Source organism: Bacteriovorax sp. Seq25_V (assembly GCF_000447795.1).
In the GTDB taxonomy this organism is placed as follows: domain Bacteria; phylum Bdellovibrionota; class Bacteriovoracia; order Bacteriovoracales; family Bacteriovoracaceae; genus Halobacteriovorax_A.
Genome location: NZ_AUNI01000017.1, coordinates 57672 through 115342, shown reverse-complemented (window position 1 = coordinate 115342; position 57671 = coordinate 57672). Strand labels below are relative to the sequence as shown.

The 57671-nt window shown below is 36.3% G+C and carries 58 protein-coding genes, 1 tRNA gene and 2 pseudogenes (1 of these 61 only partly in view); 27 read left to right on the top strand and 34 right to left on the bottom strand.

Going from position 1 to position 57671, the window contains the following annotated elements; all coding sequences use genetic code 11:
- Positions 1-345 precede the first annotated feature (345 nt).
- A complete protein-coding gene (locus tag M900_RS11050) occupies positions 346-1113 on the bottom strand; it encodes an endonuclease/exonuclease/phosphatase family protein (protein ID WP_021274976.1) in 768 nt (255 codons plus the stop codon).
- Positions 1114-1246: 133 nt separating this feature from the next.
- Between M900_RS11050 and M900_RS11045 the strand changes: the two genes are divergently transcribed.
- Both M900_RS11045 and M900_RS11040 read left to right on the top strand, forming a co-directional pair.
- A complete protein-coding gene (locus M900_RS11045) occupies positions 1247-1576 on the top strand; it encodes a hypothetical protein (protein ID WP_021274905.1) in 330 nt (109 codons plus the stop codon).
- An 8-nt stretch (positions 1577-1584) separates the two neighbouring features.
- A complete protein-coding gene (locus tag M900_RS11040) occupies positions 1585-2085 on the top strand; it encodes a hypothetical protein (RefSeq protein WP_021274956.1) in 501 nt (166 codons plus the stop codon).
- A gap of 6 nt (positions 2086-2091) precedes the next feature.
- Here the strand turns inward: M900_RS11040 and M900_RS11035 are convergent, their stop codons facing one another.
- From M900_RS11035 to M900_RS11015, 5 genes are all read right to left on the bottom strand, one after another.
- Positions 2092-2757, bottom strand: a complete 666-nt coding sequence (locus tag M900_RS11035; RefSeq protein WP_034732451.1) for a hypothetical protein — start codon at positions 2755-2757, stop codon at positions 2092-2094.
- Entirely contained in the window at positions 2747-3169 is a 423-nt protein-coding gene (locus M900_RS11030) for a hypothetical protein (RefSeq protein ID WP_034732449.1), read from the bottom strand. Before M900_RS11030 ends, M900_RS11035 begins: the two co-directional genes overlap by 11 nt.
- Positions 3139-6807, bottom strand: coding sequence for a methionine synthase (metH, locus tag M900_RS11025; protein WP_021274911.1), 3669 nt, complete (start codon positions 6805-6807; stop codon positions 3139-3141). Before metH ends, M900_RS11030 begins: the two co-directional genes overlap by 31 nt.
- Positions 6808-7752 carry a methylenetetrahydrofolate reductase gene (locus M900_RS11020; RefSeq protein WP_021275006.1) on the bottom strand — a complete coding sequence of 315 codons (945 nt, stop codon included), beginning with the start codon at positions 7750-7752 and terminating at the stop codon, positions 6808-6810.
- Between the two features lie 116 nt (positions 7753-7868).
- Positions 7869-8528 (bottom strand): HAMP domain-containing sensor histidine kinase, encoded by a 660-nt coding sequence (locus tag M900_RS11015; RefSeq protein WP_021274917.1) that lies wholly within the window; start codon positions 8526-8528, stop codon positions 7869-7871.
- A 219-nt stretch (positions 8529-8747) separates the two neighbouring features.
- Between M900_RS11015 and M900_RS11010 the strand changes: the two genes are divergently transcribed.
- The gene (locus tag M900_RS11010) at positions 8748-9632 is read left to right on the top strand and encodes a hypothetical protein (RefSeq protein WP_198296004.1); all 885 of its coding nucleotides are present in this window, start codon (positions 8748-8750) and stop codon (positions 9630-9632) included.
- Here M900_RS11010 and M900_RS11005 read toward each other — a convergent pair.
- Together M900_RS11005 and M900_RS11000 are read right to left on the bottom strand one after the other, a co-directional pair.
- Positions 9629-10612: a glycosyltransferase gene (locus M900_RS11005; RefSeq protein ID WP_021275018.1), complete on the bottom strand. Its 984-nt coding sequence runs from the start codon at positions 10610-10612 to the stop codon at positions 9629-9631. The genes M900_RS11010 and M900_RS11005 overlap by 4 nt on opposite strands.
- The gene (locus M900_RS11000; RefSeq protein ID WP_034732447.1) at positions 10609-11373 is read right to left on the bottom strand and encodes a glycosyltransferase family 2 protein; all 765 of its coding nucleotides are present in this window, start codon (positions 11371-11373) and stop codon (positions 10609-10611) included. Before M900_RS11000 ends, M900_RS11005 begins: the two co-directional genes overlap by 4 nt.
- A 12-nt stretch (positions 11374-11385) precedes the next feature.
- Here M900_RS11000 and M900_RS10995 point away from each other — a divergent pair, with 12 nt between their 5' ends.
- From M900_RS10995 to M900_RS10985, 3 genes are read left to right on the top strand one after another with little or no spacing between them, the layout of a single operon-like run.
- Positions 11386-12387, top strand: a complete 1002-nt coding sequence (locus tag M900_RS10995; protein ID WP_034732445.1) for a glycosyltransferase family 9 protein — start codon at positions 11386-11388, stop codon at positions 12385-12387.
- Entirely contained in the window at positions 12388-13269 is an 882-nt protein-coding gene (locus M900_RS10990; protein ID WP_021274991.1) for a hypothetical protein, read from the top strand.
- On the top strand, positions 13270-14007 hold the full coding sequence (locus M900_RS10985; protein WP_021274927.1) for an inositol monophosphatase family protein: 738 nt from the start codon (positions 13270-13272) through the stop codon (positions 14005-14007).
- On the opposite strand, the gene M900_RS10980 is transcribed toward M900_RS10985, so the two are convergent.
- From M900_RS10980 to trmB, 8 genes and pseudogenes are all read right to left on the bottom strand, one after another.
- Positions 14004-14354 carry a hypothetical protein gene (locus M900_RS10980; protein ID WP_021274969.1) on the bottom strand — a complete coding sequence of 117 codons (351 nt, stop codon included), beginning with the start codon at positions 14352-14354 and terminating at the stop codon, positions 14004-14006. The genes M900_RS10985 and M900_RS10980 overlap by 4 nt on opposite strands.
- Before the next feature lie 2 nt (positions 14355-14356).
- Entirely contained in the window at positions 14357-15235 is an 879-nt protein-coding gene (locus M900_RS10975; RefSeq protein ID WP_021274945.1) for a hypothetical protein, read from the bottom strand.
- Positions 15236-15271: 36 nt separating this feature from the next.
- Entirely contained in the window at positions 15272-18280 is a 3009-nt protein-coding gene (locus M900_RS10970) for a DEAD/DEAH box helicase (RefSeq protein WP_021274869.1), read from the bottom strand.
- 250 nt (positions 18281-18530) lie between these two features.
- Positions 18531-19826 carry an RNA polymerase sigma factor RpoD gene (rpoD, locus tag M900_RS10965; protein WP_255344723.1) on the bottom strand — a complete coding sequence of 432 codons (1296 nt, stop codon included), beginning with the start codon at positions 19824-19826 and terminating at the stop codon, positions 18531-18533.
- A 62-nt stretch (positions 19827-19888) separates the two neighbouring features.
- Positions 19889-19997, bottom strand: a pseudogene (locus M900_RS18060) (sigma-70 factor domain-containing protein); the annotation flags it as partial.
- Positions 19998-20069: 72 nt separating this feature from the next.
- A pseudogene (locus M900_RS18055) lies at positions 20070-20267 on the bottom strand (RNA polymerase sigma factor region1.1 domain-containing protein); the annotation flags it as partial.
- A gap of 42 nt (positions 20268-20309) precedes the next feature.
- Positions 20310-22187, bottom strand: a complete 1878-nt coding sequence (gene dnaG / locus M900_RS10960) for a DNA primase (RefSeq protein ID WP_021274997.1) — start codon at positions 22185-22187, stop codon at positions 20310-20312.
- A 20-nt stretch (positions 22188-22207) separates the two neighbouring features.
- Positions 22208-22900, bottom strand: a complete 693-nt coding sequence (gene trmB, locus M900_RS10955) for a tRNA (guanosine(46)-N7)-methyltransferase TrmB (protein ID WP_021274857.1) — start codon at positions 22898-22900, stop codon at positions 22208-22210.
- 197 nt (positions 22901-23097) lie between these two features.
- Between trmB and M900_RS10950 the strand changes: the two genes are divergently transcribed.
- Positions 23098-23883, top strand: coding sequence for a BPSS1780 family membrane protein (locus M900_RS10950; protein WP_021275014.1), 786 nt, complete (start codon positions 23098-23100; stop codon positions 23881-23883).
- On the opposite strand, the gene M900_RS17735 is transcribed toward M900_RS10950, so the two are convergent.
- The 6 genes from M900_RS17735 to M900_RS10925 all read right to left on the bottom strand — a co-directional run bounded on the left by M900_RS17735 (position 23873) and on the right by M900_RS10925 (position 26958).
- Positions 23873-24013, bottom strand: coding sequence for a hypothetical protein (locus M900_RS17735; protein WP_021274988.1), 141 nt, complete (start codon positions 24011-24013; stop codon positions 23873-23875). The two genes, M900_RS10950 and M900_RS17735, sit on opposite strands and share 11 nt — an antisense overlap.
- A gap of 47 nt (positions 24014-24060) precedes the next feature.
- Positions 24061-24312, bottom strand: a complete 252-nt coding sequence (locus M900_RS10945) for a hypothetical protein (RefSeq protein WP_021274959.1) — start codon at positions 24310-24312, stop codon at positions 24061-24063.
- A gap of 9 nt (positions 24313-24321) precedes the next feature.
- Positions 24322-24546, bottom strand: a complete 225-nt coding sequence (locus M900_RS10940; RefSeq protein ID WP_021275034.1) for a hypothetical protein — start codon at positions 24544-24546, stop codon at positions 24322-24324.
- 125 nt (positions 24547-24671) lie between these two features.
- Positions 24672-25640: a hypothetical protein gene (locus M900_RS10935; RefSeq protein WP_021274872.1), complete on the bottom strand. Its 969-nt coding sequence runs from the start codon at positions 25638-25640 to the stop codon at positions 24672-24674.
- Complete coding sequence (locus M900_RS10930) at positions 25637-26557, bottom strand: hypothetical protein (protein WP_021274924.1); 921 nt, start codon at positions 26555-26557, stop codon at positions 25637-25639. The genes M900_RS10935 and M900_RS10930 overlap by 4 nt, the downstream gene beginning before the upstream one ends.
- Positions 26545-26958, bottom strand: coding sequence for an NUDIX pyrophosphatase (locus tag M900_RS10925; RefSeq protein WP_021275017.1), 414 nt, complete (start codon positions 26956-26958; stop codon positions 26545-26547). The genes M900_RS10930 and M900_RS10925 overlap by 13 nt, the downstream gene beginning before the upstream one ends.
- 128 nt (positions 26959-27086) lie before the next feature.
- Here M900_RS10925 and M900_RS10920 point away from each other — a divergent pair, with 128 nt between their 5' ends.
- From M900_RS10920 to M900_RS10900, 5 genes are all read left to right on the top strand, one after another.
- On the top strand, positions 27087-27746 hold the full coding sequence (locus M900_RS10920) for a site-2 protease family protein (protein WP_021274908.1): 660 nt from the start codon (positions 27087-27089) through the stop codon (positions 27744-27746).
- 6 nt (positions 27747-27752) lie between these two features.
- A complete protein-coding gene (locus M900_RS10915) occupies positions 27753-28667 on the top strand; it encodes a ScpA family protein (RefSeq protein WP_021275001.1) in 915 nt (304 codons plus the stop codon).
- A gap of 11 nt (positions 28668-28678) precedes the next feature.
- Complete coding sequence (scpB, locus tag M900_RS17230) at positions 28679-30211, top strand: SMC-Scp complex subunit ScpB (RefSeq protein WP_021274920.1); 1533 nt, start codon at positions 28679-28681, stop codon at positions 30209-30211.
- Between the two features lie 108 nt (positions 30212-30319).
- A complete protein-coding gene (locus M900_RS10905; protein WP_021275031.1) occupies positions 30320-31348 on the top strand; it encodes a pseudouridine synthase in 1029 nt (342 codons plus the stop codon).
- Between the two features lie 181 nt (positions 31349-31529).
- Positions 31530-32633 carry a hypothetical protein gene (locus tag M900_RS10900; RefSeq protein WP_034732441.1) on the top strand — a complete coding sequence of 368 codons (1104 nt, stop codon included), beginning with the start codon at positions 31530-31532 and terminating at the stop codon, positions 32631-32633.
- A gap of 57 nt (positions 32634-32690) precedes the next feature.
- Here M900_RS10900 and M900_RS10895 read toward each other — a convergent pair.
- Positions 32691-32766 (bottom strand) — tRNA-Met (locus M900_RS10895).
- A gap of 182 nt (positions 32767-32948) precedes the next feature.
- On the opposite strand from M900_RS10895, the gene M900_RS10890 reads away from it, so the two are divergent.
- The 4 genes from M900_RS10890 to M900_RS10875 all read left to right on the top strand — a co-directional run bounded on the left by M900_RS10890 (position 32949) and on the right by M900_RS10875 (position 35999).
- Positions 32949-33257, top strand: a complete 309-nt coding sequence (locus M900_RS10890) for a hypothetical protein (protein ID WP_021274944.1) — start codon at positions 32949-32951, stop codon at positions 33255-33257.
- A 114-nt stretch (positions 33258-33371) separates the two neighbouring features.
- A complete protein-coding gene (locus tag M900_RS10885; RefSeq protein ID WP_021275011.1) occupies positions 33372-34376 on the top strand; it encodes a tryptophan--tRNA ligase in 1005 nt (334 codons plus the stop codon).
- 43 nt (positions 34377-34419) lie between these two features.
- Positions 34420-35229 carry an FHA domain-containing protein gene (locus M900_RS17225; protein ID WP_084703575.1) on the top strand — a complete coding sequence of 270 codons (810 nt, stop codon included), beginning with the start codon at positions 34420-34422 and terminating at the stop codon, positions 35227-35229.
- A gap of 98 nt (positions 35230-35327) precedes the next feature.
- Positions 35328-35999, top strand: coding sequence for a hypothetical protein (locus M900_RS10875; RefSeq protein WP_021274993.1), 672 nt, complete (start codon positions 35328-35330; stop codon positions 35997-35999).
- Here M900_RS10875 and M900_RS10870 read toward each other — a convergent pair.
- The 5 genes from M900_RS10870 to rplU all read right to left on the bottom strand — a co-directional run bounded on the left by M900_RS10870 (position 35996) and on the right by rplU (position 38678).
- Positions 35996-36463, bottom strand: a complete 468-nt coding sequence (locus M900_RS10870; RefSeq protein ID WP_021275029.1) for a 23S rRNA (pseudouridine(1915)-N(3))-methyltransferase RlmH — start codon at positions 36461-36463, stop codon at positions 35996-35998. The two genes, M900_RS10875 and M900_RS10870, sit on opposite strands and share 4 nt — an antisense overlap.
- 3 nt (positions 36464-36466) lie before the next feature.
- Entirely contained in the window at positions 36467-36934 is a 468-nt protein-coding gene (gene rsfS, locus M900_RS10865; RefSeq protein ID WP_021274892.1) for a ribosome silencing factor, read from the bottom strand.
- Positions 36934-37959, bottom strand: a complete 1026-nt coding sequence (gene obgE, locus M900_RS10860; protein ID WP_021274867.1) for a GTPase ObgE — start codon at positions 37957-37959, stop codon at positions 36934-36936. The genes rsfS and obgE overlap by 1 nt, the downstream gene beginning before the upstream one ends.
- A gap of 97 nt (positions 37960-38056) precedes the next feature.
- Entirely contained in the window at positions 38057-38311 is a 255-nt protein-coding gene (rpmA, locus tag M900_RS10855) for a 50S ribosomal protein L27 (protein WP_021274931.1), read from the bottom strand.
- Positions 38312-38372: 61 nt separating this feature from the next.
- Positions 38373-38678, bottom strand: coding sequence for a 50S ribosomal protein L21 (gene rplU / locus M900_RS10850; RefSeq protein WP_021274883.1), 306 nt, complete (start codon positions 38676-38678; stop codon positions 38373-38375).
- 253 nt (positions 38679-38931) lie between these two features.
- On the opposite strand from rplU, the gene M900_RS10845 reads away from it, so the two are divergent.
- Both M900_RS10845 and lgt read left to right on the top strand, forming a co-directional pair.
- Positions 38932-39753: a hypothetical protein gene (locus M900_RS10845; RefSeq protein ID WP_034732438.1), complete on the top strand. Its 822-nt coding sequence runs from the start codon at positions 38932-38934 to the stop codon at positions 39751-39753.
- A 54-nt stretch (positions 39754-39807) separates the two neighbouring features.
- Positions 39808-40596, top strand: coding sequence for a prolipoprotein diacylglyceryl transferase (lgt, locus tag M900_RS10840; protein ID WP_021274994.1), 789 nt, complete (start codon positions 39808-39810; stop codon positions 40594-40596).
- Here the strand turns inward: lgt and M900_RS10835 are convergent.
- Positions 40587-41120: a hypothetical protein gene (locus M900_RS10835; RefSeq protein WP_021274904.1), complete on the bottom strand. Its 534-nt coding sequence runs from the start codon at positions 41118-41120 to the stop codon at positions 40587-40589. The genes lgt and M900_RS10835 overlap by 10 nt on opposite strands.
- Before the next feature lie 46 nt (positions 41121-41166).
- On the opposite strand from M900_RS10835, the gene M900_RS10830 reads away from it, so the two are divergent.
- The 5 genes from M900_RS10830 (at position 41167) to M900_RS10810 (ending at position 47810) form a co-directional block, all read left to right on the top strand.
- Positions 41167-42456 (top strand): dicarboxylate/amino acid:cation symporter, encoded by a 1290-nt coding sequence (locus M900_RS10830; protein ID WP_021274943.1) that lies wholly within the window; start codon positions 41167-41169, stop codon positions 42454-42456.
- 142 nt (positions 42457-42598) lie between these two features.
- Entirely contained in the window at positions 42599-44074 is a 1476-nt protein-coding gene (locus M900_RS10825) for a lytic transglycosylase domain-containing protein (RefSeq protein WP_021274894.1), read from the top strand.
- A 98-nt stretch (positions 44075-44172) separates the two neighbouring features.
- Positions 44173-45291, top strand: a complete 1119-nt coding sequence (locus M900_RS10820) for a hypothetical protein (RefSeq protein WP_021274965.1) — start codon at positions 44173-44175, stop codon at positions 45289-45291.
- Between the two features lie 144 nt (positions 45292-45435).
- Entirely contained in the window at positions 45436-46566 is a 1131-nt protein-coding gene (locus M900_RS10815; RefSeq protein WP_021274954.1) for a hypothetical protein, read from the top strand.
- A gap of 29 nt (positions 46567-46595) precedes the next feature.
- Complete coding sequence (locus M900_RS10810) at positions 46596-47810, top strand: hypothetical protein (protein ID WP_021274953.1); 1215 nt, start codon at positions 46596-46598, stop codon at positions 47808-47810.
- A 131-nt stretch (positions 47811-47941) separates the two neighbouring features.
- On the opposite strand, the gene M900_RS10805 is transcribed toward M900_RS10810, so the two are convergent.
- The gene (locus tag M900_RS10805) at positions 47942-48418 is read right to left on the bottom strand and encodes a tRNA (cytidine(34)-2'-O)-methyltransferase (RefSeq protein ID WP_021275026.1); all 477 of its coding nucleotides are present in this window, start codon (positions 48416-48418) and stop codon (positions 47942-47944) included.
- Positions 48411-49964, bottom strand: a complete 1554-nt coding sequence (locus M900_RS10800) for a M17 family metallopeptidase (RefSeq protein ID WP_021274922.1) — start codon at positions 49962-49964, stop codon at positions 48411-48413. Before M900_RS10800 ends, M900_RS10805 begins: the two co-directional genes overlap by 8 nt.
- Before the next feature lie 132 nt (positions 49965-50096).
- Between M900_RS10800 and M900_RS10795 the strand changes: the two genes are divergently transcribed.
- A complete protein-coding gene (locus M900_RS10795; protein WP_084703573.1) occupies positions 50097-51245 on the top strand; it encodes an LptF/LptG family permease in 1149 nt (382 codons plus the stop codon).
- On the opposite strand, the gene M900_RS10790 is transcribed toward M900_RS10795, so the two are convergent.
- The 3 genes from M900_RS10790 to M900_RS10780 form a co-directional block, all read right to left on the bottom strand.
- The gene (locus M900_RS10790; RefSeq protein WP_198296002.1) at positions 51242-52477 is read right to left on the bottom strand and encodes a RodZ family helix-turn-helix domain-containing protein; all 1236 of its coding nucleotides are present in this window, start codon (positions 52475-52477) and stop codon (positions 51242-51244) included. The two genes, M900_RS10795 and M900_RS10790, sit on opposite strands and share 4 nt — an antisense overlap.
- Entirely contained in the window at positions 52440-53246 is an 807-nt protein-coding gene (locus M900_RS10785) for a lipopolysaccharide assembly protein LapB (RefSeq protein ID WP_021274859.1), read from the bottom strand. Before M900_RS10785 ends, M900_RS10790 begins: the two co-directional genes overlap by 38 nt.
- A gap of 78 nt (positions 53247-53324) precedes the next feature.
- A complete protein-coding gene (locus M900_RS10780; RefSeq protein WP_021274952.1) occupies positions 53325-54449 on the bottom strand; it encodes a class I SAM-dependent RNA methyltransferase in 1125 nt (374 codons plus the stop codon).
- Between the two features lie 52 nt (positions 54450-54501).
- Here M900_RS10780 and M900_RS10775 point away from each other — a divergent pair, with 52 nt between their 5' ends.
- The 3 genes in view from M900_RS10775 to M900_RS10765 are tightly spaced (at most 16 nt apart) and all read left to right on the top strand, a layout consistent with a single transcriptional unit that may run on beyond the window.
- Positions 54502-56232, top strand: coding sequence for a TrkH family potassium uptake protein (locus tag M900_RS10775; protein ID WP_021274868.1), 1731 nt, complete (start codon positions 54502-54504; stop codon positions 56230-56232).
- Positions 56233-56248: 16 nt separating this feature from the next.
- Entirely contained in the window at positions 56249-56944 is a 696-nt protein-coding gene (locus M900_RS10770; RefSeq protein WP_021274919.1) for a TrkA family potassium uptake protein, read from the top strand.
- 3 nt (positions 56945-56947) lie between these two features.
- Positions 56948-57671: the 5' portion of a HAMP domain-containing protein gene (locus M900_RS10765; protein WP_021274886.1), read on the top strand. 491 nt of this gene lie beyond the right edge of the window; the window shows 724 of its 1215 coding nt (coding positions 1-724); it begins with the start codon at positions 56948-56950; its stop codon lies off the right edge, out of view.

Here is a 57671-nt window from a genome sequence, read left to right as displayed (position 1 = left end):
AACACTTAAAAGGTGTCCAGGAACCTTTTCAAAATTAATTGCATCCAATTTTCAAAACTGATAAAGTTACATAAGGAAGAGGTGATGCGGTTACATCACCTCTATTACCCTAAAACTTTCTACGCTCTAATATCAACAGCAAAAGCTGAAGAATTAGAACTAGAAATTTTAAGAACCTCATGAATTCGTCCATGATTTCTCCTTTGATAAGGTCCCCTTCATTGGGGGCAAAGAAGAATGGCGAATTTCATGAGGTTTCTATGCAAGAACGCGCAATTACTCAGGCTTCTAATTATCAGAAATTATTGATCCATTTTAATTGTGAGATCAGAAATTGAACTCGAACTATTTAAGTTCTATTGTTGCAAATACAGGAAAGTGGTCCGAAGGAAAAATTCCACGGTGACTATCACGGTGAAGATCAATTGCATCACAACTGATATTCTTTGAAAGCATAATCCAGTCGATTCTCGCACCATCACATCTTTCACCTGTAAAATTATGATGACTAGTCTCTTCCGGCTTTTCATGAGCAGTCCATGGATCATAGAGACCAAGCTTCTCAACGATGAGCTTTCTCACATCTTCTCTAGGAGATTCATTAAAATCACCACAAAGTATCATATGAGTACAATCATTTATTTTAGAAATCTCATTAATAAGAACACCTATTTGTGCCTCTCGCGTTTCACTATGAATATGGTCAAGATGAACATCTACAAAGAGCAGTGTTCTTTTTTGAGAACATTTAAACTTCGACCACGTACATAGTCTTGGAAATGCACTATTAAATGACTTCGATGCTACAACATCAGGAGTTTCCGATAGCCAGATGTCCCCTGAATCAAGAACGTGAAGATCTTCTCTACGATAAAAGATTGAAGGGTACATTCTTTCATCAATCCACGAGCGATGGGAGTCCGAGATATCAAGTTCTTCTAGCAGGGACTTGAGATCGTAAAGCTGCCACTGCCAGCCTTCTTGTGTTCCGAGAAGGTCTGGATTAAAGGAATTGATAACATCTGCAAGGATTTCGCGACGGCCTTTCCAGTCATGATCGCCATCTTTTGGGTTATCAAATCGAATATTTGAACTAGCAACTTTTAATTTCATTCTTATATGAGAACACATTTGTTCCTGAATGAGAACAATTTAAGCTTTTTGAACGTGATTTTAGTCATTTATGCTGATTAAAAATTGGCCTGAATAATGCTTATTAGAAAATGTTAAATAAGGAGGCGACTTAATGAAATCAGAGCAGAAGCGATTAATTGAAAGATTTAAAGAACTTTATGGAAATCCAACTTACAAAGAGATGGCCGAGATTACAGACATTCAAATGACGAGAGCTTTTAGGCTTTGTAATGGTTTTGAAATGAAACTTACTGAGTACCTTAAAATCAGTAAGAAGATTGATGAAAAAATCGCAGAGACATCAACAGTTAAAAATACATTCAATACTTGCTTAGATGAACTTTCAGTGAACGCTCTAATGGAAATTGAAAAATTTTGTATGAGAAAGCTTGAAGTTAAAGATATTGTAAAAAGTTCAACGATTAAAGAAGTTGTAGCGTAGGAGTGAAGATGAAAGGTTTAGTTTTATTAGAAAGAGTTGTTTTAGAATCTATCTCAAAAAATAATAATAATGTCTCGATGATCTCTCGTGATATTGAGATTGATCCTTCAATTGTATTGTCTGTAATAGCAAGATTAACAGCGAAAGGACTTGTGACTTTCATTGGTGGTATTTATCAAATCGCACAAAATCAAATCGCATGGCAGGCCGCGAATCGAATTGAGTCTGTGAGAGATGAAATAAAAGAACTCAATGATAATATCGTTGATACATGCTTTAATAGTGAGTCAGCAAATATGTATAAACTTCAAAAGATTCTTCTTAATGAAAAAGAGGAGAAGATTCTTAATTCACTTCTTAATAATGTTGAGTCATACATTACTAATCTTAGAAACGATAGAAAGAAAGACAAGAAATTTCATGATGTGACATCGAAGCAAAAAGTGATTTTCTGGGGACATACAAGTTATGGTCAGGTTCTTACAAAGTCACTTGAAAAAGTTGGCTAATCGCTTTTATTCTATAGGCGGATCTTTTAAGGTCCGCAAATTTTTTAAGACTAATGAAATATCACTAGATCCAGCAAGTCCACATGTTGGCGAAATTATCTTATACCCCTCAAATAAAATATTTGAATATTTTCCATCCTTATCCACACAGCCAGGAATCAATTTTTCGTAGTTACTGACCTTATTATGAAGGTTAGGATTTAAAAGATAATCATATGAGAAAAAATCGAGATCGTTTAGAAGATTATCATCTAGTTGAAAATCGCTAAGATTTGCGCAAGTGTGAATTGATACTTTACGACCTAGGTTACGAATATGATCGATAGTAAACTCATTCCAAACGGGTTCATCTATGAAGATTAATACTTGTCCGTTGAAAGAAAGTGAATCAAGTTTTGAAAATATTTTTTTGTAATGAGAAACAGGGAGGCCAGTTGTTGCCGGTCCCGCAATTTGAACTTTAACTAGCTTCTTGTGATCCCTCGTACAGTGATCATAAAAGTCCTGAAGTCCATGAAAGTTAGAATTATTGATCTGATCGATCATATTTCCATGAATGCTGAGGATTTGAGGAAAAAAAGGAATATCAAATTGAAGAGAGTATTCAAATGCTTTGTCGATTTGCATTTCAGGAAGAGAGCCAATCCCTGTCGTAAGAATTTTATCCGACATAACCATGAGTCTTTAGCATATCATTTAAAATATCTTTTAGTTGATATTTAAGCATTTTATTTTCAGGTGATTGTGTACAACAACTGATATAGCCGAGCATTTTTGGAAAAGTTGTCGTGCGATTTTTCTCTGTAAGCCATTGATGAAAAATCGCAATGGCCTCAATCCATTGAGGAAGATCATACTCTGATTCATCTACAAAACTAAAAAGCATCTCTCCTGTCTCTTTATGGTTAGGATTTGTCTTGTAAGAGTGGGAGAGGTAGTGAAATAAAGGGCGTAGTTGTGCCTCATCTTCACAGCTACCTAGGAGTAGCTTTATTCGTTCATCAGAGATAAACATTTGTGAATAAGTACTTCGAATATTATCGAAGTACTTATCTATGAGTTGATGTGAATTGTTCTTAACCATTTCTTTGCTTCTTCTAGCTCCATTCCCTTTCTTTTGGCGTAGCTTTCAACTTGATCGTCACCAATAGAGAGAATATTAAAATATTTACTTTGAGGATGCGAGAAAAGATAACCCGAAACTGAACTGGCCGGCATCATCGCCATATTTTCAGTTAAGCTTGCGCCTGTTGTATTATCAGCATCAAGAAGCTTCCAAATCTTAAGCTTCTCTGTGTGCTCTGGACATGCTGGATATCCTGGAGCAGGTCTAATACCCTGATACTTTTCTTTGATTAGATCTTCGATAGCAAGTTCAGTATTTTCAATTCCCCAATACTCACGTGCCTTCTTATGGATTAATTCGGCATAGGCTTCGGCAAGTCGATCACCAACTGCTTTGATCATAATTGCACTATAGTCATCATTTATTTTTTCAAACTGCTTAGCGAAATCCTCGACTCCGTGAATTGTAACAACAAAACTTCCGATATAATCATCAATTGAATTATCTTCCTGAATGAAGTCACTAAGAGAGTAGTAGTGATCATCTGACTTTGTTTTTGTTTTTTGCTGACGAATAAAGTTAAATGTTTCAATTTTGTCACCAGCTTCATTAAAGAGATGGACATCATCGCGCTCTCTTTGTGCCTTCCAGAATCCTAGAGCGGCACGAGGCTTGAATCTATCCTCTTTAATAATTCTCTCTAAAAAGTTTGAAGCGTCTTTAAAAAGTTTCTTGGCCTCTTCTCCATATGTGTCATGTGAAAGAATTTTTGGATAAACTCCCTTTAATTCCCATGTCCAAAAGAATGGTGACCAATCGATATATTTTGAAATTTCTTCAATTGTAATATCCGTGATTTCTTTGCGTCCAACAAAACTTGGAGTAATCACTTTCTTATCATTAAAGCGAGGTCTTCTCTCGTATGCTTCTTCATAAGAGATAACTTGATTTGTGCTATTTTTAGAATTTTCGAAATAGTCTCTTAGATTTGATTGTTTCTTTTTTAATTCTTCGAGATATTTTTCACGAAAGTTATCACTCAATAAGTTATTTGCAATTTCTACAACAAGTGAAGCATCAGGTACTTGAACCACTGGATTTTGAGTGTGTGGTGCAATCTTTACTGCTGTGTGAGTTTGACTTGTTGTCGCACCCCCAACTAATACAGGGATATTGAGTCCTTGTCGCTCAAATTCAGCCACATTGTGAATCATCTCATCAAGAGATGGGGTAATAAGACCACTGAGTCCTACAAGAACTGCGTTATGTTCTTTACATGCCTTAATTATGGCATCACAAGATACCATAACTCCAAGATCAATTACGTTATACCCATTACAAGCGAGTACTACACCAACAATATTTTTCCCAATGTCGTGAACATCACCCTTAACTGTGGCAATTACAAAGTTCATCGCGCTTGAAGTATCTGCCTTATCTTTATCCATAAATGGTTCAAGATAAGCTACGGCCTGCTTCATTACTCGAGCACTCTTAACAACTTGTGGAAGAAACATCTTTCCTTGGCCAAAAAGATCACCAACAACTTTCATTCCTTCCATCAGTGGACCTTCAATGACGTTAAGAGGCTTTCCAAGTTCTTGGCGAGCTTGCTCAACATCTTCTTCAATAAAAGTAGTAATACCCTTCACTAAAGAGTGGGTAATACGCTCTTGAAGAGAAGATTGTCTCCATGAAAGATCATCTTCTTTTTTCTTCCCCTGTATACCTTTAAACCTTTCAGCATAATCAATAAGGGCTTCGGTCGCATCAGGATGTTTGTTAAGAAGTACATCCTCGATTTTTTCTTTTAGTGTGGGTTCAATATTCTCGTAGATCTCAAGCATCCCTGCATTGACGATCCCCATGTCTAGCCCCGCTTGAATTGCATAGTATAGAAATGAACTATGCATGGCCTCTCTTACAACATTATTTCCTCTAAACGAGAAAGAAACATTTGAGACTCCTCCTGATGTTAAAGCTCCCGGACATGTCGCCTTAATTTCACGGACGGCTTCGATGAAGTCGACTGCGTAGTTATTATGTTCTTCGATCCCTGTTCCAACGGTTAAAATATTAGGATCAAAAATAATATCATGTGGATTAAATCCAACATCTTCTACGAGAATTTTATATGCACGTTGGCAAATTCGAACTTTGTCTGCTTGTGTTGCTGCTTGCCCCTCTTCATCAAAGGCCATAACTACAGTAGCAGCACCATATTCTTTAATAAGTTTTGCATGGGCCTTGAACGCTTCTTCTCCCTCTTTTAGTGAGATTGAATTCACGATACCTTTACCTTGGATACATTTTAGTCCCGCTTCGATAACTTCCCATTTTGAAGAATCGATCATGATTGGAACTTTGCAAATATCTGGCTCAGAAGCAATTAGGTTTAAAAATTGAATCATGCATGCTTTTGAATCAAGAAGACCTTCGTCAAAATTGATGTCAATAATATTTGCACCATTTTCAACTTGCTGTCTGGCGACGTTTAGGGCCTCATCAAAATTTCCTTCTTTGATAAGTTTGGCAAAGCGAGGTGAACCTGTGACGTTCGTTCTTTCTCCAACCATAATAAATGGACGATCACCTGAAGAACTCAGGTTGAGAGGCTCTAGGCCTGATAACTTTAATTCTTCTTTTATTGTTCCAATTTTTCGAGGCTTAATATCTTTGAGGTGTTTAACAATTGATGCGATATGATCTGGAGTTGTTCCACAGCATCCGCCAACAATATTTATAAGCTCACTTGTTGCAAATTCCTCAAGAAAGCTTGCTGTTTGTGCAGGTGTCTCATCATAACCAGTTTCACTTAGAGGGTTAGGAAGTCCTGCATTTGGATAACAGCTAATATAGCAATTCGAAATTTTTGAGAGTTCTTCGATATAAGGTCTCATCTCCTGAGCACCAAGCGCACAGTTAATACCAACACTAAATGGTTTAGCGTGAGCAACTGAATTCCAAAATGCCTCAACAGTCTGACCAGACAGTGTTCTACCAGAAGCATCAGTAATAGTTACAGAGAGCATCACTGGAATATCTAGATTATATTCTTCGAGATACTTATTCATTGCAAAAATAGCAGCTTTTAAATTTAGTGTATCAAAAGTTGTTTCTGCGATTAGAATGTCTGCGCCACCATCAACAAGACCTTTTGTTTGAAAATAGTAATTTTCAACGAGCTCATCAAAAGTAACTCCTCGGAAAGCTGGATTATTAACATCTGGAGAAATTGAAGCTGTCTTATTTGTTGGACCTAAAGCGCCTGCAACATAGCAGGTATGACTTGGATTTTCTTTTTTAAAATCAATACATGCTTCTTTCGCAATCTTTGCTGCTTGAAAATTGATATCATATACAGCATCTTCAAGCTCATAATCTGCTTGTGCGATTTTTGTCCCTGAAAAAGTATTTGTTTCGATTATATTTGAACCAGCACGAAGATACTTCGTATGAATCTCTTTAATAATTTCAGGACGAGTGATGTTTAAAAGATCATTATTTCCTTTTAGGTCAATCTTTGAATTTTTGAAACGTTCTCCTCTAAAATCCTTTTCTTCTAATTTATATTGTTGAATCATTGTCCCCATTGCTCCATCAAGGAAAACAATTTGAGACTTTACCAAATTTTCTAATTCTTTTTTAATACTCATTTAAAAAAACTTCTTTACTACTTGAGCTACACTTTTTGCATCATTCATAACGTAGAAGTGTAGGGATGGGACTTTAGCATTCACTAGTTCTTCACATTGTTTAATCGCGAAATTTATTCCAATTTCTTCGACGTGTTTAGGGTTCGCATGTGCTTCTTCTACGAACTCATCTGGGAAATCAACATAGAAATTACTTGGGACAGAGTTGAACTGCTTCAGGTTTTTTATAACTTTAATTCCTGGGACGATTGGCACTTGAATTCCGGCCTGTCTACATAGTTCAACAAATTGAAAATATTTTTCATTCTTAAAGAACATCTGTGTCGCGATATAATCAGCACCAGCATCAACTTTATCTTTGAGGTGTTGAATATCTAGTTTAAGACTTGGGGCTTCAAAATGTTTTTCTGGGTAACCAGCAACACCAACACCGAAGTCTAGCGGAAGTGACTGTGAAAGTTCATCAAGAAATCTTCCATTTTTTACGTCATTGATTTGTTTAACAAGATCGATGGCATAATGATTTACCGAGCGAGACTTGTCGTATTGCTTATTATAGTTAAGACCATCTCCACGAAGAGCAAGAACGTTGTGAATACCAAGAAAGTTAAGTTCGATCATGGCGTCTTCTGTTTCTTCTTTCGTAAACCCCTGAGTTAGTAAGTGGGTTACAGTATCAACACGAAATCTATTTTGAATAACACCACAGATCCCAATAGTTCCTGGGCGCTTCTTATAGATTTTCCTTTCAATTGTTCCATCTGGTCTTTCATTATAGTATGCGCCAGCGGGGTGGGCAGTTACATCAATCCATGAAGGATTATGTGGAAGTAGAGTTTCAACTACATCTGTTACTGCAGTAATAGTCTTTCCTCTTGGTGGAGGTACAATTTCAAAACTAAAAAGAGTGCCGTTTGACTTTGAGATATGCTCAATTACTTTCATATTCTTTCCATGCTGATTTAAAGGGGATTTCAAAGCCTTATTTTACAAGGAAAGTGGTAAAAAAGAAAGTGAAGGTTGTTTTTAACAACCCTCACTTAAAAGAAAATTTGGTGGGATTAAAGGGGAATGGAAATTGTGAATTGAGTTATAACATTGGGAATTGATCGGCATGAAAGATCTCCGCCGATGCTTTTTAAAAGTTTAATTGTGTTTGTTAGTCCTAGGCCTTGTCCTCCTTCTGTGTATGTTTGTCCAACTTGTCCAATTTTAGATATTTTGCTTGCTTCGATGCCTTTTCCAGTATCGATAACCTCAATTTTTAAAAAATTCTTATGTAATCTAGCTTTAATCGAAATATTTCTACTAGAAGCGTTAATTGAATTATTGATAAGATTTGAAAGTATATTCTCAATCTCTGAAGTCGAGAGAGGAAGTTTTAGCCACGGGTTTAGAAGATTTGCACTTGTTGAAATCTGACATCCTAGCTCCAGTTCTTTTTGCTTTTTGATTGAATTGAATAAGTTTGCAATGCAAACCTCTTTTTCTTCTGACCTCTTTTCTTCATTTTTTTGACCAGTCAATGAAGCGATCCTTTTCATACAAGACTCGTACATTGAATTTCTTTCTTCATCCGATAAACTCTGAACTGATACTAGTGCTTGTAGAGCTTGAAGAGGTGAGCGAATATCATGTAAGAAGCTTTTCACTGGGTTTGCTTGTTCTTTTGTATTAGCAAATGTTCTTGTATTAAGTTCTACGATATTTAATGTACTCATTATTTCCTCACTCATGTTGTTCATCTGGGGCGAATATAATTTCAGTACGCAAAAAATGCGAATTTGGCTCAGGCCGGAATGTCACTTTGTGACCCAGGGTGGGATACTCCATGTGAAATCAAGCTTTTAAATTCAATTAACTGATGATGGAACTCGGGTAACGACAGGGGTAAAATAGTAAGTGTGTGATTTTTAATAAATCTTCGATATAATGAAATGGTGGATGACTCATCTTTAATTACTATTGAAAGTGAATTTATTAGCGCAACAATCTCCTTAGTGGGTGCTGAGCTAAAAAGTCTATTCGATCTCGAATCCCGCGTAGAGTATATCTGGCAGGAAAAGAAAGCCATTTCTCCAATCTCATCGCTATTTTGCTTCCCTGTAGTTGGAAAACTTAAAGATGATAAGTATCGCATTGGTCGTAAGTACCATCAGATGCAAAAAAATGGTTTTGCAAAAGACATGAAGTTCCATGTTAAAAGTCAGATGAAAGATCAAGTTTCACTTAGCCTCTCTCACGATCAGGATACTCTTCTTTGTTACCCGTTCATGTTTAACCTTGTCATTACTTTTAAAGTTTATGGACCGAAGCTTTCAGTTTCAATAGAAGTGAAAAATATGGATAAGAAGGAGATGCTCTTTTCTATAGGATATGGAACTGTTTTTAATGTTCCGCTTGCTGTTGAAGCACTTGAGGATTACTACCTGGAGTTTTCAAATCGTGAAGAGAGGGGAGCGTATAATCTTGATAATGATTTAGTAAACTTTGAGCATGTTGATAATAAGAAAGTTTTAAGTGATCGAAAGATTAATTTTAATTATGATCTTTTTAAACATGGAGAACTTATTTTTCGCGATCTCTCGTCTTCATCTGTGGCACTTAAAAATCGTGTTAGTGAAAAATCGATTGCTATTAATTTTGAAAGTGTACCTTATATTTCTTTTAGATCATTTCCAGGTGCGAATTTTGTACAAATTACCCCTTCATTTGGAGTCACTGATGCGACAGACACAACAGGAGATATTATGATGAAGGAGGGGATAATCGATTTGGAACAAGAGAAGACCTTTAAAATGGATATGGTCTATCATATCCGTTAAAAAGGTAGAAGTTCTTCTGCTCTTTTTTCTAAACTATAGAATGGATTTGATTCGTTTAGAGATTGTCCTGAAATAACTTTTTCATATAGCTTCAAGTATGATTTTGTATAACCAGAGATTGCAAATTTGCTTTGAGCATATTCTATAATTTGCTTGGCGCTCAAACTAAAATTAAAATCATTAACGGCCTCTAAAAAATCTTGCCTGTTCTTGCAAGCAATACCTGCAGGACCAATAACTTCTGGAAGACTTCCATATTGTGAGCCAATAACAGGAAGACCCTGTGACATTGATTCAATCATCGCTAAACCAAATGGTTCATGCCAGCGTACAGGAAATAGAAGTGCATCGCATTTGCGAATAAGTTTTAATTTTTCTTCGCCACCAATTAACCCATGATTATGAATATACTTTGAAAAACTAAATGACCTTCCGCCTGCAATGTGGAGATGCTTTTTTGAATTGATTGCAGCAGTCTTGCAGTCTTTAAGGTTTTTCACACTCCATGAAGCTTTTGCAAGAAACAGTAGATTTTCGCTTGATTTGTGTAAGTGTTTTGGGCGAGGGTATTCATCAAAGTCAATGGCATTGTAGACAAATGATTCTGAACTATGAAGTTTGGCATGTGCCTTTGAAACAAAGACAGCATTTTTATGAAAAATTTCGCCAGGCTGTCCGTTTCCATGAATTGTGCAAACCTGTGGTATGTCGATAATTTCTTTAGGGATTTGGTAACTGATTTGTAAATGAATAATATCTGCATCTCTTGGAATTAGTTTTTCCCATCCATTTCTAATTATAGATTTATCTAGAGGAATAAGTTTTATTCCATACTCTTTAACATTTGATTCTGGGTGACCTAGTAAGATAACCTGATGACCGAGACTTGCAAGCTCCTTCATGTGCCAAAACATAATTCTTTCTGTTCCACCATAAGTTTTCACAGGAAGAGGTGCATGATGATAGAAAACAATTTTCAATCTATTCTCCTCTGAGTTTGTAAGTCATAAATCTTCGAGAACTTTAGTAGTGCGGAAAGAGAATTAATACAACAGATGATAAAGCCATATCTTCCATCGAGAAATCCACGCTTAAGAAAGTAGTCTTTAAAAAATTTGAGTATCGGACGAGAGACTATTTTGAAAACACTTGAACGAACACCACGATTGTATGCTTCTTTTGCTGCAATTGTTGTAAATTTATTTGTTTGGTTAATATGATCTGTAATTGAATCATAGCTATAGTGGAGAAGATTTCCACTTATATATTGGGTTGATGTACCTTCTGACATTTCGATAATATCATGGGGATTTACTCCGGCCCACTTTGCTTTGTGTTTATTGAAAAGTCTCAGCTTCTTATCTGGATACCATCCACAGTGGTAGATCCATTGGCCATTATAGTTTGTGAGACGATTAAAGAAGTAACCATCTTTGGTAAAGTTAGACTTAAGGGCAGTAATTTGTTCTCTAAGTTTGTCGTCAAGGGCCTCGTCGGCATCAAGGGAAAGAACAATATCGTGAGTCGTTTGAGAGAGAGCAAAGTTCTTTTGTTGAATATGCCCCGCGAATGGATTTTCGATAAATTTAGTCTTATATTGAAGACATATTTCTTTTGTCTTATCTGTTGAGAACGAGTCAATAACAACTATTTCATCAACAACGTCCATTACTGATTTTATGCAGCGCTCAATGTTGTGTTCTTCATTAAACGTTATAATGGCAGCAGAAATCTTAATCATTGATAGGCCTTTATGAAAAACGATTCACCCACAATCTTAGTTGTTAAATATCGAGCACTCGGTGACTCGGTTATGGGTCTGTCTACTATCTCTTATCTTCGTTCAATTTATCCAAATAGTAAAATTTATTATGGCGTTCGGGGCTGGACGGCAAAATTATACGAAGAAATAAAGACTGATGCAGATGGAATTATTCCTCTATCTATTGAAAGTATTTCTGATTACGTTAAATTTTATCGAATACTAAAAGAGCTTAAAATTGATCACGTCCATGAAATGCACTTGAGTGGACGAACCAAGAAATTTTTTACTTTTTTTAAATATATTCTTGGTTTCAATTATACATTCCATAATCATCACGAAAGAAAAGGTGAGGTTTTAGATCAGGGAATGATTAAGCCACTGATCCAAAGAGATCTCGATGGAGCTTATACATATCTTGGTAAAAATGGCATGGTGCCGAGTTACTTAAATTTTGAACCTTCATTTAAAAACTTAAGTGGAGCTCAAAAAGCGCGAGTAATACTTGGAGTTGTTGCAACCAGAGAAACTAAGATGTGGAGTCTTGAAAATTATGTAGCTCTCGCTCATCTGATAAAAAATGGCTTCCCTGAAGTGGAAATATCTGTACCACTTTCAAACTCTGCTGAAGATAAGAGAATAGAGGAAAAGTTAAACATACTTGATAAAGAGAACAGTTTAGAGATTGTAAGAGTTGATCTTTCTAAACTTCCAAATTATTTTCATCAATCAAAGTTATATATTGGTAATGATACAGGTTTGAAACATATTGCTATCGCCAGTGGGATCAAATCATATACTTTGTTTGGTCCCGAACCACCTAATGAGTGGCATCCATATTCTCAGGCGAAGCACCCTTATTTTTATATCGAGGGACTTGAGTGTCGTACTCAAACAGCTCATTACTGTGGACTATCAACATGTGAATCGATGATTTGCATGTCAATGACAACTCCTGAAAATGTTTTCGAGCAAATAAAGAAGGATATATAAATGAAAGTTTCCGGTTTCACATTTATTAAAAATGGTTTGAGCTTAGGTTACCCCTTTACTGAGGCGATTGAGTCTATAGCACCGTTGTGTGACGAAGTGGTTATTAATGTTGGTTTTGAAGATGAAGCTTGTACTAAAGATGATGGTACTTATGAGTATCTCACGAATAAATTTTCTGATAGTAAATATGTATTTTTAAAATCATACTGGAATCCCGAAATTCAAAAACAGGGACTAATTCTTTCTGAACAAACAAATATCGCTCTTGATGCCATCACTGGAGATTATGGAATTTATATCCAAGGTGATGAATGTCTACATGAAAAAGACTATGAAAGCATTAGGGCGGGAATTCGTAAACTGGAAGCCGATAAATCTATAAACGGGTTGGTTTTTAACTATCATCACTTTTATGGCAACACTAATATCGTTAAGGTAACTAAGAAAACATACCGCCATGAAATAAGACTAATTCGTAACAAAGTTGGAATTAAGAGTTGGTTGGATGCTCAAGGATTTAGAAATCATGATGATTCTAAAATCAAATGCTTTAAGATCGATGCCCATATTTATCATTACGGTTGGGCCAGACAAGAGCAGGTGATGAGCAAGAAAACAGAAGCATTTACAAAATTATATCATGGGAAAGACTTTCAAACTGAGGAGTTTCACTATTCTCGTATTTGGGGGCTTCGTGCTTTTGGAGGAACACATCCAAAAGTGATGGAAAAATGGATACTAGAGAATACAAATGAAATTGATATTCTCTCTCTTCCTCTTGATATCTCAATTAAAGATACGCGAGTGATATTGAGTGACTTTATTGAATATCTTACAAATATAAGAATTGGTGAGTATAAAAATTTTATCCTGGTATCATAAATGTATAGAATTGAATTAGAAGAACTAAAGAAAGAAATCTACAAGAAACTTCACGAGCTTAGAAGTCGTGATCTTAAAATTGAAATCAAGTCCGATAAGTCTCCTGTGACTGAATTTGATATTTTTGTTTCAGAAAAAACACAAGAGATTTTTTCAAAGAGACATGGGTACTTAAATTTTTACAGTGAAGAAAATCCTGAAGAATTTAAGTTTCCAGTCATTGTTCTCGATCCGATCGATGGAACGCGAGAGTTTGTAAAAGGTTATGGCGAGTGTGCTGTATCTCTTGCCATTCTAAACTCTGCTGATATTAATGATCCAAAAAATTATGGCTGGATTTATAATCCATTTACAGGTTTTGAAATTTCTAGTGATCTTCACATTTCAATTGAGCCTCGAACTGTTGTGCCTCCAACTATCCATGTCATGGTATCTCGAAGTGAATGGGAGAAGAATCTTGTCGATCATGAAAGAAATGAGCAAATTAGCTTAACTCCTATGGGTAGTATTGCTTATAAGCTTGGTCTTCTCGCTGGAGGAGCCTGTGATGTTGTAATTTCAAAAAGAAATAAGAATATTTGGGACATTGCTGCAGGGATAGTGATTTGTCATTCGCGTGGTATTAAGACTATGTCTGAGGGAGGAGAGGTTACCCTCCTTAATCAGATTAAATACAAAGCTCCATTTATTTGGGGAAAAGAGCGAGAGATTGAAATAGCAAGTTACCTACTAGATTAGTTACAGCTGCGTCCACGGTATTTTTCTCGCGTGTTTTGAAATGTGTAGGAAAGACCGTCTGGTTGTCCAACTTTTAGATGTTTAATTTCAAGAAGTGAACTTCCGTCTTTTTTCTTCTGTATACTAAATTCCCCACTATCATCATCTCCCTTGCAAGAGTATTTTGATCTTGTAAGGGCGCAGAAAAACCAACCTTCAATTTTTTTCCCATCAATTTGTATTTTTATTAAAGAGAGCTCTTTCTTGTCTTTAAGATCAATTTCAAAAGAATCAAGCTTTTGCACCTTAAAAGAAAGACATTCAGCGAAACATAGAAAATTAAATAGTAATACAATTAGATATTTCATCATTAATCCTCTGAGCACTTGTTTATGTCTTCCATTTTACTTTTTTCTCCATAATTAACCAATAGGGATGGACCATTCTTGGCGAGCTCTTCGATCATCCAATAATTTTTTTGATCAATAGACGGACAACCCCAACTCGAACGGTATGGAGAGACATGAAGATACTTCATATCATTTGAAGCATTATTATTTGTTTTTTGTAGTCCAAACAGTTGCACTCCGTGGGCATAGTTTTTTCCAATTTTTGTTTTGATAAAAGAGCGGAGATTTTGATACTTAACATTTCCTGGTTGATAATCAAAAACTTGGTAGTTAGTTAAGAACGCACCAAGAACAGTAGATTTTTTTCCTGAAACATTTGCAAAGTTATTGGTGTATGTACCGGTTCCCATATTAAAGTAAGTCTTGATGACTTTAGGCTCACTTCCTTCGCAAAGGTCGATATAGTACATCGTTCCACGATACTGCATTTGTTTCTCACGAGTATCGTTGATAACAATCTGACATTTATTAGCAATTCCATCTTTAACTTTGTTTTTAAACTCAGCCTCATTTGTTCTCGCAAATGAGTAGTGATTTTTAGGTTCCCCCCATTTGAAGCATTTATTAGATTTAAACTTATGGAGATTTTTATTAAAAGTTTTAAGTGTAAACTCTAGTGCATCTTTTGGTATTCCAGCGTCAAAAAGTTTGTCGCAATTAGCTTTCCACGAGTCATCCAGACCATTTTCACATAAGGGATTTACTGCTCGATAGGCTGATTCAAGGCAACTAATACACTCTGGTTGCGGGCCAGCTAGTATGTCGGTGACTTGTTTTTGGATATCAATATCACGAGCAAATACAAAACTAGTTAAAGAAAGTAGAAAAAGTTTTAACATAGTAAACCTGTCGGATACTAGGCGAGATTTCTTGAGTTAATTGAATAAGTCCTCGAAATCTTTCATAGTTAACTTTCCTGTGAATAGACTTTCATCATCATCAGGGAGAAGTTCCTTGAAGAGTTCACGCTTCATATCTTGTAGTTTTAGAACTTTTTCTTCAACAGTACCCTTAATAATAGGCCTAAAAACGGTAAGTTTATTTTGTTGTCCAATACGATATGCTCTGTCGATAGCCTGGCTTTCAACGGCTGGATTCCACCAAGGGTCCATAATGAAAACGTAACTTGCTGCAGTTAAGTTTAAACCAACACCCCCGGCCTTAAGTGAAATTAAAAATAGAGGAGTTTCTCCTGATTGGAATGCGTCCACTGACTTTTGTCTCTTCTTTACGCTCTGGGATCCATCAATGCGAGAGTACTTCCAGCATTTCTCATTAAACGCCGTCTCAATAATATCAAGGTAAGTTGTGAACTGAGAGAAGATAATTGCTTGGTGACCTTCCTCAAGAATTTGCTCAATATTTTCCATGAGAAATTCAATTTTAGTCGACTCTAGATGTTTATAGTGCCTTGTTGAATTATTGTCATGACTTTGCCATAAACAGCTTTGGCGAAGCTCGAGAAGACCCTTAAGAATTTCACCGTACTTCTTTTGTTTAGGAGAATTTGTAATTTTAGACTTAATACTCTTAAGTTTATCTGTGTAGAAGTTTTGTTCCTGGTCGTTAAATCCGAGGTAAACATTGTTTTCAATCTTAGGCGGAAGATCTGTTAAAACCTGGTTCTTTGTACGTCTTAGAATAAATGGTGCAGATGTCTTTCTTGCAAATACTCTACTTTTTGGAGTCGAAGTGGATCTTAAAAATCTCAAGTCTCCCCATAGACCAGGAATTGCGAGGTCAAGAATATTAAAAAATTCTGCAAGATCGTTCTCAACAGGTGTACCTGTTAAGCAGATTCTAAAGTCTGCTTTGATCTTCCTAGCACTGTACGCACCAAGAGAGCGGATATTCTTTAAGTGTTGAACCTCATCCATGATGAAGACATCAAAGTTTTCTTCTTCGAAGAAAGTATCTAATTCTTTCTTTAAAATACCATAACTCGTAAGAATAACTTTCTTATCTTTTGGAATTTCTCTATTCATCCCATGAAAGATATGAACATCCATATTTGAGAATTTTTTAAATTCATTTTCCCAGTTAAGTAAAATAGAAACAGGACATACGATAAGAACTCGGCCAATCTTGTCTTGAATACTTTGTAGGAAGCAGATCGTTTGTATCGTCTTACCAAGACCCATGTCATCAGCAAGGCAGGCTCCAAGCTTATTCTCATAAAGAAATCTCAGCCAGTTGTAACCGGTCTTTTGGTATGGACGTAATTCTGCATTAAATTCTGCAGGCATGTCGTACTGAGGCATTGTTTCAAGATTTTGAAGTCTCTCACAAAGCTCAATTTCTTCAGGAGTTAGTGCTCCTTCAAGTCCAAGTTTTTTAAGTTCGAAAAGCTCAAATACTCTCGCTCGATTAAATGGAAGAATAAATTTTTTGAAGCGACCTTCGTTAATTTCTTCCTTCGTTTCAAGTTTTGTATATTTGGTAACAAACTTTAAAAGATCTTTTTGTTCTTGTGTTAGGAGAACGACACCATTCTTCGTGATGGCAATATTATTTTCAATATCTGCGTTATTGAGAATCTCCATATCATCTTCAGATATTTCAAGTTCAAGATCAAACCAGCCACTACGTCCAATTTGCTTTCGTTCAAAGCGGATTCTAGAACTCCAGCTACTAAGTTCAGCTTTGTTATAGAAAACTTGAACTCCATAAGGAGCAGTTGCGGTATAAAATTTAGAAAGTCCAGTTACTATTGTATTCATCGAGACTTGATAGATTAGCTCATTTGTATCTTTGTAATAATATGAATATCTAAAGAACTGTTCACCAAAATTGTTTACCATAAGGTTGAATATTAATTTTTGAAGGTTGTTCTCATATTTATAGAGAGATTTATTTTCATGATCGAATGTGAGAGTGTAGTCTCGATCTGCTAGATTTGAGATAGCTCTGATCCACATATTCTTCTTTGATTTTCCTGAAAGAACTTTTTTATATGAATCAGATTCAATTTCAAAGAAGCTTGCAACTTCCTGAAGGAAAGAATATGACTCAGATTTCTTTCTGAAAATATCGAGAGAGCCACCATCAAATGTTAATTGAGTGAGAAATAGTGGAGGTCTCGTTCTATTTTCTTTTTTGTTATAATAATCAAAGGCAAAGTTACTATATCCCTTACGATCACTTGTTGAGATATAAACACGAAGTTGAGGCTCTTCGATTTCTTTGAAATCTATTTCCTGGTCTTCAATTTGATATTCAAATTTATCTGCACAACGACTATCAAGTGAGAGATTTAGAAGATCATCTATAGATAGAGTGTATATATTTGCACGAACTGTAGAAAAAAATTCTTTAATGTCGGAAGTTAAAAAATATGCATCTCCTGTTTCCCAGTTAAATAGATACAAATTCTCTAAAATAGATATTTTCTTATATATTTTGTCATCAAGTTTGAAGTAGTACTTAACACTTTGTTTAACATCATCTTGAAAGTCTGTTGAAAACTCTTTATTTGGACAGATATTAATGATGATCTTTCCCGTAAAATTTTGTGGAATAGGAAAATCAATCGTTTTCTTTGTTGTTAAGGTATAGCGAAGAGTTGAATACATTGGAGAAAGGGGAGTGTTCTCAAGATCATTTGGGCCATTGATAATCGTTGAGTACTTTGTTGGGTGAACTCCCGTCGTTCCTACGAATGGAAGAATACTTCCATCATCTTGCTTAGTCCCCTTCATCGATTGGTAGTGGAGAAAAATCGCTGCCGTATGCTGACAATGCGTTCCTTCATGCCATTCCGTACAATCGCAATTAGTAGATAGAGGACCTTCTTCAGTGCCTTCTAGTCTCTTTTTATAAACGATTTTAGATTCGTGTGTCTTATTATCTTTTACAATACCTGTAGCGATTAAGAAGCCATCCATATCACCTTTTTGAAAAGACAGAGAGACTCTTCCTTGTTGAAGAAGTCTCTTCGCTTTTTGAATAATAATTGGTGAAAAGAAATCTGTATTTGTACTAATAATAAGCTCGTTTATTTAGTGATATTAAAGCTTCTATTATATACGAAAATTCCTGAAAATTATATTAGGAACATATTAAACTTAGTAATTGAGTGAAATAGTTTTTATGGCAAAAAAAAAGCGCCCATTGGGCGCTTTTAGTTAATGAGATTTAGTTTTTATCTAGGTAAGACTTAAGCATCTTAGCACGCGATGGGTGTCTAAGTTTTCTTAGGGCCTTAGCCTCGATCTGTCTAATACGCTCTCTCGTAACGAAGAAATCTTGACCAACTTCCTCAAGAGTATGGTCTGACTTTTCACCAATACCAAAACGCATTCTTAGAACTTTCTCTTCTCTTGGAGTTAGAGTAGATAGCACAGCTCTCGTTTGCTCCGAAAGAGTGATACTCATAACTGCATCAGCAGGAGAGATGATCTTCTTATCTTCAATGAAATCTCCAAGAGATGAATCTTCTTCTTCACCGATTGGTGTTTCAAGAGAGATTGGCTCTTTCGAGATTTTTTGAACTTTTTTAACTTTATCAACTGGCATTTCCATTTTCTCTGCAATTTCTTCCGGAGTAGGCTCTCTACCAAGTTCTTGGATAAGTTGTCTTTGAGTTCTAACCATCTTGTTGATAGTTTCAATCATGTGAACAGGAATACGGATTGTTCTTGCTTGGTCAGCGATTGCTCTTGTAATTGCCTGTCTAATCCACCATGTTGCATAAGTAGAGAATTTGTAACCACGACGGTATTCGAATTTATCAACGGCTTTCATTAAACCGATGTTTCCTTCTTGAATAAGGTCTAGGAACTGAAGTCCTCTGTTTGTGTATTTCTTAGCAATCGAAACAACAAGTCTTAAGTTAGCTTCTACAAGTTGAGCTTTCGCTCTATCGGCCTTCTCTTCACCTTTAAGGATAATCTTGTAAACAGTCTCGATATCTTCAAAGCTCATTCCAGCTTCAATAGAAATTCTTCTTAGTTTTCTTAGAATATCTTCTTGGTTTCTAACTAGTTGCTCAATTTTAGCATCTGTCGTGAAAAGATCTTTTGCAAGAGAACGCTTGAAAGCATCGTCTTCCATAATCTTATCGTAAAGAAGCTTGTACTGCTCATAGTCTTCAACTTCTAGGAATTTGAAGATTCTGTCTTGTTGCTCATAAAGATCTTTGAATTGTAGGTAGTATCTCTTTACTGGCTCAACGAAGCTGTTGATGATCTTTCTATTGAAAGTCAGGTCAGCAAGTTGCTCAGAAAGATCATTCATGTTCTTTGATTGTTCAGCAGTAAGTTTTTTAAGCGTTCCATCTTCATCGATAATTTCGCTTAATAGTTTTTGTACTCTGTCACAAATTGCAAAGATTTGATCTCTTACTTTATCAACTTCTTTCTGTGATGATTCTTCATCAAGACCTCTTACAAGATCTCTAACAAATTCAGTGTGGCTTTCTAAAGACTCAATTTTCTCTTTAAGTTTTACGATTTCTTCTAGAGCGTGAGCTGATTTTAGAGATGAAAGAATAATCTCTCTCTCTCCGTCTTCAATTTCTTTAGCAATAACAACTTCGCCTTCTCTTGTAAGAAGAGCGACTGAACCCATTCTTTTTAAATAAAGTTTAACTGGATCTGTTGATGCGGACTTGAGTTCTGCTCTTTCTTCTTTTGATAGAGTTTCTTCAATTACTTCAGTTCCGTCTAGTTTGATCCCGTCATCTTCTTCTTCAAATACATCTTCTTGTACATCAACTTGCGCTTCTTGGAGGGCAAGCATGATTTCGTCGACAAGTTCTGGATCGATAATGCTTGCAGGTATAGCATCGTTAATTTCTTCTGGTGTTAGGTAAGAGTTGTCTCTTCCTTTTTCCAGAAGTTTTAAAAAATCTCTCGATTTTAAAAATGTCATAGCGCTTGACATGGTATTCACTCCTAAGATCTTAAGCCCTTTTTACAGGGGTCCTTTCGGATTATTTAAACTGTACAGTTTCTTTTCTATTTGATGGATTTCCATTAAAAGTTGAGAGAGTTCTTCTTCAGTTTGGACATACTGTCTCTTTGTTTTTAGAAGTTCTTTTTTTTCTTTTAATGTTTCCTTTATCAATTTTTTTTCAAGATCGATTAAAATCTTTTTTGCAGTATCTTTTTCAATTGAGAAGTCTTGTGATTTATTAACACCTTTAAGCGCAACATCTTCGAGGCCAAACTCTTTTGCGATATTAACTGCAAAGTTCTTAAACTCTTTCTGATCAATTTCAAAAATGATTTCTCGCAGTTTAAGAATATATTGTTTTACCCTATCAGAGCCCATAAAATCAAGTAAATCGCTCATTTGCTCATGCTCCAGACAGTCAGGATGCTCAATTAAAGCGATAATCAAAGTTTCTTCCACTTTTGATAAGGTTTCAGGGCCATTTGGCACTTCTCTTGCATAGAGTTCTTGCTCATTGAAGGCCATCATTTCTTCGTGAATTCTAGCTTCCTCATCGGTTGGTTGCGGTGCTGCTGTAGGGTATTCGCGATTATTTCCTAAGAAGTTTTCATAGCTTTCGATAATTTTTTCTGAAGCAGATTTAAGTCCAAGCTTTTGGGCCCACTTCATTAATCTCTCTGTCGCGCGAAGGTCTGTTTTTAATGGAGCGACAATTTCAAAAGCTTGATCGAGGATTTTTAGCTTTGTGTCGACAATATCGAGTCCTGTTTCAGGTAGAAGCTTTTCAAAGAGTACATCAATAAATGCTTTTGAGTCGTCAATTCTGTTTTGAAGAGCGACAGCGCCTTCATTATTTAAAAAATCATCTGGATCTTTATGAGGTGCAAAATCGATATAATTTGGAATGATTCCATTTTGTAATAGCTGCTTATTGATTCGCACAGATGCATTAAATCCAGCGTCATCTCCATCAAGTCCGAGGTAGACGTTATGAGTAAGTGACTTCAGTGCGCGCAGAGAATTGTCTCCAAGTGCGGTTCCCATTATAGCAACTGAATGTTCATAACCTTTTCTAAACATCGTAATTTGATCCATATTCCCTTCAACGAGAATGACGGCATCTCGCTTTCTAATGAAAGGTTTTGCAAGATGAAGACCATACAATAGGTTACGCTTGTTAAAGATGAAAGATTCACCTGAATTAAGGTATTTAGGCATCTGATCCTTATGGATCGAGCGACTTGTGTAGCCAATCACTTTCCCGTAATGGTCCCAGATTGGAAAGATAATACGGTCGCGAAAGGTATCATATTGGGACTTATTTCTATCGCTATATTTAATGAGTCCGATTTCTTGACTGACAGCTAGGACCTCATCTTGAGCTTTTTTTGGGAGTGATGAGATATAGTCTATAACAGTATTTTTCTTGGGTGCGAATCCAAGTTTGTAGAGCTCGACAATTTCTTGAGAGAGGTTTCTTTGCTGAACAAACTCTTTAAATGGCTCGCAGGAAGATTGGCCAATTTTGTAAAAGACCTCACTTGATGCCTTGAGGATTTTTTCTGCGTAGATAACTTTTTGGGACTTCTCAGTTTTTTCTGTAAATGATTCGAAATCGATCCCAAATTTCTCACTTATATCTTTTAATGCTTCAACAAAACTTAGGTTGTGAAGATTCATGACAAAATCAAAGTGGGTCGTACCTGCTCCACAGGCAAAGCATTTGTAGATTCTCTTGTCGTCAGAAACAGACATTGATGGATTTGTGTCTCCGTGAAAAGGACATACGCCAACATAGCCAGAAGGTTTTCTAGTTAGATTGATCCCATATCGAGAGATTAACTCCGAGATGGGAATTTCGTTAACGATTTTCTCACGCAAGTTTTGTAGCGACATATTACCTGAATTTTTTGTACTTAAGAGCTCTTCTTTGATTTTAAGATAAAAGCCTTAATATTGATACCTTGTTCTAGGAATATCTTTTCAAATTTAGTTTTGAAAGTTTTAAGGAAGTTATCTTCCGGCTCATTCCAAAGATCTGTTGTCATTAGCTCTACTTCAAAGAGATCTTGATCTTCAATAATCTCCTTCATCCACTCACCATATCCATCGTGATCAGTTTTAATGAAGAAGTAACCACCTGGCTTAAGAACCTTATAAGCTCTCTCTAGGAAGTTCTTTTGGAATAGTCTTTTTTTCATGTGTCTCTTCTTTGGCCATGGATCTGGAAAGAAGTAGAATAATTTATCAAGTTCATTTTCAGCGAACATGAACTCGATTCTTTCTCCCTTCGCTCTCAAGTAGCGAAAGTTCTGATATGGGTGACGGGCTAGTTTCTTTGCAAGCGCGTAGCTTCTTTTAAAGCGGTAATCAAGACCAACGAAGTTATCAGTTGGATACTTCTCACAATAATCAAGCATGAAGTGACCGTAACCACTTCCAATCTCGAGACAAAGTGGTGCATCTCTTTTGAAGATCTCTTTGTTCCAAAGCCCTTTATGCTCTTCAGCTTCGTGATCGCGAAGAACGAATTCGTCAAATTCTGTTAATTTGTCATGGTATGGATTTTTGTGAGTATACTCAAAATCTTCTGTGTATGGCTTGTCCACTTTTGATGCTCCTAAAATTATTGCAGTTTGTTATCAAATAAGTGAGGCTTCGTCCATTACTTTCTAGATTTAAGTGGCTTTTAGTACAAGGATTGTGCAGTCTAAATAACTGATATTAGGATTAATTTATATTAATACGTAAGAAGGTGAACATGTATTGTATAATATCTTAAAATTGAATGAGATAGGGAGAGAAAATGGATTACGAAGAAATCGTAGTAAGTAATAGTATTGGGAAAGCAGTCGACTGGATTAAAGAGACATTGAGTCTGACAAAAAAACAGTACTGGATGTTCTTTATGTTCTTCATCATCGCTTTTGTTGTCTCGATGATTGTTGGAGTTATCCCTATCCTTGGGATTTTAAACATTCCTATTGGTGCTATTTTCGCTGGAGGGTATGCCTTTTGTGCTTATAAAGCAGATCAAGGGCACGATGTTTACATCGAAGATTTTTTTAGCAGTTTTCGCAGAAGAATGTGGGACTACTTAAAAATTGTATTGATTCTTTGCGGAGTTGGTCTCTTATTGATCTTTCCTCTATTGATTCTTGGTGGAACCTTTGCCGCGATTGGAGTAAGTAATCAGGAAACTTTGATGGCCGCCTTGAATCAGCCAATTGGAGTGGTTCTAGCGGGGTTAACGGTAATTGTTTCACTAGTAACGGCTTTAGTATGTATGGCGATGCTGTACGTCTATAGCTGCTCTATTGTTATTGTCACTCTACATGATTTAAGTGTTAAGGAATCACTTCTGTTGGCCCTTAGTGGTTGTAAAAAAAATTTCTTAACTTATGTGTTTCATCTCATTCTGTGGATTTTTATCTATATAATTGCAGCTATTCCGTTAGGACTTGGTTTGATTATTTTAATACCAACAGTCGTAACAGGCTCATACGTCATATATAAGAACTCATTTAAATTACCTGTGTCCGTATTGATTACAAGTGAAGAAGAGGAAGCTGGAGAAGAGACTACTGTTTAGGCTTTGTCTTCGTTTCTGTATTTAGAAGATTACTGAGGGCCTGCGCTGTTTTTTGCGCAACTTCAGGGTCTTCAAGTTTTAACTTGATGAGCTCTTGTAGTTTTGTAAGTGTGATTTCTTCTTTTTCCATTCCCTAAATATAGGATGTTTTTTAGAAGTAGGGAAGTGGTCTTGAAATTATTTCTTGGAAGTGTTGTTTAAAAGCTCTTCAATGATTTGAGCCGCTTTCTTTGCCATCGCAGGATCTTTTAGCTTATTTTGAATAAGCTTTGTCATCTGCTCAACAGAAGCCTTATCTGCAACATTTTTATTATTAGAGTTTGCTGATTCTTTTCTCGCTTCCATATTAGCCTCGTTAGATGAAGCTCCAGTTTTCTTGGCTGAAGCTTCATTATTTTTAAATAGGTTTTGGAATTTTTTAACGCCCATAAAATCTAATTAAGCAGCCGCTTCTGGGTTTCCTTTCTTCTTAGATCTAATTTTAGAAACTCTTGCCATGTGATCTTCGATTACATTGTAAAGCTCTAGGCTTGTTGTATATGGGTCCATACCTTCTGGCATCGTTGAATAAACTGTCTCATTATCGATTTCTGCAAAGATATACCAAGTGTTTCCAAGTTTTTGGAAAAGTACTTCTGTGTTGTTGTGTGATTGAGTCGTCATTGGATCCCTCCTAGAGATTTGATTTAATAGGCATCATGCCCTTGTTATTAAACTTATCGAGGGATAAAAGTTTTAATTTAGAAATTTAAAATTAATTCTTAGGGGAGGAAATTGTTGCCGAAATCTTAGTATCTTACTGTAAATCCAAGGCTATAGCTTAGAGCAAAGTCCGCTTGAATATTAAAAGTATCTGACGGCCATAGTTCGGCAATCTCCGCTGGAGTCGAAGTTGTTAAGGTATATGGAGAGTTTATAGAGAGCTGTGGGCCATGATAAAAGTCGAGATCGGGAGTATCAAAAATTCTTCGATGAATGAAGTTAGCACCCATTTTCATTGAGATAAAAGTTCCACTAAACTCTCTTTCTTCTGATTCATTTGTACTGGTTCTTTCTTGAGACACGAATGATCTTTGATAGTTGAAAGATGCATCGACATTGAAATCAATCTCAAAACTATTTCTTCTATAGAATGTGTAGAGGAATGATGGCCCAATAAAGAGTTTCATGTGGCTCTCTTGCGAAAAAACATTTTCAGTTACTTGCACTTCATTACGTTCTGTTTGACCACCGAAGTGAAGTCCATAATAGACTCTGTCGGTTTTATCAAAACTCGGATTTCTTAAGTAGCGTATATCCAGAGCTAGGGTAGGATTGAACTGCTCGCGTGTAACTTGATTACCGTATTCGTAAGTATTAACTGTTCCTTGTCCATAATTAAAACCAATCAGTGCTTTATTATGACTATAGATTTTAAATGGATATGACTCAGGCATAGGTTCATCAAGACGGTAGTCTGTCGGATCATTTTCTAAGGCTATATTTGTTTCAAGTTCCTGAATATTTTTACGAATTATTTTTATAAACTTTTTACTAACATAAGCCTCTCGTCCATCTCTTGTTAGTGTTAGGTAATAGTCAGAGTCGGAATCGAGAGAATTGTCGTGAATGTGAATTTTTTCACCAAGACGCTTCATTTGTAAAATAGAGCTAGACTCATCCTCCGCAATTAAAATAGGTATTTCAAGGGCTTTTACCACTCCTGTTGCGGCATAGATATTTGCTGTTATCGAGAGAGTGGCCAAAATTTTTTTCATAGCTGTATATCGAATGAGTAGCCCAACTTAAGCAGGTAGCTTGTCTGGTACTGGTTAGTATTTTCTAAGTTATTGTCAACAAGATTAATATCAGCCGGAATGAAGAGGCGTTCTTTTGAGGCCTCAAGACCCAGCAGCCAGTTTCCGAACTGATAAGTTGCTCCGAGGCTAAATTTATTTTCAATTAGAGAAATCGAGTTCTCTCCTAAGTTTGCTTGACCATATAGAGAGCGTTGTGCTTCAGCTGAAAAGATAAGTTTATTTCCACTTTCAAAATTGATTGTCTTGAAAAGTTTCATTCCAAGATTAGCATAGTCCCAGCTTAGAATTTCCCCTGAAATGCGATTGAAGCTCATTGTGAGGGCAAAAGGAATGAGTTCTTGATTTTTGAAGCTTGCTTCAATATTAAGTCCCATTGAACTATGAGCGGAGGCGTCCTCATAAAAATTAAAAAAGTGAGTACCACTTGTGAGCATTGTATTGAGTACGAGAATTTTATTAACATCGATCTTACGATACTCAAAGTTTTCTTTACTAAAGTTGATTTTCTTCGGAGTTAGATTAACGATGTTATCGATACGTTGAATATCGGTTGAGAGGCAAACAAGGCGTGCTTTGTTATTCTTATCAATAACAAAACTATAAAAGCTTCCACTTTCAACTTCACGAACGCGAATGACGAAATTTGCATTTGCTTGGTAGTAATTCTCCCCATCGAGATCCTGGAGTAGGGCACCTTTTCGAATAACAGCAGTAAATTTCTGTGCATCCGGAACATCATCATTATATTCAAAACGCTTTGGTGGAATTTGAATTTGCGCAACTTCGTTGGTTTTATCCATCTTGATGAGCTTATCCAAAATATCTGCTGCAAAAATAAAGTTTGATAGTAGTAGAAGACCGATTAGCTTAAACATTTCATGGCCCTCTTGAACGCCTCATAATTTGTTTCGAATTTAAAGTTTGTTGGAGTGATCTCGTTTACAGGAACCCATTCATAATCAGTGTGTTCTTCGACTGAGATTTGAATCTTGTCCGTATTCGAGATAGCAAAGTAACACTTCTCTAGAACATTTCTTTTCCAGCGGTCAAAAAATTCAATTTGATAGTCAAGTAGTGTGACATTTGACTTTATTCCGGTTTCTTCGAAAAGCTCTCTTTTAGCAGCTGTTTCGAAGTCTTCTCCGTCGTCGACTGAGCCTGTCACATTTTGCCAAAACGATCCTCGCTCGGGATTTGTCTTTAACAGGAGACAATAGAATTCATTGTCTTGTTTTCTAAATACAACTACTTGGACTTTTCTTGCTTGATCGCTCATATCAATAATTATATCAAAAATTGGTAAATTATCCTCAAAGGCATCTTTTTCTTAACTAGTTCTTACATTTTGCTCTTTTTGCAACGCATATATTTGATAGTTTTAGTAAGTTTTGGTATGAATGTCGGATGGATATTTCACTTTTTATTGAAAAATTAGCGCTCTGCCTCCCTGGCTTTCTTTTCGCTATCGTAATTCACGAAGCTGGTCACGCCTGGATGGCAATGAAGTTCGGTGACGACACAGCTAAATATCAGGGAAGACTTACATTAAACCCTGCTGTTCACTATGATTTAGTGGGAACAATTATATTTCCACTTATTGGTCTTATGATTGGTCCGATCCCTTTTGGTTGGGCTAAACCGGTTCCAGTTGATCCACGTCGTTTTAGAAATATGAAGGCAGGAATTTTTTGGGTAAGTTTCGCGGGACCTGGGGCAAATATTTTGATGGCCCTTGTTTCAACATTTCTTTTTGCGCTTTTTTACACGCAACTACCACTTGATTTTATTGTGAGAAAAGAGCTGATTAAGATGAGTGAGTACTCAGTTCTGATCAATATCGTTCTTGCTGTTTTCAACCTGATTCCATTTCCTCCTCTAGATGGTTCGAAAATGGTTTCAACATTTCTTGATTATAATATGGCCAGAAAGTATGAGGAACTACAGAGGTATAGCTTTGTGTTCATTTTACTACTTTGGTTTACAAATATTTTTTCATATCTCCTACAACCGGCGCTTTACCTTGGGTATGCGGCGATGAATTTATTTGTTTGGATGATGGGGTAGTTTTAGATGTTAGATACTACGATTAATGTAAAAACAGATTTCTTTGACGGGCCACTTTCGCTTCTTTTGATGCTTATACAAAAAGAGCAAATGTCGGTAAAGGAATTAGACCTGACAAAGATTACTAAGCAATACCTTGATTATCTTGCAGATATGAAGGAACTGAACTTTGATATCGCCGGGGACTATCTCTATTTAGCGTCTACTCTTGTTCTTCTAAAATCTAAAAACTGTATCACTGAAGAAGAGAATACAGCACTGATGACGGAACTTGGAGCAGGGGATTCACTGAATATCACAAGTCAGGCTGAACTTATTAGAAGACTTGAAGAGCTTCAGCATTTTCAAAAAATGGGACAGAAATTATGGGAACTTCCAAAGAAGGGAACAGATATTTTTGTGAAACCAAAAATTAATAGACAAGAAATTGTAAACTCGATTCTAACTCCAATGGATCTCGAGAAATTAACTCTTTCAATGGTTGATTTCCTATTTAGAGAGAATAGAAAATATACAGTTGTTAAGAGAGATCGATTATCGATTAAAGAAAAACTAAACTTCTTAAAAACAAATTTAAGCCTAGGTAATAAATCGAGCTTAAACGAACTTCTTGACTCGGATGGTGGAAAGACTATTGATAACGTTGTAATCACTTTCATCTCCCTGCTTGAACTTGCTCGTTTAAAGAGAATTGAAATTTTTCAAAATGAAAGTTTTGGAAATGTATATGTTGACGTTGTTAGATCACTTGAAGATTTTGACGTTGAACAAGCTGATGGTTTTGATGAGGAAGAAGAAGGCGCAACAAAGATTGATGCAGAGGACCTCCTGGCAGCAGCTGAAGAGGTTGTCGTTCAATCTCGTACAGAAGAATTAGAAAACACACAAACACAACAAGACGAAGATAGCATTCTACAGTGAGAGACAACAACATGAATGAGACAAACACAACAGAAGAAACAATGGCAGAATTAATCTTAGCTCCAACTGATGATGAGATGGAAGTTGAGCTTGTTATGTTTCCAAATGATGAAGACTTATCATATCCAGAAGAGCACTTAAAACTAGAGCTTGATTATATGGATGAAAAGCTTCAAGAAGATAAGCTTTGGAAAGCAAGAACGGGATTAAATGACGACACAATTTGTGGAGCTATTGAAACAATCCTATTCATGAGTGACAAACCTGTTGCACTTCAAAAAATTAAGCAATTAATTGATGAGGATATGCCTCTACGTGTAGTTCACGAATCAATCACTCGTCTTCAGAAAGAATATGAAAGCAAGCACCATGGAATTAGACTTCAGGAAGTTGCTAACGGATATCAATTTAGAACAAAAGCAACTTATTCGAAGTATGTTCAAGATCTATTCAAAGTTAATGAGCTTGTTCTTTCTCCTACTGCGCTTGAGGTACTAGCGGTAATCGCATACAAGCAACCTGTATCGAAAGTTGAAGTGGAGAAGATTAGAGGTGTTGATAGTTCTCACATTGTAAGAGGACTGATGGATAAGAGACTTGTTCGTGTTGTTGGTCGTTCTGAGGAAGTTGGTAAGCCAGTTCTTTATGGAACAACAGAGGAATTTCTTGAAGTATTCAACCTTGCAAACCTTGACCAATTACCACCGGAGCATGAGCTGCAAGAGATGGCCGTTGCAGGTGTAGGTAAGATTACTGATATTTCAACTCTTGTGAGTTCTGATATTAAGGCGAAGTTTGATGCTGATGAACTTAACGAGCTTGATTCTTTAAGTGATTCAATCAAGTCAATCGAAGCTGAAACAGACTTTATTAAGTCTCTTAAAGTTGAAGAGAAGAAAAGAATTAAAGGAGAGAGTGAAGTTGTAAAAACTGCATTTGACCTTCTTGAAGAGTTCCTTGATAAGACTCTTGTTTCAAAAGAAAATAAAAACTCTGTTATTTCTGAGATCTTTACGGCCGTGACAGATCCAAAAGTTATCTCTGACTTAACTGCTGGTCCATTTAATATTCCAGAAGAATTTGAGGAAGAAGAGTTTGAAATGCTAGACCTTGAAACAGGTGAAGCAATTAAATTTGACGATGAAGATGAATCTGATATTGAGCTTGAGATGGAAGATGACTCTCTCGATGTTGAGTTCGAACTTGACTCAGAAGAGGAAGAAGATGCTGAGGCATTAGTCGCTGCTGCATTTGCAGAAAGTGAAGAAGATGAAGCTCAGGAAGAAACTGAGACTGAAGAAGTTATCAATATCATGGGGAATGATGAAGACGATGAGGCGTTAAAACTTGCTCAGGCCCTTGATGATGCGTTTTCAAAATTACTAGGTGGTAACTCTCTAATTGATAACGAAATGGATGAAGATGAGATCTCAAATGATATCGATTCGATGACAGATCGTATGATTGATGAAGCGAAGGACTTTGATATCGACTTAAGCTTTATGAAAAACAACGACTTAGGTGATTCAGACGAGCTTAATTAATAGCTGAAAAAAATACTATACGCTTGCATAAGCCCGCTTCATAAGATAAGTTCGGCGGGCTTAATCTTAATAATTTCAAACGGCCGTGATGGCAGATTGGAGGATCAAATGAAATCAGTTAGATTACAAAAATTTATTGCAGATTGTGGAATTACATCAAGAAGAAAGGCCGAAGAACTAATCTCTCAGGGGAGAGTTAAAGTTAATGGTGTAGTTGAAAGAGAACTTGGTGTTAAAGTTGACCCAGAAGCGGATGCTGTTCTTGTAGATGGAAAAGTTGCAGACCTAGGTGCTGTTGAAAAAATCTATCTTGTAATGAATAAGCCACGTGGAGTAATGACAACAGTTAGTGATCCAGAGGGTAGAAAGACTGTTATGGACTTCTGTAAAGAAGTGAGTGAGAGAATTTATCCTGTTGGTAGATTAGATTACCTTTCTGAAGGTCTTTTAATTCTTACTAATGATGGTGACCTTGCAAATACAATTATTCACCCAAGTTCTGATATCGTAAAAGTTTACGAAGTAAAAGTATTTGGTGCTGTGAATGAGTTCCTTTTGAATAACCTTAGAGAGGGAGCTGAGATTGATGGTGTTAAATTAAAACCAAAATCAGTTCGTGTTATTAAGCAACTTCCAACTAAGACTTGGATAGAGTTTAGAATCACAGAAGGAAAGAATCGTGAGATTAGAAAAATCTGTGAAGCGAACAACGTTGTTGTTGATAAACTAAGACGTGTTGCAATCGGAGGACTTCCTGTAGAAGGAATTGGACCTGGAAAGTTTAGAGCTGTTTCTAAGAAACAACTTTTAAACTTAATTGGTATTGATGCAAACGGAGTAAAACTTGTTGAAGATGCAGAATACTTCTCTGAGAAGAAGACTGTATCTTTAAAGAAAAAAGGAGTGCAGTCATGTACTGCAGCTGATGATAAGGCTTTTGAGAAATTCAAGCGTGAGACTTATTATGATTCTTTAAAGAAAATCACTGAAACAAAGGCTCTTAAGGCTAAAAAAGAGAGAACAGAAGCTTGGGAAGCAAAAGAAGCTGAACACAAAAAACGTAAGGAAGCAAAATTTCAAAGAATGAAAAAGAAGGCGATGGCCAGAAAACATTCTCACGTACAATTCGTAAAATAACTAAAGGCCTCGTTTGAGGCCTTTTTTTTGCCAAACTTTTAAGTCAGTAAATTTCAAGTATTGTTAAATTTTTTAAACATCTAAATATCTGAATATATAGGTCAGCGACAAAATTTATTCAACTTTATTCAGTAAGTACCCGACTAGAGGGATAAGGTATAGATTGAGTGAGGTCCCTTATATGAGAAAATACATTACAAGAGTTGCACTATCTACGATTCTTTTGACGTCTGTAAGTACATTTGCACTGGAAGAAAAGAATCGCAATGCTGAGGCGGGGGCAAATAAATATTTTACGAATGTTTTTGCTAAAAAATATTCCGATTTATTTTATGACAACATCGAGAAGTACAATCGAAATAGAACGAGTGTTACTCATCTTTCGAAGCTGTTTAAAACAGAAGAGGATCAGGCATTGAGTCGTGAATATTTTATCAAAAATAAAATTAGATATCTTCCTCCAATTGTCTTGAAGGGAACAACAGCATATTTAAAATATGGTTCAACAAAGATTTCTTTTACTGAGGAATCTCTATTAATGAGAACAATGTACATCGATGGAAAAGAAGTTGTTTTTGGACAAGGTAACTTTAAAAGCCGCTTAGAGCACTTTAAGACTCATTTGGATCAAAAAGTAACGACAAATATTCTTTTTGAATTTCTAATTTCATCAGCGGTTGCTAGTGGTGAAAAGAATTTTGAACATGGTATTTTCGCAGCACTAGTCGTTCTCAACGAGAATTTCGAAGAGAATAGCTGGTGTATTAGTTGCGAAGATGAGTATGCGGAAGCTACTGAAAAGAACTTTAATAAGATTATGTCAGAAGTAAGTAGACTCGCGAATGCTTGTGAAAATGGAGAGTCTGTTGACAGTATTGCTTATCAGATTGAATCTTCAATGCCTGATCGTGAGCAATCGTATTTGAAGCTTAAAATGAAGCAATATTTCAAGGATTATGATGATTCACGTTTAACGTGTGAATCATTTGTTAAAAAAATTAGCCAGGATGAAATCAACTCTCAAATGAAGGCGATCAACTTTAGAACTGGATCTTTAAAAGAAGAGTTTGAGAGAGAGAACCAGCAGAAGTATGAGAAGTTTGTTGAAGGAAAATGTGCTCCGTATATTAAGCTTAGAAACTGTCTTGTAAATGACTCTTACGCAGCAAGGGATGTTTATGATAAGAGTCGACAAGAAGATGGAAAGCCAGCTTTACGCTATAGAGAGAAGGTTAAAGATACAAAGTACCATACAGAGAAAAACTATAGAGATCAGAGAAAATAACAAAAAAAAAGCCAAGCTTTCGGGCTTGGCATCTATATTTTTATTTAATTGTAGTTTTGGTTGCGGGGGCAGGATTCGAACCTACGACCTTCGGGTTATGAGCCCGACGAGCTACCAGCTGCTCCACCCCGCGATAAATTATTGAAATCTGAACAACTTCTGTATTGGATATTAAAACTATTAATATCAAATGTCAAAATATTAATCATAAACTTTAGTCGGACATAAATATCTAAAATAACATTAAATTCTGGCGATAAGAATTAGGAGCAAGGGATTAGTCCTAAGAAAAATATATAGCTAGTGGAGTTTAAAATGGGTTTTGGAAAAAGTAAGAAGGTTTTAATTGAAGTTGATGCATCTGAAATGTCGGCAGCTCAGGTTCGCCTACTAAAGTCTATAAATTCGATGATTGCCCATGTAATTACGACGGATGAAGAAGGTGAATTCTTTGAAAGTAGTGCAGAAGTGATGAGAATGTGTGCAGCACTCATTAAACAATCTCACTTTGCAACAGACCTTCAATTTAATGGAATCCCATATGCGGATCAGGCTATTGAATACTCTATGGATATCCTGACTGAAAATATGACTAACGCGAAAGTTGTTCAATACGATAATTAATTATTAGACTAGATATACGTCGATTAAGAGGCCCTTTAAACGGGCCTTTTTTTATTTTTAGCTCCTAAAATTGTTTAAAATTCGCTATATTTAGAAAAAATAGGATTTAGAGATATGTCATCAAAAATTTGTTTAACAGGAATTAAGCCAACAGGAATGCCCCACTTAGGAAACTACATGGGTGCAATTAAACCAGCAATTGAAACGGCCAATAAGGGCGAGTTTAAAGGTTACTACTTTATTGCTGATTACCATTCATTGATTACTATCCATAATGGAGACCAGCTAAGAAGTGATATTCGTGAAGTTGCAGCCGCTTGGCTTGCTAGTGGACTTGATCCTAAAAAAGTAGTTCTTTATAAGCAAAGTGATATTCCAGAAATCTTAGAACTAAATTGGATTATCAATTGTTTTACGGCAAAAGGTTTAATGAATAGAGCCCATGCTTACAAGGCCGCTGTTCAAACAAATACTGAAAATGGAAAGGATGAAGATCAGGGAGTTAATCTAGGACTTTTTACCTATCCAATATTAATGGCCGCAGATATTCTTCATATTAATTCTGATATTGTTCCTGTTGGTGAGGATCAGCTTCAGCATATTGAGATCGCACGTGATATTGCTTCTAGTTTTAATCATGCCTATAAAAAGGATTTTTTTAAACTTCCAAAAGCGATTGTAGCTGAGGGGGAAAATAAACTTCTTCCGGGTCTTGATGGAAGAAAGATGAGTAAGAGTTATAATAATCACATACCACTTTTACTACCAGAGAAGAAGCTTCAAAAAACGATTAATAAAATCGTAACAGACTCAACTGGACCAGAAGAGCCTAAGGACCCAAATAACTCACTTATCTTTGATATGTATAAATTCTTTTCTTCAAATGAGGAACAGGAAGCGTTTGCAAAGAGATTTCGAGAGGGGATTGGTTGGGGACATGCCAAGGCTGAGCTTTTTAACGTTGTAAACCGTGAGGTTGCACCTATTAGAGCTGAGTATGATAAGCTTCTCGCTGATCCTGGTTATATCGATACAGTTTTAAAGGATGGGGCAGATGCAGTGAGAGAAGTCTCAAGTCGTCAGCTTGCTGAAATAAAAAAATTAATCGGTGTTTCTTAAGCAGCCTTAATCTTGCATCAATTTTATTTCTTGATACAATAATATGAAACGTATTGAAGGCGGACCTATGGTTGTATTTCTTTGGAATATTGAACAGCAATATCTCTACGAAATTGAAAATGAAGCAGTAGTTGGAAGAGTTATCGAGGCTGATGTTCTTATTGATGACGAAAGTCTTTCAAGATTGCACTGTAAAATTACTTTCGATAAAGAAGAAAGTAGATACATGTTAGAAGATTTAGGTTCTAGTAACGGGACTAAGTGTAATGGTTATCAAGTTGTTGAGCCCGTTCCTCTTTCCCCAGGAGATATTCTTACTGTTGGAAAAGTTAAGATGATGTTTCTAACTCTGGAAAATATTAGAGAAAATGATAATGCATCTTTTGCGAAACTCGTCCCTGCTTTTCTTAATGAAAAAGTAAAAGAGCAAGTGAAAACGAGATCACTCGCTCTTTACCTCTATGCTGTTAATCAGTTGAATCTCTTTTACGATAGAAGAACTGAAATCAAAGTACAAAATACTATTTTAAAAGATAAAGATAAAGAGCTTGAAGTTGTTGATAAAAAACGCGCGATAATAGATGAAAAAAAGCGAGAGCTAGAAAAAATGTATCGTGAAAAGCTTGCTGCTATTAATGAAAAATATAGCGAGATAGAAAAAGTAAAAAATCAGATATCAGAAAAATATCGCCCATCTCTAGAGAAAGTAGCATCTGTTATTTCGGAACTTGATGGAGAGATTTCTAAGTTTAAAACAATTTACTTCATAGGTCTTCATGACGATGTTAAGCATAATCATACACTTATAGTGCCTTCAACTGAGAGTGATGAAAATGGGACTACTGAAGAATAGTGTCAAAAAAATAGACAGTAGTAGTAAATATTTCCGAAAGCTCTCAAACTGAAAAAAACTCTATTAGACTCTTAAGTAATCTAGCTTAGGAGTATATTTTGAAAAGAATTACGAATTTTATTACTTTATTGGCCCTACTTATTTCTTTTAATTCTAATGCACTAATCATTAAGGCAGAGGAAACTGAAGGCAAATTTTTAAAAGTTGATGAGACAGAAAGAGGGTATCAGGTTAAGACCTGTGATCTAATGATGGACTCAATGAAATGTGAGCCACTCTTTGGGGAAGATGTTTACTTTTCTCGTGCTGATCTAGATAGTGTTTCATCTCAAAATTATAGAAATAGTTTATATGCTGTCGTTGGTGATGTCGGTGCCGTTGTTGCGGGTTTTGTCATTGGGTCATATGTCGGTCTTGGCGTTGGAATGTATATTCTCGCTTACGATGGGGCCGCTCTTGCATGTGGTGCTTTTCTAACTGGAACAGTTCCTGGAGTAATCACGGGAGCCGCCGCTGGAGCTGCTTTTGATGCTTTGGATCCATTTATTCACCGTGATCTTGGAATTGCATTTGATGCAGCCATTGAAACAGCAGATGAGTCAGATCTTGACGATGTTGACTCTCACTATGTTCAAGATGAGTTAGCAATCGTTATTGAGGATATCAATTATAATCAACTTGAAGATAAGTTCATTGGACAACTAAGATCGAAGATTAAAGTTGAAGGGAAAGAGAAGAGTCGCTTCTTTCCTTGGACGAATTTATTCTAATTCTTGTGATAGGGATGACCATCGTAGATGGTCTTCGCTCTATAAACTTGCTCGACAAATAAAAGTCTTGCAAGTTGATGTGGGTAAGTCATAGGAGAGAGTGAGAGTTTATAATCACACTCCTCAAGAAAGTCTTTTGGAAAACCTGCCGCTCCACCGATTAGAAAAGTGACCCCGCATTGCTTATTTTCAATGACATCAAAAATAAATTCTGAGAGTTTATCACTTGTCATGGTTTTACCATGTTCGGTAAGCGCTACAATATATTGCCTGCCATGCTTATCTTCAATTGCTTTACATTTTTGTTTGAGTTCTTTGACTTCGGCCTCGATATCTTCTTGATGGCCTTTGCATTCATAAATAGAGAGAGAAGGGGACTTGAGCCTTTTAAGGTAGTCATTTTCTAGCGCAAGAATATTCTTATCTTTGAGCTTTCCAATAACTACCAGGTGAAGGTCTTTCATCTCCTAGAAGTAACCTTTTGGTGCACTTCCAGAAGTGCTTTCTTCCATATCGGATGAGTAGTAATACTCGTTTGGAATTTGAATTGATGGAGCATCCCATAAATTATCAAGATCATATATGTGACGTGCAGTCTCTTGGAAGATGTGAACGATGAAGTCTCCAAGGTCAATCAGTAACCAATCTGCTCCATTGTTAATACCTTCGCGAGAAAGAACTTCTAGACCAACTCTTTTCATTTGAACAGTGATCTCTTGTCCCATTGCTGAAGCTTGTGTGAAGTTTGTTGCTGAAGCAAGAACAAAGTAATCACCAAGCGAGGTTGATTTCTTCATATCAAGAATCTTAAGGTTGATACCTTTGAAGTTTCCACAGATCCATGCACATGCCATTGCTTTTGCAAGTGTGCTATCAATTTCTTTATTGCTTAAAATTTCATCTACGTTTTTGTTAATAAACTCGTTACTACTCATTACTTACCTTGTTTTTCTTGCTTATTCGCTTCTTCAATCGTTTGTAGCATTAAACTCTTTAATAAATCAACATTTCGCCCCGAAACTGATGATAATGGAAGAACTTTTCTATCAAGTTGCTCTTCGAAGAAATTTTGAAACTTTGAAATTTCTTCTTCGGTCATCGCATCAATTTTTGTAAGACAAACGATTTCTTTTTTCCAATCAAGAGTGTCGCTATATTTCTTTAACTCATTTCTAATAATAACATACTGTTCGAACGCCTCAAACTCATCAAGACACCAAGATACGTCTACTAGGTGAACAAGTGACTTCGTACGATCAATATGCTTTAAGAACTTGATCCCAAGTCCTTTACCTTCTGATGCATCTTCAATTAAACCTGGAATATCAGCCACAACAAAAGATTTCTCGCCTAGGGATACTACCCCAAGGTTTGGCTCTAGAGTTGTAAACGGATAGTCTGCAATCTTTGGTTTGGCTGCAGAAATTGAAGAGATTAGTGTTGATTTTCCAGCATTTGGTAAACCAACAAGAGCGATATCGGCTAATAGCTTTAGCTCAAGTTCAACTTCAAGATCAACACCTGGTTTCCCATCTGTAAACTTTCTCGGAGCCTGATTCGTTGCCGTTTTATAGTTATAGTTTCCAAGACCACCACGTCCACCTTCAAGAATAAGAACTCGTTGGTCATGCTCTGTGAGGTCCGCGAGGATTGCTCCTGTTTCTTCATTTCTTACGATTGTTCCCACTGGAACCTTGATAACGAGGTCTTCCCCGTAGGCACCATGCATCTGTCTACCAGCGCCGTTGCCACCATCCTGGGCCTTAAAAACTTTTTTCCCACGGAAGTTTACAAGTGTGTTTTCACCTTCGTCTGCTTGAAAGTAAACACTTCCACCGTCACCACCGTCACCACCATCTGGTCCTCCAAGAGGAACGTGCTTCTCTCTTCTGAAGCTCGAGCAACCGCTTCCGCCGTTCCCAGAACAAATAGTAATTTTAACTTCGTCAATAAATCTCATGATAGCCTTAAATTAAATTGTATTTTCGCGAGTATAAAAAAAAGGGAATCTAATGACTAGATTCCCTTTCCTATTTACATGATTTAATTCTTTTAAATTATGCTGGAACTACAGAAACAATTTTTTTGTTCTTATTGTAGTAACCAAATTTTACTGTACCTTCTACAACTGCATAAAGAGTACAATCTTTACCTTCTCTAACGTTTTTACCTGGGTGAAATTTTGAACCAGCTTGTCTTACGATGATGTTACCTGGGATAACAACTTCGCCACCAAACTTCTTAACACCGTACATATTTGGGTTTGAATCCCTACCGTTACTTGTCGAACCACCGGCTTTCTTGTGTGCCATATCTTAAACTCCTGAAAAATTTTAAAATAAATTATTTTCTATTATAAAACTGCTTTAAAAATTAAGCTTTGATTTCTTTAATTTTTAAAGTTGTAAATTCTTGTCTGTGTCCGTTCTTTCTCTTGTAACGACCTGGCTTTCTCTTGAAAACGATAATTTTTCTAGATTTGTCATGTCTTACAACTTCAGCAACAACTTTTGCTCCAGCAACAACTGGTGTACCAACAGTAGCTTTTTCGCCACCTACGAAAAGAACTTTATCTAGTTCAATTGTAGTTCCTGCTTCTTGGTGTAGCTTTTCTACATCAATAGTCATACCTGCTTCAACTCTGTACTGGTGTCCAGAAATTTCAACGATTCCGTACATATATTCTCCTTATGAGTGCAAATCTAGGGGTTCCAAAGAAGTTCTTTGAAAACTTGTGACCCCAAATTTGAATTAATTGGTCATCGAACTAGGATTTTTATAGTTTTTTGGGCCTTATGTCAAGTTTGAAATATCTTTCCTGGAGGGGATTTATAGCTGTTTTAGTGGCTTTTTGTTTAATGTTTAAAGATAGCTTGAGAAATGGCGATAAGTCAGTTGGGTCGGTTTGTCATTTAGGCAAAGGGTAATGATTATGAGTAATGTAACTAATGAAAAATACGTTTATTTTCAATTTATGAGGAAGTTGGATCTTCCTGTCTATATAAGATTTATTGCATCTGATTTTGATCCTGATATTACAGGTTTTTTAAGGACAATGAAATTTGACGAGCTTAATGAGAAAGACTCAAAAGATGCTGAGCACAATATCGCTAATAAGCATGGTGCGAGAGTGCTTACAGTGTCTGAGGCTTCAGTTATGGTCGCGAGGCAAATTGCAGCAACAAGAGAAAGTGATAAGTGGGGCCCTGAGAGTCTTGTGCAGAAACAGGGATACAGTGTTTATCGATATCGTAATGTAGCGATGCTTGTCTTCTCGCTTGGTACAAGTGAATGGAAGATGGGTTGCTTCTCTGACTTTGGACATGTTGATAACGAGAGAGCATATAGAATCATCGTCAATAGATTTTTAAGTTGGTCATTGGTGAGTCATGGCATTGTTGGTTTTTGGGGTACGCCAGTTGAAGAGGGAGCAGTAATACAGCGTGCAGTTGATACACGTGGAGAGGCAGTATTTTTTGACGTGACTAGGCATCGTATTTTGACTTTGGAAGGTGAGAAAAAACTGAAGCATAATTTCTGTTTTATTAAATTAGATAATCATTTAAAGAATGCTAGTCGCGATATGAGATTTGAAGACTTGTTAAGTTTTCTATCGGTTAATTGCACATACTTTGGAGTTCAAGGGCTTCCTGCTCCGACAAGGCAACTTATTCAAGCATGTGCGAAATATTATCTTGGTAAAGTATTCCCGCGTGAAAACTTTAAGCCAAGGCAAGATGCTCGTTTGGAGTAGTCACCGCTAAAAAATTTATGCTAGACTCTTTCTTGAATTAAAGAAGGAGTTTTAATGCACGCACCAGATATCAGCCCAGTATTGATTTCACTAGGTCCATTACAAGTTCGTTGGTATGCACTAATGTACGTAGTAGGATTTATTCTTGCGGGCTATCTACTTAAAAATCTAATTAAGAAAAATTTCTTAAAAATAACTGAAGAACAAATTGATTCTCTTACATTTATCATGGGTCTTTGCATGGTGCTTGGTGCGAGATTTATTTATGTTTTCGTTTATAACTGGTCATATTACCAGCACAACCTCGGCGAAGTCTTCGCGGTGTGGAAAGGGGGACTCAGTTTTCACGGAGCAGTTCTCGGTTTTCTTGTCGCAGGTTTTATTTTTGCAAAGAAAAATAAAGTAGAGTGGGGACAAATTATGGATAGTGTTTGTCTCGTTGGTGCGCCTGGAATTTTCTTTGGGCGTTTAGGAAACTTTATTAATGGCGAATTGTACGGAAGAATTACAACAAGTCCTGTGGGTATGATATTTAAAACAGGTGGTCCTTATCCAAGGCATCCTTCTCAGCTTTATGAGGCGTTCTTTGAGGGATTGGTGTTATCGCTAATTCTTTGGTTTGCTGTGAATAAGGTTAAAAAATACTGGCAGATTTCAAGCTTCTTCCTCATTGGATATGGGGCATTTCGCTTTGGTGTTGAGTTTTTCAGGGAAGCCGATGCACAACTTGGATATTATTTTGGATTCATGACAATGGGTCAGATTCTTTGTGCAATCATGATCATCGCTGGCTTTGCTCTTTACGCTATGGCAAATAAATTAAATCAAAAAATTTATAATTGATTTTTCTTGAATTTTTCGATCAGGCTCTCTTTGAGGAGAGTCTGATCCTTGTTTGAAATCACATGAACAAAAATAGGAAAGCATGTGATGGTACACGCTCCACTGTAGGTTACAATATTTCCATTCGCATTAGTCCACAAATAAAATGAAGTACTATTTTTATTGTAGAATTTATTTTGTTTTCCGAAACGGTTAATCAAAGACTGATGAAATGTATCATGAATAAAGTAATTTGGTAGGCGAGCAAAATAATCAATTACCTTTTGATCTTTAATCTGAAAGTAGAGTGGAAACTTGTATCTCTGATGGATGATATCGACTTCGTAGAGCTCTGTTGAGCCAGACTTATTAATTAATTTTAAATTGGGATAAGTCTTTTTAATGTCGCTTAACTCTTTTCCAGGATTGAAGACTTCAAATTTATCAAAGGTAAAGTTGTAATTTGGCTCTTCGACCAAAGCTTTTGCCGTGTTTACAAAAATTTGGAAAGTAAGGACAATAGATAATATAGTTTTTTTAAACATAGTTAATTAAATCATTTTTTGAAATCAGTTACAAAAGGGGCATTAAATGCAGGAAGCTTCCAAGAAAGAGGCACAGAGAATTGCAATTGGTATGATTGCTGGTTTAGCGTTAGGGCTAATTTTATATTTCACAGGACTAGGACATGTTGTTGATTACATGAAACCAATCGGCGATATTTTCATCAGTCTACTAAAGATGGTTATCATTCCTCTTGTTTTCTCTTCAATTTTTATGGCCATGTATCATTTAGGTACACCTGAGTCACTTGGAAAGATGGGCGTAAAGGCTGTGATCTATTATTTCATGACAACAGCTGTCGCTGTTCTTGTTGGAATTATTTTCGTGAATCTTATTAATCCAGGGGTAGGAGCTGATCTTGGGACGGCAGGACTTCATGGACTTAATGAAGGTATGCAAGCAAAGGTATCTCAAAACTCAGGTGGATGGTTTGCTCTTTATAATGCGGTAAAAGAAGTAATTCTTAATGCTGTTCCAAAGAATCCTGTGCAAGCAATGGCAGAAGGACAAATTCTTCAAGTAATTGTCTTCTCAATTCTTTTTGGGATGGTAGCACTTTATCTTCCAAAAGAAAGTGAACCAGTGGTTAAAGTTATTAATTCTCTTGAGAAGATGTCACTCTTTCTGACTCATGGAATTATGAAATTTGCACCGGTTGGGATTTTTGTTTTGATGACAGGAGTCCTTGCAAAGTCTGGTTTCTCGGCGATTGTCTCACTTTCAAAATATATGCTAACTGTAATTCTAGGGCTTGGTTGTCACGGAATACTTTTACTTTTTATTGGAAGTTGGAAATCAAAAAAATCACCAATGTTTATTTTAAGGGGAATTGGACCAGCATTGATCACCGCTTTTTCTACTGCATCCTCTGCTGCGACACTTCCAATTACAATGGCAAATGTTGAAGAGAACCTTGGGGTAAGAAAAGACACAGCAAAATTTGTTCTTCCGCTTGGAGCCACAATCAATATGGATGGAACAGCTCTCTACGAATCAGTAGCGGCAATCTTTATTGCACAGGCCTATGGAATTCATCTTGGAATTAATCAGCAATTGATCATTTTTCTAACGGCTTCACTAGCAGCTATCGGAGCTGCTGCAATTCCTGGCGCAGGGTTAATTACGATGAGTATCGTACTTTCTGCTGTTGGACTTCCGATCGAGGGGATTGGGCTTATTTTAGCTGTCGACAGGGTGCTTGATATGTTTAGAACTACAGTGAACGTGTTCGGAGACAGTGTGGGAACTTTAGTTGTCGATTCTATGCTTGATGACTCAGATTTGAAAGATGATGTCGAGGCTGTTGCAACTACCTGATTTCTTAAAAAACGCCTTTGTAAGTGTTTGAAAAGTAAAGGGAAAAAATTTAGTCTGTTGACTCTCAACACTAAAAAAAAGACAATAGTAGAGCCTCTTCATGATGAAGGGGCTTCATTTGTATAAAAGGGTTGGAATTTTCATGTTAAGAAAATGTTCTAAATTTGTAGCTGCAGCGTTGATTTTTAGTTCGTGTTCTATGTTGAACACAAATGAGTCAGCGAACACGGAAGTCTCTAATGCAGCTCCTGCTGATTCATCGACAACAGAGACGACGCCTCCTGCGTCGAGCTCTCAGATTATTGGAAGCTCTCTAATTGATGAGCCTTATCATTATGATGGGAAGACTTACTTCCTTTATGGTGCTGAGCACTTAAAGCTAGAAAACTACTATTTTGATATTCCGGTTGTTTATAACGACGCCGTAAAAAAATGGATCAGCTACTTCTTAAATAGAGGTAGAGGTTTCTTTGAAAGATACTCTGCACGTGCCGGAAGATACGCTCCACTGATGAGTAGAATTCTTGCAGAGAATGGATTACCAAAAGATCTAATCTTTCTTGCTATGGCCGAATCAGGTTTTCAATCAAAAGCGAAATCTTGGGCGAAGGCCGTTGGGCCTTGGCAGTTCATGCCATATACAGGGAAGCGTTATGGTCTAAAAATTGATTGGTATACCGACGAGAGAAGAGATCCAATCAAATCGTCACAAGCCGCTGCAATGTATTTGAAGAAGTTATATGGTGATTTTGAATCGTGGGAACTCGCTGCTGCTGCATATAATGCAGGAGAAGGAAAGATGGGGCGTGCGATAAAAAGATATGGGACAGAGAACTTCTGGAAACTAAGAAACGGAAGATACCTAAAGCCTGAAACAAAAAACTATGTTCCAAAAATTATGGCACTTGCTATTATTGGGAAAAACCTAAAAGCGTTTGGTTTTGATGATATCGAATTTCACGAGCCTCTTGATTATGAAGAGATCGTAGTTGATGGTGGTACAGATTTATTTAAAGTTGCTGAACTTCTTGAAGTTGAATTTGATGAACTTCATTATTTAAATCCAGAACTTCTAAGATGGTTTACTCCACCGACTCAAGAAAAATATTCTTTAAGAATTCCTGTAGGGTTGAAAGCTAAGTGGGATTCTTGTTGTCAGTACGCAAATTATTTTGCTTCAGATTTTCAGAAGTATCGTGTAAAGAGCTCAAGATCAGATCTTAGGGATGTCGCAAGAAAGTTCAAAATTAAGGATGTAGAAGTACTAACTTGGTTAAACGATGGCCTTTCTAAAAACTCAAGATTGAAATCTGGTCAGGAGGTTGTTCTTCCGTTTAGAAATGGTCAAAGTGTAAGAGCTGAAATGTATGCTGATCTTTACGATATGCCACGTAAGAGTGTTCTTAGAAAGCGTAACTATCGTTCAAGAATCAAGCTTGCTAGAGCTCGTGCAAAGCCAATTTCGAACCCAAGCCGCTACTATACTGTTCAAAAAGGTGATTCTCTTTGGACTGTTGCTAGAAAGAATGGAATCTCACTTGATAAGTTAATTGTTTCTAATCTTGATATTGTAAAGAATAGGATGATACGAGCTGGTGATAAGCTAGTTGTTGATTAAATAAATGACCCGAACTTTGTTTCGGGTTTTTTTTTCTTTAAAAATCCCATCATAATAGGTATCTTAGTGCATTCGCAAAACAACGGAGAACCGCACTCATGGCCTTTAGTGACATTCTAAAATTAAAAAAAGTCGAAGAAGTAAAAGAAGAAAAAATATTTATTAAAAATGCTGTTATTGGGTTTGGTGTTTTTGCAATTGATTTATGTTCACACCTAAATAGAATTGAGCCTGGTTCGGCAAAAATATTAACTTCAGATGCAATCGATGAAGCAAATTTAAAAATTCTTGGGCCTTCTTTAGTTAGAGGTGAAGAAAATATCTCTGCTATTTCAAAAGTCGTTGAGGGGCTCGAAGTATACAACAGTCAATTTTATAAAGAATTGAAGTTTCATGACTTTGGAAAGAGAACAAAACCTCAAACTCTTCTGTGGGGCGAGGAGTTCTTTACTGCTGATCATGTCAATGTAGAACTTGAAGAGTTATTACCAGTTTTAAAAGAAGAAAATTTATTAGAGAAGATAATAGAGCAAAGTCTTGTTGTTAAAATTTCAAAGATTGAAAAAGCAATTCCAGAAGACTTAATTGATCAAGCAAACTTTAAGATTACTTGTACAAATGGCCTTGTTATTGAATGCGAGCAAATCTTCTATTCTCACACTCCTGATACATTCTACGAACTTTTTAAGGACAAGAGAGCGCTTACAGATAACTTTGTAGCGTTCTGTGAATCAACGAAAACCCCTTGCGCTTTATACTTTCATATGGAACTGGAAGAAGAGCTTACAGACAGTAAGAACACTTTCTTTTTTCCACTAAGTTTTACCCATGATTGGGGACATTTTATTGGAGAGTTTGAGAAGACGGAAAAAGGTCAATTAGCTCGATTTGTAACATTTATTAATAAGGAAGAAACGACAGAAGAGGATATTTCTAAAAAATTAAGACTTTTAAAGAAAAATTTTGAAAAAAGTTTCGAAAAATTTAATGAGAAAAAGTGTCGTGAATTTGTTGTTTTAAGAGAAAATACATACTGTCCAAAAATTGACGATAATTTCTTGGAAGAAGAAAAAGATGAGCTAGATAAGCTGACTTTTATTGGTTTTAACGCTCCATTTTCTGCTCGACTAAGAAAAAATCAAAACTTCGAAGATTCCAATCTGGAGACATCTTTACTGACAAGAGCTCTTCTTGTGCAGCGTTTAATAAAGGGCTAATTGGCCCTCAATCTTTAAAAATTCTCTAATTTCGGGGTGTTGACAAAATTGTCAAAGGCCCTGAGAATTTTAATAAGTACAAAATTTATTAATAGTTACTTAAAGAGAGACAGATCAAATCTGTTATATCAAGGAGATTTTAAGATGAAAAAAACTTTAGTAATTGCAGGACTTGCAGTTCTTTCAACGTCGGCTTTTGCTTCTAAGGCAAGATTACAAGCTCTTGGACAAGATGGTAGAGCATCTCTATTTCTTGACGACTCAAGAAGTGTATTCCTAAACCCAGCTAAACTAAACTCTATGAGTGATTATGTTGTTGCTGAGTGGGGAACTTCAGCAAGTACGGCAGATTCTGAAGCTGCGCCACACGCAGAAGGTGGATTTTTCAAGAAGTCTAACTCTTTTTCTTACGGTGTATACGTAGGTAACGAGTACGATACAAATAACTCAACTAAGTCTACTGCTAACGTAGCAACTACAGACAATGTAACTGAGCTTTTCTTAGCTGGTGATATGGGAATGAAGTGGGGAGCTAGATTCTCTTTCTCTTCAAATGAAAACAAGCCATCAACTGGAATCAAAAAAGAAAACAGTACAATGGGTCTAGGACTTGGTGTTGAGCACGGAGCAATCGAAGCTTATACAAATATCCTTTTAAAAGATGAGTCTAAAGGTGGAGCAGCTGCTGGAGATAAGTATGATGCGGAAACAGGGATCAATGTTGGTGCTTCATATGGAATGAACGGAATGAAGTTCTATGCTGATTATGACAAGTCTGGATACAAAACAACTATTTCTAATGCAATTACTGCAGAAGTAACGGAATCAAATATCGCAGTTGGTGTTGCTAAAACTCACGAAATTGCTGCTGGTTCTACAATGTTCATGGATGTTAGATATAACATGAATAAAGAAGAAAATAAGAAAGCTACAGGAACTTCAGAAAAAGAAGTTAACACAAATACACTTCCACTTACTGTTGGTTTCGAAACTGCTGCTACTTCTTGGTTAACTCTAAGAGCTTCTGTTGTTCAAAATGTTGTTATTGGTGATAAAGAGACAAAGCTTGCTAATGGTTCTAAAACAGAAGAAACAGTAGCAAACTCTACAAGAGTTAACGCTGGTGCAACTTTTACTTTTGGAAAGCTAATGGTTGATGGTGTTATCGGAACAACTGATAGCAGCAGAACAGGAACTGTTAGTGCGACATCTAAGAAAGGTGTTCTTGCTACAGATAACTTAATGACTAGAGTTGCAGTATCTTACTGGTTCTAATTTAAACTTAATTTTAGGAGATTAATATTATGAAAAAAATCGTAATTTCAGCACTTGCACTTTCAACTCTTTCAATGAGTGCATATGCTTCTAAGGCAAGACTTCTTGCGCTTGGAGATGAAGTAGAAGACAACTTCTATGTAATGGATTCAAGATATATTTTTACTAACGCTTCTTATGCAAATGAGTACGCGAATCAAGTATTTCTAGAGTGGGGGGGGACTGCAACAACTTCAGCTTCTACTTTAGATCAAGATGCTGATCCAAAAGCTCAAGGTGGATTCCTTAAAAAATCTGGAGCCTATACTTATGGCGCGTACCTTGGAAATGAGTCAAATGTTTCTTCATTTTTAAGAATTTTAGCTTCTTCTGGAGACACTGTTTTAAATACAGCTGATAATCAATTAGATCTTTTCATTGCTGGTGGATCTGATATGAAGTGGGGAGCAAACTTTGTTTATGCTGCTTCTGAAAAGAAAGAAACTGGTAAAGAAAAGATCGAAGATTCAGCAATGGCTCTTAGACTTGGTGCCCATCAAGCAAATTGGGATGGTTTTGCTAATATTTCTTTAAACTCTGAAGCTGAGAACAAAAATGGAACAGGAAAGCCAAAGTTTGAAGGTAAGCTTGGGTTTCAATTAGGTGGTTCATATATGATGAACGACGTGAAGTTTCATGGAGCATTTAAGAAATTTGATTGGGAACAAACTCTTTCTGACGTTAAAACTGATGGTGGATTCACAAGAATTGATCTTGGTTTTGGAAAGAACTACAAGGTTGCTGACGAAGGTTCAGTATTTGCTAGAGTTCAATTTACTAAACTTGATGTAGAGCTTAAGTATGCTGCAGGAAAGGCAGAACTTAATAGAACTGTTGTTCCTCTTGTTCTTGGATACGAAGGAAAGGCGACTTCTTGGTTAACTCTTAGAGGATCTGTTTCTCATAATCTTCATTCAAAAGTTAAGTCGAAAAACTTATCTTCTGTAATTCAGGGGGCATCAACAACAGCAGGTCTACAGAATAGTGCTTTAGGTGCATATAATGGTTCTACAACTGATGGAGAGTCAACAATTGCTAACTCTACAACTGTTAATGCTGGAGCAACTTTAGAATTTGGTGCTCTTTCTGTTGATGGTTTTATTGGTACAACTGGTGTAGCTAGAAACTCTACGTCATCTGCTAAGAATGGTGTTCTTGCTACAGACAACCTACTTACAAGAGTTGGTATGACTTACAAATTCTAATTTGAAGGATTCATTTAGAATAATTTAAATAGGGGAGACTTCGGTCTCCCTTTTTTATATCCAGGATGGATAGTATGTCGGCGAGAGGCAGGAGCCGAAGCCGACGTTGGTTCGCTCCAAAGCAGGTAATGTTACTTAAACGAAATATTTCTTAGAGCTTCATAGGCAACAGTCGTTGCAACGTTTGAGAGATTCAAGCTTCTTACATGTTCAGAGTACATTGGGAGGCCGTAAAGCCTTTCTGGATATGTATCAAAGATATGTTGAGGAAGACCTTTTGTTTCTGAGCCAAAGATAAGGTAGCACCCCTTTTTGTATCCTTGAGAGAAAAAAAGTCTTTCAGATGTTTTTGTATAAAAATAGAGATCTTCGATTGCTGGTTTTTCTCCAGCAAGAAAGTCTTCATATGATTCGTATTCAACAAGATCAACATGCTTCCAGTAATCAAGTCCTGCTCTTCTAACGGCCTTCTCACTTAATTCAAAGCCATAAGGCTTGATTAAAACAAGGCGTGCACCAAGAGCGATACAAGTGCGTCCAACACTCCCGGTATTACCGGGAATGTCAGGCGCATATAGTACAATGTTAAAAATTGCTGAATTAGGCATTAGATTTTAGATACTCAAGTAGTGATCTTACGATTGTTCCAGAAGCACCTTTTGCTGGACAGTATGGAAGGTGTGATTGACTATCTCCAACACCTGCGATGTCTAAGTGTGCCCATGCAATATCATCTTTGATGAATTCTTGTAAGAATGCAGCTGCTTTAGCTGTTCCACCCCATCCTGAACTACCAATGTTTTTAAGATCCGAAATTGTTCCTTTCATATCTTTTGTCCACTCTGGGATGATTGGAAGTTGCCACATATATTCATCTGCAGACTTTGCAGACTTAAGAAGTGATTGAGCAAGTTTATCGTTGTTAGACATAAGTCCACAAACTTCACCACCAAGAGCAACAAGACATGCACCAGTAAGAGTTGCAGCATCGATGATTGCATCTGGTTTTTGATCACAAGCATAATCAAGACAATCTGCAAGAACTAGTCTTCCTTCTGCGTCTGTATTTAGGATTTCAACTGTCTTACCATTTCTAGCTTTAACAATTGAATCTGGCATTGTTGCTAATTCATTTACAGCGTTATCAGTAATACCAAGGATACAAGTAATTTTTACGTTTAGTCCTAGGTTTGCAGCAGCTCTAAATGCAGCATAAACAGTTGCAGAACCTGCCATATCAAATTTCATATTCATCATTGAACCACCTGGCTTTAATGAATATCCACCTGTATCAAATACAAGACCCTTACCAACTAGTGCAATGTGCTTAGTTTTTGAGTTTGCTTTGGCTGGAGTGTAAGTAAGGTGCACTAATTGTGCATCAAAACCTGAACCATTATTTACAGAAAGGAAAAGATCCATTTTCTCTTTCTTCATTTCTGTTTTTCCAAGTACTTTACACTTAACACCTTTGATTTTTGCTACGTCAGCCTTGATTCTCTTTGCGTACTCAGTACTTCTAAGAACGTTAGGTGGCTCGTTAACAAGATCTCTTGCATAGTTAATCGCGTCTGTAACTTTTAACGTATCGTCGATAACAGCTTGAAGCTTCTTAGCTTTTGCTGATTTTTCAGTAGAATCAATTACAACTTCTTTAAGTTCTGATTTTTTTGCATCACTTAGGTACTTATCAAACTTATAAGCAGCAAGAGTAAATGCTTCAACTAGAATTTGTAGAGAGTCTTCAGTGTTGCCTTTTGTTTGAAGACCATCAAATTGAAGAGCAACTTTTGAGTACTTCGATACATCTTTAGACAGCTTTGCTAATTCTTTTCTTAGGTCTTCAGATTCAAGCTTCGCTTTTTCTCCAAGTCCTAGAACTAGTATTTCGTGACCGTTGTGAGTGAAAGTAAACTTCTCTCCTTTAGTCGCTTTAAAGTTTTTAGAATTCTTTACTGCTTCAAAAGCAGTTTTAATTTCTTTTTCCCAGTGATTGTTAACAATCCCGGCTTCAGTAGTAGCAGCTTTTTTAGCTGTTGCTTTCTTTGTTGTTTTTTTAGCTTCTTCTTTTGCTGCTGGTTTTGCATATGCTCCAACAACAACAAGATCTGCTACCGTATGCGATTTAGCATTAAGGTTAAGCGTGAACTTCATTTGAGCTCCTTAGTTGGGTATTAAATTTATAATGTAACAACTTTTCGGCTGAAAACCTTAAGTTGTTAATCTTTTTATGACGGGGTAAACTAACACAGTTAAATAATTTTGACAAAAATTCGGGAGTAAAGAGTGTTTAAGCTCTATCAAAGATACTTAGCGGCTAGTTTTATACCCCCTTTTGGGATGAGCCTCTTCTTTTTCGTGTGCTTTTTGCTGACAACTCAATTATTTCGATTGATGCGAGTTGTTACAAAAAAGGGAGTTGGCCTTGATGTGATGTTTGAGCTCTTTGGACAAATCGCCCTCGCATATCTTCCAATGGTTGTTCCACTCGCACTTCTTTTTGCGATGATTTACACCTTGAACAAACTCAGTGAGGATTCTGAGATTGTTGCAATTAGGGCCATGGGAATTAGCAAAGAAAAACTATTCATGCCTTTTATTGTGCTCGCAGTACTCTGCTCAGTTTCGATTTTTAGCGTTAATAGAAATATCATTCCACATTCAAACAAACTTTTTCAAAATACCGTTTTAAAACTAACTTCAAGCGGTTTTCTCGCAGATATTAAGAAGGAGAAGTTTTATACTGAGATTCCTGGCGTTATTCTCTTTGCTGAGGACGTTTATGATGACGGAAAGAAGATGGAAAGGGTTTTCATCAAAATTAAGTCTAATAGCGATAAAGAGAAAATTATATTTGCAAAAAGAGGAGCACTTATTAAGACAGAGGATCTTGATAATCCTTCTCTTGATATTAGGCTTGATCTTTTTGAAGGTAATATTACTTCTCTTGATAAGGATGGCGATAAAGTAGAAAAAATTCTTTTCCAAAAATATGAGTTCCCAATTGTTTCTGATACGACGTCTGGTACTTTGAATAAAGATACGATGAAGACGAATACGGAATTGATTGCAAGAATAAAAAACTATAAAGGACAGTTGCCTAATCTCGAAGGTGATCCCAACAAGTATAGAGAGATTCGTTATCTCCTTAGAAATTCTCAACTCGAATACTGGAGTCGTTATAATATTCCTCTTCAGTGCATAGCTTTTGTTTTAATTGGCTTTGTTTTTGGTGTTAAAAAGGGGAGAGGAAAGTCTGGCAATACGACTTTATTTGCCTTTGTTGCCGTCCTTATTTATTATCTTTGTTTCTTTGGAGGGATTTCTCTCGTGAAGAAATCTAATCTTGAGCCATATGTGGCAATCTTCTTTCCTACGATAATGACATTGATCTTTGGAAGCTATTTTTATAAGAAGCTTGATTGGGCAAGCTAGTTGCCCTGCAAGTATTCTTCTGAAGTAATAACTGAACCGTCATTTTTAAAAATGAATAGTGGGAGTTTTAGTTTCTTTCCAAGTTCTTGAGGGAAAACTAAACTTTTAACTCCACTCTTTGTTGTGAAATCAAGAAGATTATTATTTAAAAATACTTTTGTAACATTAGCATTTCCAAGGAAAACTCTTACATCATTCCCTCTAATAATTAGGTAACGACCTTGTTTTAGGATAAACTTCTTAACTTGATCAGAGTCTTGCTTGTAAGTGATCCAAGTATCACCCTCTGTAGCCGTAATGAATACGTTTTGCTTTCCTTCTGAAAGAATTTGATATCCTGCGGGGATAAGTTTCTTCGCTTCATCAGCATCTTTTGAAATTTTGTAAAGAGGATATGGAAGATTGTAAAAATCAATTTCTTTTTTATCTTCAGCCTTAACCTTTTCTTTCTTTACTGGTTCAGGAGCTGGGGCGGGAGCTACTTCAACTTCCTTCTTCGTTTCAGCCACTTCTGCTTTTACAGGGGATGGTGTTGGAGCTACATCAGCCTTAACTTCAGTTACTTCTTCTATCGTATCTTTAGATTCAATTTCTACAGCTGCATCACTTGAAGGGTCATCAACACTTGTTTCTGCAGTAGAGTTTGTTTCTGTCGTTACAGTCAGAGGAGTCTTCGATGTTAGTGTTTCAGGCTTAACTACCTCACTCTTTACCTCTTGAGGTACTTCACTTGAGCGGTTATATGCGATAAAGCCACCAATTGCTACTACTGCGACCATCCCAAGAAGTTTGACCTTTAAGTCAGAACTCAGTTCAATCGCAGGAGTGTTTTTTGTTGCTTGCGTTGCTTCAGCAACTATTTGAGGAACAATTTTTTCTTCACGATGAATCTCTTGACCATATAACTGCTCGAGTAGTTCAAGGCAATAATCAAGATCTGTATCAACAATTTTACAGTAAGATTTTACAAAACCTTTAACGTAAGCGATATTTGGTAAGGCGTCTCTATTATCTTTTTCTAAAGCATCTAAGTTTGAACTACTTATTTTTGTATGCCTACTAATTGCATCAAGACTTAAAGATTTTTTTTCACGAGCCTTTTTAAGAAAAGAACCTAATGTTTCGTTTTGTCTTTCTTCGTTCATTGGTAATACAATCCCTTCATTGGTATATGTTTCTGTTTCAAAATCCATTTTAAAACTCGCTTGATTCAAATGAATCAATCTTTTCAACTTTATTTACGCTTAAAATTCTGCTTTTTTTTATATTATTCTTACTTTCAAGTGCAAGAGTGAAGTACTTTGACTTTGGAAATTTATCAATGATGTAGTTGAACTTTTCGCGAGCTTCGTCATCTCTTCCTAATTCCGAAAGTAGCTGTCCCCACTCATAGAAAGCTTGTGGATTCTTTGCACAGTTTTCACGAGTTGCAATTTTGTAAGTCTCTAGAGATTTAGCCTTTTGTCCAAGTCTTCGATATTCATTTGCTAGCAAATAACTTGCAGGACAGTAGTCGGCTCTATTTCCAACCGCTTGTTCAAGATAACTTAATCCTTTAGTTCTATTTCCTTTTTTAAACTCGATAAGAGCCAGATTGTATTGAACACGGTAAGTGTGTTGATAAAGCAGATCACCTAAAATTTTTTCGTACTCTTTTTGTGCAAGATCTAGTTTATTTTCTGTGAAGTAAATCGAAGCAATATTATTTCTTGCATCTGAATTTTTCTCATCTAATTCAAGAGACTCTTTTAACATTTTCATCGCAATATCAGGTTTGCCTTTAAAGTAATAGGCCATTGCAAGATTGTTTATAATTTTTGTATTTGAAGGATCTAGCTTTTGAGCTTCAAGTAAATTCTTCAGCGCTTCAGTGTAATCCTGCTCAATTAACTTTTGAGTTCCATGTGAAAAATATAAGTCTGCTTTTTTATTTTTTTCAACATTATTAGAAGCACAAGATACAAGAAATCCTAACGTGATTATGATAAAGATATTTTTCATCGGCTATGTCCCATTTTAGAGAAAATATACCTTTAATTGTACTTTCAAACGAAACCCTTTTCAATAGGTTATAAAAGTCTACTTTTTACCTAGGAAAACGACTGTTTCATAGTGACGAGTACCTGGAAAAAAATCGAGTTGATAGATCTTTGAGATTGAAAAATCCTGAAGAATAGTCTTGAGATCCCTTGCCAGAGTCTGAGGATTACAGCTGACGTAAATAATCTCAGCTGGTTTACAAGCTTGAGCGAATTCATCAAGATTCTTAATTCCACTTCTGGGAGGATCAACGATAAGTAGAGAGTTATCGTCTTTAAATTCTTTCCATGCGTCTTTAAAAATTGAGACAGCATCATCGGCGTAGAGATTTATCTGCTTATATGACTGGCAAGGACTAACTAAATTGATGAACTTCTCTGGTGTGCCATCAATGACAAGGCTTGAGCCATCAAAGAAAGCTGAGAGATTCCCATTACCGCCGAAAAGATCAACAATATTTCGTCCTTTGTATTTCGAAATTAGGGTTGGATCACATAGAAGAGCGAGTAGACGATCATTCATTTCTTTAAATACTTGAGAAAAACCTTCATGTGCGTAGCGAGAATCCCAAGTCGTTTTAACTTCATTACCCTTTTTGTAGATTTCAACATGGCCATTTGCCTTTTTCGCAAACTTTTTCCAGTCCGAAGAGTAGAGGCTAAGCATAAGATCTCGAACTTCAGGAATTGCAATGTCACACTTTTGTACAGGAATTATAGATTTACTATCTTCACTTCTAAAACCAATTAAATTTCGACGTTTGTCGTATTGTAATTGGATTCGATTGCGGTACAGATTCCTACGTGGAGCACTTATCTGAATAAACTTGTCGGAGATATCAATTTTATGCTGGCGCATAAATATTTCAAGTAAAGAGCTTTTCTTTATCTCAAGTTCATTTTCATAATCTGTATGGAGGAGCTGACAACCACCACATTCAATAAAATGTGGGCAATTTGCTTCCTGTCGTTGTGGACTTTTCTTAGAAATAGATTTAACTTTTGCAAAAGAAACATTCTTCTTTGAAGAGTAGACAACTGCTTCGCCTTCTTCTCCTGGAAGAGTCTTGCCAATGAATGTAATTGAATCATTAACTTTACTAACTCCTTGGCAGAGACTGTCGATGGAGCTTACTTTAAATTTGACTGTTTTAGTTTCTTTCATAGGAAAAAATTTACAATTATCTCTTAAGTGAGTTTAGTAATAACATATATATATGGGTCCAATTATACAAAAACTTTCATTTTTACTCGAGCTATTCTTTAATGGAAGTTTTTTACTTATTTATTCATTATACACGAACGGAAAAATTCCATCGACATGGAACGAAAAGTTCGTTGGGAACACTCTGGATATTATCATCTGGATTGTTCCTTTAGTAATTGGTTTAAGCGTTCTCAGTAATATCATTGAATCTAAGAATGTCGAGGATTATCTTCGAAAATATTCTTTTTCATTATTAGTTTTTATTCCAACTCTTATTACTTGGGGTGATCAGGAATTTACATTCTTGCTAACTGCTGCTCACTTACTTTCAACAATTTTGAGTCTTTATGATGAAGAGAGTACGGACTTGAGTCTTAATAAAGAAGGCGCTCTGTACAGGTACTTGAAAAAGATAAAGTTATCATCTGCTCAGCTAGTATTGATTACCTTTATTGGCGTTATTTTAGTTGGTACATTTATTCTCATGCTTCCAGTTTCGTCTGTAGATGGTAAGGATATTGGTTTTATCGATGCACTCTTTACTGCGACATCGGCCACATGTGTTACGGGACTTTCAACGTTGTCACTTAATGAGAACTTCAGTGTTTTTGGTCAGGTAACAATTCTTGCTCTCATTCAAATCGGTGGTCTTTCGATTATGACTTTATACTCATCGATGGCAATTCTTCTTGGACGCTCTCTTAGAATGAAAGATAGAATTATTATGCAAGACTTTTTAGATGTTTCGTCTTTGGAAGAGCTCTTTGCGATGATCATCAATATTGTTAAGTACACATTTATTATCGAATTTTGGGGAGCAATTATTTTAACAATTGCGTTCACATTTGAAGGAATGGAGTTTGGAAAGGCAATATATTATGGATTTTTCCACAGTATCTCGGCTTTTTGTAATGCTGGTTTTGCTCTCTTTGATAACTCTCTTGAAAACTACGCGACTAATCCATTGATACATGGCACAGTTGCAGTGCTAGTTACAATGGGGGGATTAGGCTTCATCGTGTTAAAAGAATTAAAGGAATTATTCACGAGGGATAGAACACTCGTCAGACTTGGAATGCACACGAAAGTTGTTCTTGTTACTTCACTTTCTTTAACCGTTCTTGGGACATTGTTTATTTTCTTTGGAGAATTCTTGGGTGCTCTGGATGGGTATTCTTTGTGGGAAAAAATTCAGATATCTATCTTTCAGTCTGTAACTTTAAGAACAGCGGGATTTAATACGATTCCTTTAACAAATCTTAATAGCTATACACTTTACATTATGGCACTACTGATGTTTATCGGTGGTTCTCCTGGTTCAACAGCTGGTGGGGTTAAGACGACAACACTTGCTATTTTAGCTCAGTCAATTATGTCGACACTAAAAGGTAATAAGAATGTAACGATGTTTGATCGTACAATTCCTGGGCCTATGGTTGTTAGAGCAACAGCTCTAATGTTTATCTCTATCATTATTACATCTATCTTTATCTTTATTATGATGAATATTGAATCGGATCAATCATTTTTTCCGCTATTCTTTGAGGTTTTAAGTGCTGGGGGAACAGTTGGTTTAACTCTTGGGGTTACACCGTACTTAACTTTTGCAGGAAAGATGGCCATTTCAGTTTTAATGCTTGTGGGTCGAATTGGACCTCTAACATTAATCCTTGCGATCGGTGAGAAACAGAAGAGTACAGGTAAGATGGACTACCCTGATGGTAGAATTATGATTGGTTAGAAAAAGGAAATAATATATGTTAGTTGCCGTTATCGGACTTGGAACATTTGGTGCAAAAACAGCAGTGAGACTCTATGAAAAGGGTTCTGAGGTAATTGCTATTGATAAAGACGTTGATCTTGTTGAAAGGATAAAAGATAGGGTTACCCACGCTGTTTCCCTTGACGTTACAGATGAAAGATCTCTTCGTTCAGTAAATATTTCTGATGTCGACGTCGCTGTTGTAGCGATTGGAGATCATATTGAAATGAGTATCATGGCCGTGACAATGCTTAGAAAACTTGGGGTGGGGAGAGTTATTGCTCGTGCTACTTCTGTTCTTCATGAGCACGTACTTCATGAAATTGGTGCTTCTGAAGTTATTAAGGTTGAGGAAGAGATGGGTGAGATTATCGCATCAAAAATTATCGCGCCTCACTTACTTCAGCGTTATAATTTTGCAGCTGGGTATTCAATTGTTGAGATCAAGCTTGGAAAGAAGTTTGAAGGTAAAACTCTAGTGGAGAGTAAGATTCGTCAAAATTATTCATTAAATATTGTCGCTCTTCAAAAAAGAGTTCCTTATATTGCGGAAGATGGAAAGTCTGCTTACCGCGTGGAGATCAATGACTGTCCAATGCCAATGGATGTTATCGAGTCTGACGATATTGTTGTTTTAGTAGGAAGTGAGAAAAACTTTAATAAATTGTTTTCTGACTTATCAGAGGGGTAGGGTTTGAATTTATCACTTAGAAATAGAGTAACAACGAGTTTCTTCTTAGCGGCAATGATTGTCATTTTGTTGGCATTTATTGTTTTCTATCATTTAGATTCTCTAAATAAAGAAATTGAATCGATTACAGATAAGTCGAATAAGGTTTCACTACTTACTGATGAAATTAGAATTACGGCGGTATCGATTCTAAAGTACCAAAGAAGAGTTCTTACTAAGAAGCCAACGCCTGAGTTAATAGACAAGATTCTCAACCTTTGTGAAAGTTTCACTTCTCAATTACAGCGACTTGATACGCATTATAATGAACCCGAGGTTAAAAAAATTGTAGGACAGATGCTCTCCTATGTTGACTCCTTGAAGCTCGTTCTAGGAAAGGCATCCTTATTTCATCGGGATAATATTGGAATGACCTCCATTGGAGATCTCGCTGATAAAATTCTCGATGCGTTCTCTGAATTTCAAGATATTCAATTCTTTCAAAACGTAGAAAGAGATAAGAAAATTAAGAAAATTATTAATGAAACAAAGAGAAAAATGATGATTACACTGATCATTGCATTTCTTTGGACAATTATTCTAGGGCTCGTAATTCCTGGAAAAATTGCACTTCCGTTTAAAAAGATTAAGGATGCCATTAGAGAACTTCAAGACTGTAACTTCGACGTTTCAATTTACTACTCTCAAGATGATGAGATTGGAGAAATTGCTCGTGAAATGAATAAGA

Coding starts and splice junctions, on each gene's coding strand:
- M900_RS10900 (WP_034732441.1), top strand. CDS start 31,530: ATGAGAAAATACATTACAAGAGTTGCACTATCTACGATTCTTTTGACG.
- M900_RS10980 (WP_021274969.1), bottom strand. CDS start 14,354: ATGAAATATCTAATTGTATTACTATTTAATTTTCTATGTTTCGCTGAA.
- M900_RS10785 (WP_021274859.1), bottom strand. CDS start 53,246: ATGAAAAATATCTTTATCATAATCACGTTAGGATTTCTTGTATCTTGT.
- M900_RS10950 (WP_021275014.1), top strand. CDS start 23,098: ATGGATTACGAAGAAATCGTAGTAAGTAATAGTATTGGGAAAGCAGTC.
- M900_RS10925 (WP_021275017.1), bottom strand. CDS start 26,958: ATGAGCGATCAAGCAAGAAAAGTCCAAGTAGTTGTATTTAGAAAACAA.
- M900_RS10775 (WP_021274868.1), top strand. CDS start 54,502: ATGGGTCCAATTATACAAAAACTTTCATTTTTACTCGAGCTATTCTTT.
- M900_RS11050 (WP_021274976.1), bottom strand. CDS start 1,113: ATGAAATTAAAAGTTGCTAGTTCAAATATTCGATTTGATAACCCAAAA.
- M900_RS10995 (WP_034732445.1), top strand. CDS start 11,386: ATGAAAAACGATTCACCCACAATCTTAGTTGTTAAATATCGAGCACTC.
- M900_RS17735 (WP_021274988.1), bottom strand. CDS start 24,013: ATGGAAAAAGAAGAAATCACACTTACAAAACTACAAGAGCTCATCAAG.
- M900_RS10945 (WP_021274959.1), bottom strand. CDS start 24,312: ATGGGCGTTAAAAAATTCCAAAACCTATTTAAAAATAATGAAGCTTCA.
- M900_RS10800 (WP_021274922.1), bottom strand. CDS start 49,964: ATGAAGTTCACGCTTAACCTTAATGCTAAATCGCATACGGTAGCAGAT.
- M900_RS11020 (WP_021275006.1), bottom strand. CDS start 7,752: ATGAAAGTAATTGAGCATATCTCAAAGTCAAACGGCACTCTTTTTAGT.
- M900_RS10920 (WP_021274908.1), top strand. CDS start 27,087: ATGGATATTTCACTTTTTATTGAAAAATTAGCGCTCTGCCTCCCTGGC.
- metH (WP_021274911.1), bottom strand. CDS start 6,807: ATGAGTATTAAAAAAGAATTAGAAAATTTGGTAAAGTCTCAAATTGTT.
- M900_RS10990 (WP_021274991.1), top strand. CDS start 12,388: ATGAAAGTTTCCGGTTTCACATTTATTAAAAATGGTTTGAGCTTAGGT.
- M900_RS10770 (WP_021274919.1), top strand. CDS start 56,249: ATGTTAGTTGCCGTTATCGGACTTGGAACATTTGGTGCAAAAACAGCA.
- M900_RS10825 (WP_021274894.1), top strand. CDS start 42,599: ATGTTAAGAAAATGTTCTAAATTTGTAGCTGCAGCGTTGATTTTTAGT.
- M900_RS10820 (WP_021274965.1), top strand. CDS start 44,173: ATGGCCTTTAGTGACATTCTAAAATTAAAAAAAGTCGAAGAAGTAAAA.
- M900_RS10985 (WP_021274927.1), top strand. CDS start 13,270: ATGTATAGAATTGAATTAGAAGAACTAAAGAAAGAAATCTACAAGAAA.
- M900_RS17225 (WP_084703575.1), top strand. CDS start 34,420: ATGAAACGTATTGAAGGCGGACCTATGGTTGTATTTCTTTGGAATATT.
- M900_RS10815 (WP_021274954.1), top strand. CDS start 45,436: ATGAAAAAAACTTTAGTAATTGCAGGACTTGCAGTTCTTTCAACGTCG.
- rplU (WP_021274883.1), bottom strand. CDS start 38,678: ATGTACGGAATCGTTGAAATTTCTGGACACCAGTACAGAGTTGAAGCA.
- scpB (WP_021274920.1), top strand. CDS start 28,679: ATGAATGAGACAAACACAACAGAAGAAACAATGGCAGAATTAATCTTA.
- M900_RS10845 (WP_034732438.1), top strand. CDS start 38,932: ATGAGTAATGTAACTAATGAAAAATACGTTTATTTTCAATTTATGAGG.
- dnaG (WP_021274997.1), bottom strand. CDS start 22,187: ATGTCGCTACAAAACTTGCGTGAGAAAATCGTTAACGAAATTCCCATC.
- M900_RS11030 (WP_034732449.1), bottom strand. CDS start 3,169: ATGGTTAAGAACAATTCACATCAACTCATAGATAAGTACTTCGATAAT.
- M900_RS10780 (WP_021274952.1), bottom strand. CDS start 54,449: ATGAAAGAAACTAAAACAGTCAAATTTAAAGTAAGCTCCATCGACAGT.
- M900_RS10870 (WP_021275029.1), bottom strand. CDS start 36,463: ATGAAAGACCTTCACCTGGTAGTTATTGGAAAGCTCAAAGATAAGAAT.
- M900_RS10930 (WP_021274924.1), bottom strand. CDS start 26,557: ATGTTTAAGCTAATCGGTCTTCTACTACTATCAAACTTTATTTTTGCA.
- lgt (WP_021274994.1), top strand. CDS start 39,808: ATGCACGCACCAGATATCAGCCCAGTATTGATTTCACTAGGTCCATTA.
- M900_RS11045 (WP_021274905.1), top strand. CDS start 1,247: ATGAAATCAGAGCAGAAGCGATTAATTGAAAGATTTAAAGAACTTTAT.
- M900_RS10835 (WP_021274904.1), bottom strand. CDS start 41,120: ATGTTTAAAAAAACTATATTATCTATTGTCCTTACTTTCCAAATTTTT.
- M900_RS10915 (WP_021275001.1), top strand. CDS start 27,753: ATGTTAGATACTACGATTAATGTAAAAACAGATTTCTTTGACGGGCCA.
- M900_RS10970 (WP_021274869.1), bottom strand. CDS start 18,280: ATGGATGGCTTCTTAATCGCTACAGGTATTGTAAAAGATAATAAGACA.
- rsfS (WP_021274892.1), bottom strand. CDS start 36,934: ATGAGTAGTAACGAGTTTATTAACAAAAACGTAGATGAAATTTTAAGC.
- M900_RS10905 (WP_021275031.1), top strand. CDS start 30,320: ATGAAATCAGTTAGATTACAAAAATTTATTGCAGATTGTGGAATTACA.
- M900_RS11035 (WP_034732451.1), bottom strand. CDS start 2,757: ATGTCGGATAAAATTCTTACGACAGGGATTGGCTCTCTTCCTGAAATG.
- M900_RS10885 (WP_021275011.1), top strand. CDS start 33,372: ATGTCATCAAAAATTTGTTTAACAGGAATTAAGCCAACAGGAATGCCC.
- M900_RS11000 (WP_034732447.1), bottom strand. CDS start 11,373: ATGATTAAGATTTCTGCTGCCATTATAACGTTTAATGAAGAACACAAC.
- M900_RS10940 (WP_021275034.1), bottom strand. CDS start 24,546: ATGACGACTCAATCACACAACAACACAGAAGTACTTTTCCAAAAACTT.
- rpmA (WP_021274931.1), bottom strand. CDS start 38,311: ATGGCACACAAGAAAGCCGGTGGTTCGACAAGTAACGGTAGGGATTCA.
- M900_RS10810 (WP_021274953.1), top strand. CDS start 46,596: ATGAAAAAAATCGTAATTTCAGCACTTGCACTTTCAACTCTTTCAATG.
- obgE (WP_021274867.1), bottom strand. CDS start 37,959: ATGAGATTTATTGACGAAGTTAAAATTACTATTTGTTCTGGGAACGGC.
- M900_RS10890 (WP_021274944.1), top strand. CDS start 32,949: ATGGGTTTTGGAAAAAGTAAGAAGGTTTTAATTGAAGTTGATGCATCT.
- M900_RS10935 (WP_021274872.1), bottom strand. CDS start 25,640: ATGAAAAAAATTTTGGCCACTCTCTCGATAACAGCAAATATCTATGCC.
- M900_RS11040 (WP_021274956.1), top strand. CDS start 1,585: ATGAAAGGTTTAGTTTTATTAGAAAGAGTTGTTTTAGAATCTATCTCA.
- M900_RS11015 (WP_021274917.1), bottom strand. CDS start 8,528: ATGAGTACATTAAATATCGTAGAACTTAATACAAGAACATTTGCTAAT.
- M900_RS10830 (WP_021274943.1), top strand. CDS start 41,167: ATGCAGGAAGCTTCCAAGAAAGAGGCACAGAGAATTGCAATTGGTATG.
- M900_RS10805 (WP_021275026.1), bottom strand. CDS start 48,418: ATGCCTAATTCAGCAATTTTTAACATTGTACTATATGCGCCTGACATT.
- M900_RS10975 (WP_021274945.1), bottom strand. CDS start 15,235: ATGTTAAAACTTTTTCTACTTTCTTTAACTAGTTTTGTATTTGCTCGT.